The sequence below is a fragment of the Janthinobacterium sp. GW822-FHT07A03 genome, assembly GCF_058798815.1.
The window spans coordinates 336,878-393,402 of record NZ_JBXAKW010000004.1 but is presented as its reverse complement, the minus strand read 5'-3'; the positions used below and the strand labels follow the sequence as shown (position 1 = coordinate 393,402).

Sequence of the window (56,525 nt, the reverse complement as noted above, 5' to 3'; positions counted from 1 at the left end):
CAGGTGCGCGTTGGCACGGAAACCATCGGCACGGCCTCGCGCGAGATTGCCGACGGCAATATCGACCTGTCGTCGCGTACGGAAATGCAGGCCAGTGCGCTGGAAAAAACCGCGTCGGCCATGGAAGAACTGACCTCGACCGTGAAACAGAATGCGGACAATGCACGCGAAGCCAACAAGCTGGCCGCCACGGCCTCGGATGTGGCCCTGAAAGGCGGCTCCGTCGTGTCGCAAGTGGTCGACACCATGAGCTCGATCAATGAATCGGCGAAGAAAATCGTCGACATCATCGGCGTGATCGACGGCATCGCCTTCCAGACGAATATTCTGGCGCTGAACGCGGCCGTGGAAGCGGCACGTGCCGGCGAGCAAGGCCGCGGCTTTGCCGTGGTGGCGTCGGAAGTGCGCAACCTGGCCCAGCGCTCCGCTGGCGCCGCGAAGGAAATCAAGATCCTCATCGACGATTCGGCCGAGAAGACGGAACGCGGCACGCGCCTGGTGGGCCAGGCTGGCGTGACGATGGGCGAAGTGGTCGACAGCGTGCGCCGCGTGACGGACATCATGAGCGAGATCGCCAGTGCCAGCCAGGAACAAAGCGCCGGCATCGAACAGGTCAACCTGTCGATCATCGAGATGGACGGCATGACGCAGCAAAATGCGGCCCTGGTGGAGCAGGCTGCCGCCGCGGCGCAAAGCTTGCAGGACCAGGCGGCCGAACTGGCCCATGTGGTCAGCATCTTCAAACTGGTCGAAGGCGAAGAGAAGCCGGCAGCGTATGTGCCGGCACTCGTGGCCGCCGCGCCAGTGGCCGTGCGCAAGCCGGCGCCGGCATTGCGCCCGGTCAAGTCGCTGACCCGCAAGGCCGAAGCGGCTGCTCCCGTGGCTGCTGCGGCGCCACGCAAGGCGGCAGCGGCCAGCAGCACCAGCAATGACGAGTGGGAAGAGTTTTAAGCGCGGTCAACAGCGCACAGGAAATTGTAATTACCGTATCTGATAATCATGGGGAAGCACATGTTTGAGAATAAGCGTTTGATGAGTGTTGCAGCAGCCTTGCTGGTGTCCGTTTCTTCCGCAGCCTTCGCTGCCGAGGTGCCGGCGTCGTTCGATGCCAAGAACTGCAAGGCCGACTATCCGAAAGCCTCGCTGATGAACGAAGAGCAGGGCACCGTGTCGATGTCCTTCCTGGTCAATGCCGATGGCAGTGTTGCCGATTCGAAAGTCGAGAAGAGCAGCGGCTTCAAGAACCTGGACAAGGCCGCCATCAAGGCCTTGTCCGCATGCAAGTTCAAGCCGGGCACCAAGGATGGTTCCCCTGCGCAAACCTGGACCAAGGTCGATTACGCCTGGAAGCTGGACTGATCCACGCATCGCCGGGAGCGCCGCTCCCGGCATGAGCGTATCCGCTACGGGCGGCGCCTGCGAGGGTGCCGCCCGTATTGTTATGTGCGCCAGCCAACGGCGCTGTCGCCCCCGATTCTGTTACCCTCGAAACATACCTTCGGGATCTCTCACCACAAGAGGCTTATCATGCAGCGCATCCTGACACTTCCCTCCCTGGCGGCCACCGGTTTGCTGCTTTCCGCCTGCGCATCGCTGGGCACGCCTGAGGGCTTGCAGGCGGGGCAAACCGTGGCAGTCGTCAACAGCTTGAGCTGGGACAATCCGCTGACGGGCAAGCGCGACGGCGTGCGCACCAGCTGGCCCATCAAGGATGGCAAGATTGCCCCTGAGTATTTTCCACTGGCGCAATTGAAGCAATGCGACGCGGGCGGCAAGACCTGCGCCTGGGGCGTGATGCGCGCGCAGCGCAGCGCACCGACGCTGAATTATGTGGACGGCGGCGTGGACCTGGCCGCGAGCGTATCGATCGACGTGGCGCGGCGCCAGGATGCGCGCCAGGGCGAGACGCAAACGGCGATGGCGATACCGCAGGACGTGGCGGCCCTGACGGGCAAGCAGCGCGTGCAACCCAGCTGGAAATTGAAGTATGGCAAGGTCGAGCAGGTCGAGCTCGATTACGGCGTGCGCTACCAGGTGTGCGTGCAGCGCTACGATGCGGCCGGCAAGGCCATCGATACCTGCGCGATTCCATTTATTTGAGGAAACATGCCGCGCGGGCCGCTTGTGGCGCCATTGCTACATTTCATGTTGCGGCGTGCGTCCGGGTGTAACAATCGGTAAAAGCACAGCAAAGCACGGCGTAATTTCTTATAGTACTTACTTGAGGTAGTACATATTAGGAGAATTGCGATGAAAACCCTGTTGGCAGTAATTTCGCTGGCCGCTCTGGGTGGCTGCGTCGTGGCGCCCCCCGGCCCCGCGTATTACGGTTCGCGCGCGCCGCAGGGGGCCTACAATCCCTACGAGTGGCATACGGTCTCGTCCGATCCGGTGCAGTCATCGCGCGTGGAATACACGAATGAACCCGTTTACGTGCAGCAGCCCGTGTATGTGCCGGCGCCCGTGTACGCGCCGCAACCGTATTATTACAATCCGCCCGTATCGATCGGGCTGGACTTCATGTTTGGCTTTGGGCGCTACGGTGGACACCGCGGCGGCTGGGGCGGGCATGGGCGTTACCACGGCCGCCGCTAGACGCCGGGCATAGACCATCTGGCGTGAGAAAGCGCGCCGTGCTTCGTGAGATGCGAAGCACGGCGCGCTTTCTCATTGGCGATGACGAGCAGCGCCGCACAGCGGCATCAGTGGAAATATACGGAACTCTGGTGCAGCACGTCCGCCGAGCACAGGATATACATCGCCGCCGCTGCCAGACCTATTTGCAAGGCGCCAAAGCTGATCGGGATGAGGCGGGACATGTCGTACTCCTGAGTGGTGTGAGGTGGGTTGTCAGGCTTTCATCATAGGTCGAATAAATGCTCTCGGGCATCGGATGAATGTCCGCCACGATGTAGGACAACACCTCGTCCCTGAGGCCCCGCCTCGCTCTCCGGCTGCTTACCGATTTTTCCAGCGCAGCACCGGCTCTTCCGGCGCCGTGTCCGGCACGTTCGAGATCGCCAGCCAGTGCGTCAGGCGTTCCGGATGCTTGAGACTGATGCCCATGCCATCGATGATGCCCACCTGTTCCAGCATGCGCGCGTCGATCTTCGCCTTCGACACCGTGGGCGCGCCCATGACCATGCGGTCATACGCCTTGCGCGCCTTGTGTTCCCACTTGTGCAGATTGCTTTCGTCGAAGCGGTTCGCTTCGAAGTACACGGTCAGGGTGCCGTCGAGGTTGCCGAAGCCGACAATGCCCGCGCCCTTGCGGATGGTGGTGGTGTTATCGATGTCAAATTCCGCCGTGGGCACGAAAATGCCGGCGCGGCCATCGATGTCGGGACGTCCCACGGGCGTTTCCTTGCCGTAGGAGCTGGTTTCGGTAATGGTTTTTTCTGCGGACATGGTGCGTGTGTGGTGGCCGTGCCGGGAGCGCAATCGGGCCCGGCAGCGCCAGTCATCCTGTTCAAAAAATGCGTGCTGATGATCAGGGCGGGGTAGGGGCCCTGGCGGAGCGATGCTTGGCATTGCTTGATACCCCGCTATTGTAGCGCCAATTTAATTCTTTTTGGCAACATTTAATGGGCTAATGCAACCGTTCCCCATGAAAAAAGCCGCCCGGCCAGGTGGCGGGGCGGCAGTTGCGCGGCGACTGTCCGGGCTCAGGCGGCTGTCTTGCGGCGTGCCATGAAACCCAGCAAGCCCAGGCCCAGCAGCAGCATGGCGTAGGTTTCCGGCTCCGGCACGGCAGCCATCACCGAGACGTTGTCCAAGTAGGAACCATAGGTCGGTGCGGAGACGGGGCCGATCGATTCGAAGCGCAGCAGGCTCGACGAGCCGAGCGCGGTCACGTTCTGGCTGTAGGTTTGCCACACGCCGCTCGTATTGCCGACCAGTGCCGTTGGCGTCAGCAGGGTCGAACCCCAGTAGACATTCATCAGGCTGTTCGCGCCGCCAGCCGTGTCGGGACGGCCCGAGTAGGCGAACGACAGCGCATAGGTGCTGCCGGCCGTGGTGGCGATGGCTTGCGATACGGAGGTCAGCCGGTCGGTATTGAGTTCCAGGTATTGCGTGCCGCTGGCGGCGACGGGATTGAATCCGCCCTGGCCGCCTTGCGTGGCGCCTTTCTGGATTTCAAAGGCCGAATTGCCGCCGGCCGAGGAAGTCCAGCCTGTCACGCTGCTGAGCGGGGCCCAGGCCGAGGCGATGACATTGTTTTCGAAACTGCCGTTGACCACCAGTTCGGTCGCGGCGTTGGCGGCGCCAGCGGTGACCAGGGTGGCCAGTGCGGCGATCTTCAGGAGGGTGGCTGGCGTTTTCATGGGTTCTCGTTTGGTTGGTTAAAAGATAATTTGATTTCCTAAATGACATTTAAAGAATATCACCAAAACTCACACGCAGAACAAGCGCTCGCTAAAAATATTTGCAATTGTGAAATCATTCATGTCCACATAGAAACTAATTTCCATGGTGAATGAATTGCTGTGAAGCTCCAAGGCGAACGCGAGCTTGAAGTTACTTGCGTCACGGTATTTTTGTGACATCGGGACGTAAAAAAACCTGCATCGTAACAACAACGATGCAGGCTTTTTTCAGGTGGCTGCCGTGCGCAGCGGCATATCGATTCGATAGGCACCCGCGCGCGCAGGCATCAGAACGCCAGGCGGCCCTGCAGGTAGACCATGCGCGGTGCGCCCACCAGCTTGCCCAAGTTGCCGTCCGAGGTGCGCGTGAAGTAGCGCTTGTCGGCGAGGTTGTTGACGCCGGCGACCAGTTCCAGGCCCTTCTGGCCCGGCACTGTCCATTTCACTTGCGTGTTCCAGGTACGGAAGCCGGGAATCACCCCCAGGCTGCCGGCCGCGTTTTCCGCCACGGTATTGGCTTCGTCGGCGAACTGGCGGCTCTGGTGGCTGCTCGACAAATCAATACCCCAGGCGCCCAGCTGATAGTGGGCGCCGACGGTATCCGTGGTGCGCGAATAGAAGGGCACGTCGTTGCCCGCGTTCGCGCCATCCTGCAGGGTCGCCTTGGTGTACGTGTAGGTGGCGTAGGCGTTCAAGCCGGCCAGCGGGCCCGACTTGTCGAAGCGGTAGTCGATGGCCGTTTCCAGGCCACGGTGGTGCGTGGCGCCCACGTTGTAGAAGACGACGTTCTCGCCGCTGCCGACAGACTGGATCTGGTTGTCGAACTTGATATTGAACAAGGTCGCTTCGGCCGACAGCTGGCCGCTCTTCCAGCGCGCTCCCAGCTCGGCTGTTTTTGCCAGTTCCGGTTGCAGCGGGTTCTTGCTCGACTGCGCATTGAGCTGCGTATTTTGCACGGCGCCAAACGAGCTGTTGTAGTTGCCGAACAGGGTCACGTTGTTATTGAGCAAGTAGGCCACGTTCAGCGAGGGCAGGGCCTTGTTGTTGAGCAACTCGATCTTCTGGTCGACCGGCAAGTGGTTGAAGCGTTCCGTCTTGATGTGCTCGTAGCGCACGCCCGGCGTGATGCGCCAGGCGTCGATGGCGATCTTGTCGTCGATATACACGGCCTGTGCATCGGTGGCATTGTCGGCAAAGCGCGTCGGCGCCTGCCGCACGCCGCTGGAGATGACCACGTTGTAGATGGCCTCGTCTGCCCGCTCGGCCAGGTAGCGGTAGCCGACGGTGACGTCCTGTGTGACCTTGCCGGTAATAAAGCGCTGCGTGTAGCGCGGCTCGATGGCCGTCGTTTCATAGTTGCGCGGCTGGTGGCCCAGGCCCGTGCGGCCGGCGTTGATCAAGGTGCTTTCGCGCGAGCTCTTGTTGTAATAGGCGCGCACCTCGAATTCCTGCGTGTCGGACAGGGCATTCAGGTAGCCGATGTCGAAGGCCTTGCGCTCGCCGCTCCAGAAATCGGTCGGGCGCGTGTTCTGGAACGGGTCCTGCTTGTATTGCGCGGCGGTCAGGCCGCCCGGCGTGCGCGACGTCACGTCGTAGTAGGACAGCTTGCCGTACACCTCGGCCGTCGGGCTCAGATCGTAGCGGAACTTCAGGGCGAAATCGTTGACCTTCTCATCGCTGCCGACGCGCCAGTCGCTGCCGCGGATGCCGGAATACAGCACCGCCAGGCCCAGGCCGCTGTCGAGCTGGGTGCCGGCAAACACGCTGGCCTGCGTGTTGTGGCCCACTTCGCTGTACGCGTTGTAGCGCACGCTGGCGTCGCCCGTGATGCCTTGTGTGGTGGGTACGCGGCGCGTCTTGAAATTGATGATGCCGCCCACGTTTTGCGGGCCGAAGCGCACGGCGCCGCCGCCGCGCACCACGTCGACCGTCTCGACATTGGCCAGGCTGACGGGCGCGAACGACAGCTGCGGCTGGCCGTAGGGCGCCACCGACATCGGAATGCCGTCGAGCAATACCGTGCTGCGCGGCGAATAGCGCCCGGTCAGTCCGCGCACGCCGATATTGAGCGAGATGGCGCTGCCGGCGCTGCCCGAGTTGTCGCTGATCTGCACGCCGGGAATGCGGCGCATCACGTCGCTCAGGCTGGTCGCGCCCGAGTTCTCGATGTCATCCTTCTGCACCACGGTGCGCGCGCCCGCGAAATTCTTCGTGCTGGCCGCCATGCTGGTGCCCAGCAGATTGCTGCTGACCTGGATCGATTCCAGGATGGGACCGGCATTCTCGGCGCTGTTGGCGTCCTGCGCCTGGGCGGCAAGCGGTGCGCCCAGGCAGGCGAGGGCGATGGCCAGCGCGCACGGGCGCAGCGAAAAGGGCAGTGTGACAGGTGTGGCAGCCATGCATGGATCTCCGTAATGACAATGGTTGCGCGGGCAATCGGGCGGCGCGACAACATCGTGGCGTGGATATCCGGCGCAAGGGGATAAGAATGATAATGATTCTCATTTTATCCGTCAATTGGGCAAACTGCGTAGGATAGGCTTTGCCCGGAGAAAAGCGGGAAGTGTTGCTGGCGCGGTACAGCGAAGCTTCTGGATTGCCGCATGGCACCATTGCTCGGGTGCGGCGGCATTCTGCGTGCTTCTTGTATACTGCCGCTTTTGCAGCCGTCAGACGTGAACGTACAATGAGCCAGACAACTGAAACGACACCAGGCAGTTCCTCCGTGGAACGCCGCCAGGGCGACCAGCCGGCAAGTGCTGCGCGCAAATTGAATCTGCTGGTGGTCGACGACAACCAGGAAGTGGGCGAATCGCTGGCCATGCTGCTCGAAGCGCTGGGCCACCACGCGGTGGTGGTGCGCAACTGGCAGATGGCCGTCGAGCAAGTCAAGCTGTGCGTGCCCGATGCCGTCTACCTCGACATCGAAATGCCCGGCATCAGCGGCATCGAAATCGGCCGCCGCCTGCACCACAATCCCGAGACGGCCAACGCCGTGCTGATCGCCGTCACGGGCCACAGCCTGCCCATGTACATGGACGACGCGCTGGCCGTGGGCTTCCGCCACTTCCTCGTCAAGCCCGTGCGCCTGGACGACCTGGCGACGACGGTGCAGTCGGTGCTGGCGGGGTAGGTTTTCCCTTGCCTTGGTGGATGAGGGGTCAAGTGTCCAGTGCTGCGGCGCGGAATTGCAAACCGAGTGCATGCGTCACCTTCAAAATGGTGTCGAAGCTCGGATTGCCTTCGCCGGACAGCGCCTTGTACAAACTTTCCCGTCCCAATCCCGTGTCTTTGGCAAGTTGCGTCATGCCACGCGCCTTGGCAATATTGCCAAGCGCTTTGGCGATGAAGGATGCGTCGTCGCCAGCTTCTTCCAGGCAGGCTTCAAAGTAGGCGACGATATCCTCTTCGGTTTTGAGGTGCTGCGCGCTATCCCACTTGTTAAGCTTTTGTGCCATCAGACCTCCTGGAGTGTTTGCGCGAGCTGCTGCGCCGTTTTGATATCTTTCGCTTGCGTTGATTTGTCGCCGCCAGCGAGAAGGATGATTATTTCCATGCCACGCTGGATGAAATAAACGCGGTAACCGGGACCACAATCAATTCGCATTTCCGAAACACCGCCACCGACAGGCTTGCAATCGCCGAAGTTGCCATCTTCGGCACGATCGATACGAGCCTGAATGCGGAAAAAAGCTTTCCGATCCTTCAGCTTGCTGAACCAGTCATCGAACGTGGCGGTGGTATGGATGCTTTTCACATATACCAGTGTATTCTTTGGGATACGGAAAATCAAGCGTATGCATCAAGTTTGACTGCCGCGCGCAGGCTGGCTTTGTTAGCTGATGCGTTTGCCTGATCTGTTGCTGAAGGGGGGGGGAGGGCTGATGTTGCCTCATGCATGTGCGCGGAAATGATAAAAGGGTTACAAGCCGAAGCATGTAACCCTTTTATCTACCGCTAATTCTGTGGGGTGGCTGATGGGGCTCGAACCCACGACAACAGGAATCACAATCCTGGACTCTACCAACTGAGCTACAGCCACCACTGTCTTACTTACCTGTTTAGCTGTTTTGCTGAACAGGTGCCGAATTATACAAAGAACTCGGCAAAGTGGCAAATCTAAATGCAGTCTTTTTTAAAGAATCGAAAGATTGCATGAAAACGCCTGTTTTCGCTCACACGGACAGGTGCGCGACGGGCGGCTGCAAGTCCAGCAGACCGGAGAAGGCTTGCGCCAGGGATTCGACCTTGGCCGTCGTGTAACCCTGCAGCTGGGGCGCATCGTTGCCGGTGCGGCGCAGGCTGGCAGCGTCGAGCAAGCGGGCCAGCTGGCGCGCCACGGCGTCGCCTGTGTCCACCAAGGTGATCGTTTCCTGCGTATGCGCGCGCACCGTGCGCACGATGGCGTCCTGCACGAAGGGGTAGTGCGTGCAGCCGAGCACCAGGGTGTCGACGCCTTGTTCCAGCATGGGGGCGATGTAGCGTTCCAGCATGGCGCTGGTGGCGTCCAGCGGGTCGTGGCCCAGTTCGCACTGCTCGATGCGGTCGGCCAGGCCGATGCAGGGCTGCAAGATGAACGTGGCGCCCGTGGCGGCGCTCACCTGCTCGCGCAGGGCCAGCAGTTTGTCGCCGCGCAAGGCGCGTTCCGTTGCCAGCACGGCGATCTTGCCGTTGCGGCTGATGCTGGCTGCCGGTTTCAGGCCCGGCTCGACGCCGACGATGGGCAGGTCCGGATAGCGCGCGCGCAGCGCCTTGATGGCGGCGATGGTGGCCGTGTTGCAGGCCACCACCAGTGCCTTGGCGCCTTGCTGCAATAGAAAGGCGGTGATCGCCAGCGAACGGTCGACCACCTGTTGTTCCGTCTTGTCGCCATACGGGGCGTAGGCGGAATCGGCAAAGTAAATCAAATCTTCCTGTGGCAGCTGCGCGCGGATATGGCGCAGCACCGACAGGCCGCCCACGCCGGAGTCAAAAATGCCGATGGGCGCGTCTGGGCGGGCAGTGCTTGCAATAGAAGTCATATAAAGCCGAAGAAGATAAAAAAACGCCGCGCTGGTGTTGCCGCGCGGCGTCTATGGTAGAGCTTGTTTAAGCAACCGTCACGGGAATCTTGCTGACGCTATTGAGTTGCTCGATCTTCGCCTGCCACTCTTTCGGGCCCGTGTTGTGCACCGACGTGCCCTTTGCATCCACGGCCACCGTCACCGGCATGTCGACCACGTCGAATTCGTAGATCGCTTCCATGCCCATGTCGGCAAAGCCCAGCACCTTGGCGTGCTTGATGGCTTTCGACACCAGGTAGGCGGCGCCGCCCACGGCCATCAGGTAAGCCGACTGATGCTTCTGGATCGATTCGATGGCGACCGGGCCGCGCTCGGCCTTGCCGATCATGGCGATCAGGCCCGTCTTTTCCAGCATCATGTCGGTGAACTTGTCCATGCGCGTGGCGGTCGTCGGACCGGCCGGGCCGACGGCTTCGTCGCGCACGGGGTCGACGGGACCCACGTAGTAGATCACGCGGTTCTTGAAATCGACCGGCAATTCTTCGCCCTTGGCCAGCATGTCCTGGATGCGCTTGTGCGCGGCGTCGCGGCCCGTCAGCATCTTGCCGTTCAACAGCAAGGTCTGGCCCGGCGTCCACGAAGCGACTTCTTCTTTCGTCAGGGTGTTCAGGTCGACGCGCTTGGATTTTTCCGTGTCCGGCGTCCAGTGCACTTCCGGCCACGACGACAGCGATGGCGGCGTCATGTAGGCAGGGCCGGAGCCGTCCAGCACGAAGTGGCCGTGGCGCGTGGCGGCGCAGTTCGGGATCATGGCGACAGGCTTCGACGCGGCGTGCGTCGGGTGCATCATGATCTTCACGTCGAGCACGGTCGTCAGGCCGCCCAGGCCTTGCGCGCCGATACCCAGCGAGTTGATCTTGTCGCACAGCTCGATACGCAATTCTTCCAGTTTATTCTGCGGACCGCGTTGTTTCAGCTCAAACATGTCGATGTCTTCCATCAACACTTCTTTTGCCATCAGCATGGCCTTTTCGGCCGTGCCGCCGATGCCGATGCCCAGCATGCCAGGCGGGCACCAGCCGGCGCCCATGGTCGGCACCGTCTTCATGACCCAGTCCACCAGCGAATCGGACGGGTTCATCATGATCATCTTCGATTTGTTTTCCGAGCCGCCGCCCTTGGCAGCCACTTTCACGTCGACGGTATTGCCTTCGACCAGTTCCATGTGCACCACGGCTGGCGTGTTGTCCTTGGTGTTCTTGCGGTCAAAATGCGGGTCGGCCACGATGGAGGCGCGCAGCTTGTTGTCGTCGAAGTTGTACGCGCGGCGCACGCCTTCGTTGACGGCGTCGGTGACCGTGCCGCTGAAGCCTTCGAAGCGCACGCCCATGCCGATTTTCAGGAAGACGTTGACGATACCCGTGTCCTGGCAGATAGGACGCTTGCCTTCCGCGCACATGCGCGAGTTGGTCAGGATTTGCGCGATCGCATCTTTTGCCGCCGGGCTTTGCTCGGCCGCGTAGGCGCGCGCCAGGTGCTCGATGTAATCAGCAGGGTGGTAGTAGCTAATGTACTGCAACGCTGCGGCGACGGATTCGATCAGGTCTTCTTGCTTTATGACAGTCATGGTGTTCTCGCGGTGGATAAGAAGGGTAAGACTTTTACTAATTAATAGTTACTGGTTGCGGCATCGAAAATGACAAAGCCCATGGCCGCCGCTGGCAGTCATGGGCTTCGGGTTTAATGCGGTCGTGCCTGGTTCTGGGTCACCGTCATGATGCGGTCGGTGTAGGCAATGGCCATGGCCGACAGGATGAAGACCATGTGGATCGCCGTTTGCGCGATGACCACATTCGGTTCCTTGGCATACGCGCTGGCGTTGATGAAGGTCTTCAGCAGGTGGATGGACGAGATGCCGATGATGGCCATCGCCAGCTTGGTCTTCAGCACGGACGCATTCACATGCGACAGCCATTCCGGCTGGTCCGGATGGTCGTCCAGGTGCATGCGCGAAACGAAGGTTTCGTAGCCGCCGATGATGACCATGATCAACAGGTTCGAGATCATGACCACATCGATCAAGCCCAGCACCACCAGCATGATGGTGGCTTCATTGAGCTTGACCGGTGGCGGCACGCCCGCCACGGTGACGGCGCTGATGACGTGCTGCAGGGCCGCGTCATTGCCGAACACGGCGCCGATCAGGTCCGACAGTTCCACCCAGAAATGAAATACGTACACGCATTGGGCAAGGATCAAACCCAGGTACAGCGGCAGCTGCAGCCAGCGCGACATGAAGATGAAGGCGGACAGGGGATGCAGTTTGCTATGTTTGGGTTTTTGTGAATGGTCGATCATCTGGAGTTTCCTGGGGGTAAATACCAATTTTTGGTATGCCCGACATTTTACACTTGCTGCTGATCACTGCGCATGCCCTCGATTTGGATTCTTGGCCTTGATGAAACGCAAAGCGAGCTCATCTAATTGACTTGTTATCAGTTTTTCCATCCAGAATGCTGGGCGGCGCACCCTTGACGCCCGTCGCCTGTGGCGATTATGGTTAGAATTGATAGGGGAAAACGCCGACTGTAAGGCGTCCGTAAGACAGCAGGAATATTGTGTTAGCAAACAATTACTACACTGGAGACTAGCATGGCCGCTATAGAGAACCAAGGGCAGGGCACTGAGCAGCAGGGACCGGAAGAGTCGCGCGTATTTGACCCGTCGGCAGCGTTTGCCGCACAGGCCACCATTTCCGGCATGGACGCCTACCGCGCCATGGTGAAAGAGGCGGAAACCGACTACGAAGGCTTCTGGGCCAAGCTGGCGCGCGAGAACCTGAGCTGGAAAAAGCCGTTCACCCGCACCCTGAACGAAGACAACGCCCCGTTCTACAAATGGTTCGAAGACGGCCAGCTGAACGTGTCGTACAACTGCCTGGACCGCAACATCGAAAATGGCCTGGGCGACAAGACGGCCATCATCTTCGAAGCGGACGACGGCACCGTTACCAAGGCAACATATAAAGAGCTGCACGAAAAAGTCTGCAAGTTCGCCAACGGCCTGAAATCCAAGGGCATCGCCAAGGGCGACCGCGTCATCATCTATATGTCGATGTCCGTCGAAGGCGTTGCTGCCATGCAAGCTTGCGCGCGCATCGGCGCTACGCACTCCGTCGTGTTCGGCGGCTTCTCGGCGAAATCCTTGCAGGAGCGCATCATCGACGCGGGTGCCGTGGCCGTCATCACGGGCGACGAGCAATTGCGCGGCGGCAAGAAGCTGCCATTGAAATCCATCGTCGACGAAGCGCTGGCACTGGGCGGCTGCGACTCCGTGAAAAACGTCATCGTGTATCAACGCACGGGCAGCGACCTGCCGATGGTGGCCGGCCGCGACACGTGGCTGCACGACCTGGTCGAAGGCCAGAGCGCGCAATGCGAACCGGAATGGGTCGATGCCGAGCATCCACTGTTTATCTTGTACACCTCCGGCTCGACGGGCACGCCGAAGGGCGTGCAGCATTCGAGCGGCGGCTACCTGCTGTGGGCCGCGCTGACGATGAAGTGGAGTTTCGACATCAAGCCGGACGACGTCTTCTGGTGCACGGCCGACATCGGCTGGGTGACGGGCCACAGCTACATCGCGTACGGCCCGATGGCCGTGGGCGCCACGCAAGTGGTGTTCGAAGGCATCCCGACCTACCCGAACGCGGGCCGTTTCTGGGAAACCATCAAGAAACACAAGGTCAGCATCTTCTACACGGCGCCTACCGCCATCCGATCGCTGATCAAGGCAGCCGACGTGGACCCGAAAGTGCATCCAAGCAACTACGACCTGAGCAGCCTGCGTTTGCTGGGCACGGTCGGCGAACCGATCAATCCAGAAGCGTGGATGTGGTACTACAAAAATATTGGCGGCGAGAAATGCCCGATCGTCGATACCTTCTGGCAAACGGAAACGGGCGGCCACATGATCACCCCGTTGCCGGGCGCCACGCCGATGGTCCCCGGTTCCTGCACCCTGCCATTGCCAGGCATCATGGCCGCCATCGTCGACGAAGCGGGTCAGGACGTGCCGAACGGCCAGGGCGGCATTTTGGTCGTAAAACGCCCATGGCCATCGATGATCCGCACGATCTGGAACAACCCGGAGCGTTTCAAGTCCAGCTATTTCCCGGAAGAGCTGGGCGGCAAGATGTACCTGGCAGGCGACGGTGCCATCCGCAACAAGGACACCGGCTACTTCACCATCACGGGCCGCATCGATGACGTCTTGAACGTATCAGGCCACCGCATGGGCACGATGGAAATCGAATCGGCCCTGGTGGCCAACCCGCTGGTGGCCGAAGCGGCCGTGGTGGGCCGTCCGGACGACACGACAGGCGAATCGATCTGCGCCTTCGTGGTGCTCAAGCAGGCGCGTCCGACAGGCGAGGAAGCCAAGAAGCTGGCCCTGGAGCTGCGCAACTGGGTCGGCAAGGAAATCGGCCCGATCGCGAAGCCGAAGGAAATCCGTTTCGGCGACAACCTGCCAAAAACCCGCTCCGGCAAAATCATGCGCCGCCTGCTGCGCGTGCTGGCCAAGGGCGAGACGATCACGCAAGACGTGTCGACCCTGGAAAACCCGGCGATTCTGGATCAGTTGAAGGAAGCGTCGTAATGAAAGGTAGGTTCCTACGGGGGCCGACCACGGCCTCTGTTGGGCTGCTGCTTGTCGTTGCCAGCTTTAACTTTTACCCCACGGTAAATAACTTTGGCAGTCCGTAGAATCTTTGCTATAATCTGCGGCTTCGCGACAAGCGAGAAATAGTACGCAATGCGAGCAAGTAGACGCATTGCCTGCAGGAGAGGTGGATGAGTGGTTGAAGTCGCACGCCTGGAAAGCGTGTATAGGTTCATAGCCTATCGGGGGTTCGAATCCCCCTCTCTCCGCCATAGACACAAAAGCAAAAGGCCACCTTCGGGTGGCCTTTTTGTTTTTGTGCCCGGCGGAGAGAAGCACGCCCCCTGCGGGGCGTGCGCGGGGGATTCGAAGGGTCGGGCCTATCGGCCCGGCCCTCTCCGAATCGGCCAACTGCTGCCGCTGTGCGGCAGCCCCGCGCGCCTGTGGCTCTAATTACATTTTCGACCAAGCAAGCTTCCACGGCCTAGTGTATCAGTCCATATCCAAATGGTAGACCTGCTCCCCTCGCAGTGCAATACGCCATAAATCGTACCTTAATAACAACTATAATTTAGGTATATAGGCATTTCATATGCGAATGTCTTCGTAGCATTCGTGTATGATCATGCTATGGATTAAATAGTACCTAATTTTCTGAAATTTTAATAAAATATGAGTTTAATCAGTCAACTTCCCTCTGGAGCGTTAGATATAATTGGTGATATTCATGGCGAATTTGATGCATTAGTAGATCTCATGAAATATCTCAAATATGACTGTAACGGAAATCATCCTGATAATAGAAAATTAGTCTTCATTGGAGATTTCTGCGATCGCGGTCCCGATAGCCCGGGGGTAATACGGTTAATAGAAAAACTTATTATTGGAGGGCATGCAGTCGCTATTCTTGGTAATCATGAAGTTAATTTATTGATGAATGAAAAAAAGGATGGGTCAGGTTGGTTTTTTGAAGAATATGCAGATAGAGATATTGAGAAATATTCTCCATTTAAGCGTGTTTCTGAGGATGAAAAACCATTGATTTTGAAATTTCTTTCATCTTTACCTATAGCGCTTGAACGGAATGATCTAAGAGTAATTCATGCTGCTTGGATAAAAGAGAAAATAGAAATTGCTCGAAAAAAGAATGTATCTTCTTTTAAAGAGTATTATAAAGAAAAAGAAATTTCCGGATATAGAAAGGCACAATATCTGCTTTCTTCTATGGTTGAGGAGATTGAGGAATACGCTGGAGATCTGAGTGATTTTTCAATAAAGCCTCCTTTTTTAAAAGCTCACGCCGAATATGAGGAGGTTCGACAATCTAGGAATCCCTTGAAAGCTCTTTTAAATGGAGTTGAGAAAAAAGGAATTTCCCCATTTTACTCCAATGGTAAATGGCGTTTTGTTGAGAGAGTGAAGTGGTGGGATGAATACCTAGAGGACACGCCAGTTATCGTTGGGCACTATTGGAGAAAATTTAGCGCGTTAAAAGAGAATAAAAATAAAAATGGTGATCCTGATTTTTTTGTAGATGTTGGTGGGAATTTTTGGCATGGAGCTAAAAATAATGTTTTTTGCATCGACTTTTCTGTTGGTGGACGCTGGGCAGAAAGAAAAGGAGAAGCTAAAATCGGTACTCGACTAGCCGCACTTCGTTGGCCGGAACGGACTCTTCAATTTGATGATGGTAGCATAGCAGCTACCACCAATTTCTGCAAAAAAACGATATCAAATGACTAAATATCGTTTAAAATCCTGTGGAACGGTTGAGTGATTCAACGCTTCAAAAATAAAATCAGCAATGAAATTTGCTTTTTTTTGTAAATCTTCTTTAATTTCATTAGTTAATTTATCAAAATCTTGAGTTTCCTTTATGTTCAAAAAATACTCATAATTATCTAAAAATATTGGAAAGCGATTAAGTAAATCTTGAGATTCGCTTAAATTATCGAGGCCAACCGCAAGCCGGTTCATTGGGACCATGGAAGATAATGCTTCAATTTTGTCTGCTGTTACTTCTGTCATCAATATTAACGGTAACGCGGTACCAAATACCGATAACAATCGACTAAACTTCAAATTGAAATTTTTCTTCTTCCACGATTTAGCATTGGATGCACGGGCCTTTTGTTCGTAATTTAAGCACAGTGTGCGCCAGTAGCGAAGTATGTCGTTTAATAGGAAAACGGGTCTAAAATTTCCTTGGCCATCTGCATCTCTTAGATAAAATTCTAGAATCGTTTTTTTGTGTTTATGGTACGCCTCCTCATTGCTTAGGAAGTTACTTTCTAAAAGCATTAACATTCGTGTCGTAAACCAATTTTCACTATCATCAACAGCTGATCCGATTTTATCTTGATTAGCTGGAATGTGAAATATTTTTAGAAATTCACCATCATTACTCAATTGTGGATATTCCAGCTCTTTATTAATCCGCAAAATTGATGAGAAGTATTCGATTTCCTGGAGCCTACTGACCTGCTCACCCATTGCTGTAACGAACACGTCTAAGTCTGAATTGTTTCCAGAGTCAAGTCGGCCAAGCGAACCGGCTGCAAAAACACATATCTCGTTTGAGATACCAAGAACTGGATCGGCTGCAAAGGCCTGTCGAGCTCTATCTAATTTGAGTTGAGCATTTTTTTTTCGTTTTTGGCTCGGCTCATGATTTTGAAGAATGTCAGTAAAACTCATAGTTTACGCCCTTTAGTTAGAGAAGATGGCACCGTGTCTTTTTGGATGTCTAGAGCGTGACTATAAGGTATCACCGCAAGAAAGATGCCAAGATCATATTTTGGTATATTTTCATCTACATGGCAAGTATTTTTATTATAGATGATATCATTGTGCCCAGTAGTGTGGTTGTTCCATAGTATGGGTGATGCAGGGCTTAAATCGTTTAAGGTATTGATGTTAATAAGATATGTGGATTAGGTTGGTTTGTTGGTTATTTTCAATCTAAATTCCATTTATTTTTCTTTGAAGTAAATATTGTGGCGAAATTGATTTTATTAAATATTGAAAATTAAATTAAATTAAATTAATTTTCCACTGATGTCATTTTTAATTTTATGTATTTATAAATTGGTTATCCGATCGTGGCTAAAGTCTCCGTATTATATATCGAGGATCCAATCGTCGGTCCTCATCTGGCATTGTTGCGCAACATTTGCGAGCCTCAGTCAAAGTCTCGACCTCATGTAACAGTTCGATTCTTTGATAAGCTTGCAGTCCCTGCTGGACATTTGAATACAGCTGTGGATCATATTGACTTATTGGCACCAGGTGCTTTTGGCTTGGCAGGAGATTCTATACAGGAAAATAGAACGATAATTATTAGATGCCAATCTGAAGATTTACTTGCCTTAGAACATAAACCTGACTTTCCAACAAGTGAGTTTCATATCACTATTTATAATGGAAATTCAGATGAGTTCGCTAGAAAATTATTTTCTATTTTGAAGAAATATTCATGGGCATTTAGAGTTGATTTGCCAAGAACGAAATTGAAAACAATAGAAGTTAAAGCTAGATTTGGGCGGAAAAAAAATACTATAAGTAAAAGAAAATATGACAATCAAGTTATTGATTTGTTTAAGTCAATTTCGGGATTGGATATCTCTGAGGATTTTTTATTTTCGTTGACTGAAAAACAGAGATTGATGTATGTTGCTAAGATTTGTAAAAATTTACACTCAATTTCTAGGAAGTTTGAGAAGGTAGAAGTTCCAAAAGAAGAGAGTATTGAGGGGTTTGATCGTTATGCAGAGGATAAGTATGATATACACCTTACACCACCTGAACTTGCACAAGAGATTACAAGTTATGCGTTGAAGTTACTTGGAGATACTTCAATTCATTTTGGTGATCCTGCCGTTGGTACTGGTGCTTTTTTCTCTGCCTTAATAAAGGTTGGCCGGCGTGAGGCAATTCATTCTGCAATAGGTATTGATATTAGTCCAAAACAGGTTGAGGCTGCTAAATGGCGTTGGAGAAGTAAGGATATGGAAGTTCTGGAGGGAGATTATCTTCATATGGATAAGCTTTCTCAAAGAAATTTAATTTTGGCAAATCCACCGTATCTGAGGCATCAAGGAATTTCGAAAGATTATAAAAATGAATTGCGCCAACGATCTTCTTTAGATATTGGCGTAAGGGTTAGTGCGCGATCTGGACAATATGTTTACTTTATTTTACTTAGTCATAAGTGGATGATGTCAGGTGCAATTGCGGCGTGGCTTATACCTTCAGAGTTTATGCAGACAGATTATGGAAAGGCTCTGAGGTATTACTTTTCAAAAAAGGTTAAATTGCTCAGAATTCATCAATTCGATACAATTAGCCCACAATTTGAAAATGCTGAAGTTCTTCCATGTGTTGTTTTTTTTAAAAATGAAATACCTGAAGAAAATCATAAAGTAATATTTTCATTTGGTGGTTCCCTTAGTTCGCCTACTCAAACTGAAAATGTGGGTGAAGATAGAATAAATCCAGAAGTAAAGTGGAATATTCAATCCAGAACTAAAGTCGATTACGATGAAAATTATGTGAGATTAGGTGATCTTTTTTCTGTTCGCCGCGGTATTGCAACTGGAGCAAACGGTTTTTTTGTGATGGAACGTGGAAAAGCATTAAAGTTAGGATTGCCGGATATAGCTTTAACTCCGTTATTGCCAAAAGCAATGAATTTACCTTCTGATGTTGTTGATCGTAAAAAAAACGGTTATCCAAATTTGGATCGAGAACTTTGTGTTATTAATTCATCAATGAGTGAGGAGGAAATAAGTTTAAAATATCCTGGCATGATGAAGTATTTGGAAAAAGGAAAAAAGGAAGGTGTTTTGGATGGCTATTTAGTTAGCCGACGGACGCCATGGTATAAGCAAGAAAGTCGAGATCCTGCTCTATTTTTGTGTACTTATATGGGAAGGGCACATGGAGATAAACCGGCAATTCGCTTTATTTTGAATAAGTCAGATGCAATTGCTACTAATACTTATTTACTTCTATATCCAAATCAGAATTTTATGAGGTTAATTGAAAGTCGTCCATCTATTGTAGATGAAATTTTTAAAATTCTTAAGGCATCCACTTGGGTAGCTGTAGGGGAGCATTCTAGGCAGCATGCCGGTGGTCTATCAAAAATAGAACCTAGAGAGTTATTGGAGGTTTGGTTGGGACCTCTACCCAAAGAATTGTTAGACGTAGCAAGTAAACGATTGTTTTAATTTTGGTTATTGTATCCTGGGGATCTATTTTAACTATGAGTTTAAGGCCAGTACAAGAACGGATTGTTTTCCGTTCGTAGTAATAATGCCGGTGTTTTTTCGTAATGAGGGCCGTTATGAGGGCTGGGGTCAAGGGCCGGGGGCAGGTCCGCCATTTGGACACGGGCTGATACATTAAGCACTGCAGAAGCTGGCTCAGTTAGGACAACGAACGCATGTCCTCGGTGCGCATTCGTGATTCTTATCAAGTCGTCGTCTGAGCAATCTTCTACAGCATCCAACGCATCATGCATCAGTCCGTGTCCAAATAGCGGACCTGACCCTGACACCCATGCGCCCCCTTGCGGGGCATGCGCGGGGGATTCGACGGGTCGGGCCTACCGGCCCTCTCCGAATCCACTGACTGCTGCCGCTGCGCGGCAGCCCCGCGCCCCTCCGGCGCGCGTTCGTGGCTCTAATCATGTTTTCGACTGAGCACGCTTTTACGGCGACCAATGCATCAGGCCGTGTCCATATGGCGGACCCGACACCCCGCTTTGTGATTTCATTCTGTTGCGCCCAACTTCCGCCACAGTAATCCGCAAAGTCGCCCTAACCAGCCAATACCGCCGAAACAATCGACCTGCGCAGCACCGTCCTCCCGGCATCGATGCCACGCTGTGAAAACGACGGCGGCAACGCGACATCATCCGTCGCAGTGTTGTCTGGCGCAGCCGTTTCCTTTACCAGCATGTTGGCGCTATTCTCGACCTCGAAGTACTCGTCCCAATGCACTGGAACTTGATGGGAGCGGCCATCTCCGCCTCTCACCGAGACGTACTGGGTTCGCGCGACGCTGCGGAAGCCGCTGGCCGTTACCTGCACTTTCTGCGAGCCGTCGGCCTCCTGTTGCATGGAGGTCTTCAGGATACTTCGCGTGACGCACTCGGGATGCTTGAACATCGCCTCGCCGTGGTAATTGGCAATCGCTTCATGCTCCCAGAAACAGGGTTTGTGCGAATACGTGTCTTGATAGATGTCAGAGTGCGGGCGATGCTGTTGGTACAAGGGGATGGCAAGCAGCGGGGCGATCCCAAAGTAGAACGACTTGAAGAAATCGTTGTGATAGGCGTTGAAAAACAGGCGCGCCTGGGCAAGTTCGTAGGCAAAGAATTTCTCCGGGGCGCCGCTGATATCGGTCGCGCGCATATGTCCCGACTCCAGCACGTTGATCATGCGGGTTTTTTCGAATACGAATGTGTCGCCAAAACCTGTCTGACTATCCTTGAGCAGCTTGAGCATTTCCTGTTGCGCCAACGGCGTGAACAATAGCCGGAACTGTACTTCATGGTTGCGGTCCGTGGCATCGAACAAGGCGTCGAATTCGCGGTTGGCCATCACCGTAAAAGTACTCCCCTCGTCGACATCGCGCGACTTTTCTTCCAGTTTCTTGATGGCGCGATTCTTCCGCCATTTGTCGAAGAAGCCGTCCTCCAGACTGGAGAGTTTTGACGGGTGACGGCTGAACACGAGATCCGGCGCCGCTTCGTTGCCGTAGACGATAAACGTCTGGTTTTCGTACTCGGGCATCGGACGTTCGATCGATGCCCGCAAAGTTTCGTGGCGGGTTCTGGTTTCCGTTTTGCCTTGCGAATTGCGGTACTGTTCCGTCCAGCTGATAGCCAGCGAGCCATGGTATGTCTTGCTGCCCATCGAGTGTGACAAGGTGCGCGCAAGAATGAACGGGTTGCCGTTCAGTACGCCGCTGTGCGAGAACACGATCGAGTGGTCGTCACCAAGATTGCCATACCAGCCAAAGCTGGTGCGCAGCTCTTCCATGCGGCCGTTGCTGAAATACGGGTCGAATGCGATGCGAGGCACTGTCTGTTGCATCAGCTTCGCCACGATATCCCAGTCGTACAGGCGGTTCAGCGGCACCATCTGGCCCCAGGCCACGGCACGCTTTTCGTCGCAGGCTTCCTGCAGCCGCTTTAATTGCGCGTCGGAATCGTTGATGATGCGGTTGAGCGTATGAATCGCGACGGCAAGCGCAATCGCTGGAACCGTGAGCCATGGCCATGCGTAATGGGTGTAGATATAGAGTGCCGCCAGTAGCGTGGCCACGATGCTGGCGCCGCGCAGGATACGCCACCATTTGTTGCTGGAACCGGCGCCCGCAGCCTGCTTTTCGAGCACGCGTAGTTCCTGCACCGTCGCGATGTTGGCGTTCTCGTCCACGCCGGACTGACGCACGAGGTCTTCGAAAAAGTCCGATGTATTGCTGGTGTGAGCATTTTTGAAATGGAGAGAATACTGCTCCAATGGTTCATGGACGTCGTTGATCAAAAGAAGACGCTCCGGGCGGCGGCCTTGGTTTCAGCGGAGGCGGTGAAAGGAATGCGCGTGGTATAACCTTGCCGCGCCGCAACGATTTGCTTGGTCGGCCAGGCAAAGACGTCCTGGTTCCACATGCCGACGGTATCGTTATACAGCGTGCGCGCGGCGGTCACTTCCTTTTGCAGATAACTGTTCTGGCGCATGGCATCGGCGATGACGGCTTGTGCCTTCAGATCCGGGTAGGCTTCGCATGCCAGGCTGATGCGGGAAAAAATCCCGTCGATTTTCTGGGATGCCTGATTGCGTTCGGCATCGGCGTTGTGTCCGCTCCGGTAAGCCGCTACCGACTTCATCACGTCTTTGTCGAGGTCGATCGCTTTTGCGACCAGGCCAACCACGTTGTTCAGGACGACGACGCGCTGTTCCAGATAATTGTCTATCTGTGAAGCATCGGCCTGGATTTTCTGCTGCAGCTTGCGCAGATACGCCAGGGCGGAAATCTTCATGAACAGGAAGACCAGGCCTGGCAGGGCCCCCAGCACCAGGAGTGCCAAGCTGTACGTTTGCGGCAACGCACCGGTCAGCAGCGCCAAGCCGCCGATCAGCGGAAGGACCGCCCACAGGGCGATTTCAAATATAAGCGACCCGGTGCCGACTTGGACGGAAATTTGCTTGCTGATGACGTTGATGTCGCGCCCTTGCTCATTTATCGGGCCAGTTACTTCGTCCAAATCATTTGCCATGCTTGAAAATCCTTTGTATTGAGTGTTTCTGATTGAGCGACTCTCGCTCGGTTGCAAAATATGTCGCTTCAGCTTTTGACGTGCGGGAGCAAAATGTCGGTGGATTGTGTAAGTTTCCCAAAATTAATTTTTTTGCCATCATATCTTGAAGGATGAGAGCCAATCAAGGGCGGTCAAGCCGATATTTCATGTTAAATTTCGGGAAAATCCTGGATACTTTCCGGGTCGGCCAGTTTTCAGTCAAGCGCTTGCATCAGTCCGGCAGCAGGGAGGCGGGGCATTGGATAACGGATACCCGCTGCCAGCCGGTCGCAGCGTCCCAATACATTCCTTCCGGGCAGGCAAGCAATCCCCCGATTTCCACCGAATCTTCGGCTGCGCCAGACCAGACTTTGCGGAGAAATAAATGATCAAGAATTTTTTTTAAGGCTTGGCCATCGTCAAATAGAGGAAATGCAGGAACTGGCTGCAATACAGCGACGGCGTGCATGGTGATACTTCTGCCATTCGGATACAACCTTAGCTTTTTATCTAACGCGTTACCTAACAATATCTGCTTAATCTTGTTTCTTGCCCCGTTATTTAGATGCCGTTTCTGCATAAAGCTGTGTCACTTTGAATGACGAGCCTGTCTCAGAGCTTATTGACCCATCACACGAAGTAACCGACTCCCTGCCTCAAATCTTGCTGCTCCTCAAAGCCCGCACAGTTTCCCGCATGTATCGTAAGCCTCTCCCACCACCCCCGGAGAGTCCCGTGCCCTATGCCTACACCAAAGTCGACGCCCTGGAAAAACCGCCATGGTCGACAACCACCAATGCGTCGCGCTGGTCCGCCATTACGCAGGCGCCCCAGCCACCCTGGCCTGGAAGCAGGGGGAGGCAGTGCTGGGAAATCGTTTGCTGCGCAAAGGCACGGCCATTGCGACATTCGTCAATGGCAAGTATGCGAATCATCAACAAGGCAATCACGCGGCCCTGTATATGGGACAGCCTGTGCGAGTTCACCTACAGGAAAGGCCGCAAGGCCGGGCAGAACGAGATCGATATCGATTGCCGGTAAGTGAATTGGTATCAGCGGTATTGCTGGGTGAATCGCAGGCCGCTGCAATCAGTGCCTGTAGCTGTGCATGTCGGCTTACGCGTTCCGCTAAGCCGACCTACGCAACTGCCGCCCGCCAGCGGCCCAGACGCAAAAAAGCCCGCCGAAGCGGGCCTTGTCACTCTACAGTCAAGCCAAAAGCTCAGAACTGGTTCATGGTGTTGTCTTTACCGGCCGCCTTGAGCGCCGCTTCGCCGCTGAAGTAATCCTTGTGATCGTCGCCGATGTCCGAGCCGGACATGTTTTGATGTTTCACGCAGGCGATGCCCTGGCGGATTTCCTTGCGCTGCACGCCGGCCACGTAGCCCAGCATGCCCTGGTCACCGAAGTATTCCTTGGCCAGATTGTCGGTCGACAAGGCTGCCGTGTGGTAGGTCGGCAGGGTGATCAGGTGGTGGAAGATGCCCGCTTCGCGGGCCGAGTCGGCCTGGAAGGTGCGGATCTTCTCGTCGGCGGCGATCGCCAGTTCCGTCTGGTCGTATTCCACGCTCATCAGCTGGGCGCGTTCGTAGGCGGACACGTCCTTGCCTGCCGCTTTCATCGCATCGAAGATTTGCTGGCGGAAGTTCAGGGTCCAGTTGAACGACGGGCTGTTGTTGTACACCAGCTTGGCGTTCGGGATGACCTTGCGGATTTCGCTGACCATACCGCCGATTTGCGCGATATGCGGTTTTTCCGTTTCGATCCACAGCAGGTCGGCGCCGTTTTGCAGCGAGGTGATGCAATCGAGCACGCAACGCTCTTCGCCGGAACCGGCGCGGAACTGGAACAGGTTGCTTGGCAGGCGTTTTGGACGCAGCAGCTTGCCTTCGCGCTTGATGATGACGTCGCCATTGCCCAGCGCGTCGGCCGACACTTCTTCGCAGTCGAGGAAGGAATTGTATTGGTCGCCCAGGTCGCCTGGTTCATTGGTGACGGCGATCTGCTTGGTCAGGCCGGCGCCCAGGGAGTCCGTGCGGGCGACGATGATGCCGTCGTCCACGCCCAGTTCCAGGAAGGCGTAGCGGATGGCGCGGATCTTCGCCAGGAAGTCTTCGTGCGGCACCGTGACTTTACCGTCCTGGTGGCCGCATTGTTTCTCGTCGGACACCTGGTTTTCGATCTGGATGCAGCAGGCGCCCGCTTCGATGAACTGTTTCGCCAGCAGGTACGTTGCTTCGGCATTGCCGAAACCGGCGTCGATGTCGGCGATGATGGGCACGACGTGGGTCACGTGGCCGTCGATCTTGGCCTGGATGGCTTGCTTTTCAGCACCTTGGGCCGCGTCCAGCTGGCGGAACAGGCCGCCCAGTTCGCGGGCATCGGCCTGGCGCAGGAAGGTGTACAGTTCCTTGATCAGCGCCGAGACGGCGGTCTTTTCATGCATCGATTGGTCTGGCAGCGGGCCGAACTCGGAGCGCAGGGCGGCGACCATCCAGCCGGACAGGTAGAGGTAGCGGCGGTCGGTGCTGTTGAAGTGTTTCTTGATCGAGATCATCTTCTGTTGACCGATGAAGCCATGCCAGCAGCCGAGCGACTGGGTGTATTTCGATGGGTCTGCATCGTAGGCAGCCATGTCGTTGCGCATGATCTTCGCCGTGTACTTGGCGATGTCCAGGCCGGTCTTGAACTTGTTCTGGGCGCGCATGCGGGCGGCGGACTCGGGATTGATGGCGTTCCAGGCGCTGCCTTGTTGGTCTTTCAAACCAGCAACAGCCTTGATGTCGTCTTGATATTGGGACATGTGAATCTCCTAAAAAGAAAAGCTATGTTTGAGAAAATCGCCGAGTGCGCCACAACGTCTTGTCGAAGCAAACTGCATGACTAAATAGTAGGCCGATTCGCGCCGATCTTCAAGTCTTATATAAGACATATAACTTAAATTAAGTCTTTGTTTTTCAATGGCTTAATTATGGTTTTTCAGGATATGAAATGAATTTTCAAAAAGTGAGAGGATTTATTGATGAGTCTGCTGTTCGGAATTCCGCGATGTGAAACGTCTTTTCAGAATTTGGTGCAGCGCGGCAAATCGGGGCGAAAAAAAACCACCCGAAGGTGGCTGTGGCTTGTTTATGCCTGTTTGCAATGTGGAAAGGGCACTGCGCCATTGCTTTTCAGTGCAAGTGTCGCGTGCCAGCTACAGCTTAGCGGACAAGCTGCCGTCCTGGCGCAGGAGCAGGGCGGGACAGCGCATCGAGCACCTGCGCCGTCGTCACCACTTGCGCATACTCGCCGTGCAAATTGGCCAGCGCCATCGCATGCACCTCGTCCGCCGTTCTTGGCGTGCCCGCATAATCGACTTGAGCAAACGCAAAACACGCATCGGCGACCACCTGCGTGGCAAAGCCCAGATTACCCGCCGTGCGCGCGCTCGATTCCACGGAATTGTTGGTGCTGACGCCCACTATGACCAGCTTGCTGATGCTGCGCACGCGCAGCCAGCGTTCCAGTCCCGAGTGGATGAAGGCATCTGGCACATTTTTCTCCACGACATGCTCTTCCGGTAACGGCGCCAGCGCTGTCTGGAATTCCACGCCGGACTGGCCGGGCCAGAAGGGCGAGCCTGGCGTTCTGGAAATGTGGCGCACATGCACGACGGTGGCGTCCGCTGCGCGCCAGGCTTGCAGCAAGGTGGCGATCTGGCGTTCCGCGGCGGGATTGTTGCGGCTTCCGGCGGCAGGGCTGGCCATGCCTTGTTGCATGTCGATGATGATCAGTGCGGGACGGTGGGCATGCATGTCTGTAGCCTGGAAATGATGGCAGGCGCACCTGGCGCCTGCCTGGGGAAATAGTGTTGCGGTGATTGCCGCAGGGCGCGAATCTAGCGTCCCACCGTCTGCCGCTGATCCTTGATGAACAGCGCCGTCAGCATGCCCACCACGCACACGCCGATCACGTAATAGGCGGGGCCCAGCACATTGTTCTTCAGCATCAGGGTCACGACCACGGGCGTCAGGCCGCCGAAAATCGCGTACGACAAGTTGTAGGAAAACGACAGTCCCGAGAAGCGCACCTGCGCCGGGAACGCCTGCACCAGCACGTAGGGCACGGCGCCGACGACGCCGACGAACAGGCCCGTCATCGCGTACAGGGGCAGCAGCAGGTCGGGGCGGGTGCCGACGGTCGTGTAGAAGATATAGGTACTGATGGCCAGCAGCACGGAGCCGGTGAAGATCACGCGCTTGCCGCCCAGGCGGTCGGCCAGCATGCCGGCGATGATGCAGCCGAAGGCTAGGCACAGGGTCGCCACGGTATTGGCCACCAGCGTGGTGCGCGGCGCGATGTGGTGGATCTTTTGCAGCAGGGCAGGCGTCATCAGGATGACGACGACGATGCCGGCCGACAGCATCCACGTCAGCAGCATCGACACGACGACGGCGCCGCGGTGGCTGCGCAGCACGGATTTCAGGGGCATTTCCGTCGCCAGCGCCTTGCGCTGCTGCATTTCCGCAAAGACGGGGGTTTCATGCAGCCAGCGGCGCAGATACATGGCGCCGAAGCCGAAGATGCCGCCCAGCAAGAACGGATAGCGCCAGGCGCCGTCGGCGATTTCTGCCGGCGTGTAGACGGTGTTGAGGCCCGTCGCGACGAGCGAGCCGAGCAGGATGCCCACCGTCAGGCCGGCCGTCAGCACGCCGCAGGCAAAGCCCGTGAAACGGCTCGGTACGTGTTCGGAGACAAACACCCAGGCGCCCGGTACTTCGCCGCCCACGGCCGCGCCCTGGAAGATGCGCATCAAGAGCAGCAGCAGCGGGGCGGCCAGGCCGATGCTGGCGTAGGTGGGCAGCAGGCCGATCAGCAGGGTCGGCACGGCCATCATCAGGATGGAGAGGGTAAACATGCGCTTGCGGCCCAGCAAGTCGCCGAAGTGGGCCATGACGATGCCGCCCAGCGGACGCACGACGTAGCCGGCGGCAAAGATGCCGAAGGTTTGCAGCAAGCGCAGCCAGTCCGGCATTTCCGGCGGGAAGAACAATTGCCCGATGGCGTTGGCAAAGAAGACGAAGATGATGAAATCGTAGAATTCCAGCGCGCCGCCGAGGGCGGCCAGCGACAGGGTCTTGTAGTCTTGCTGGGTGAGGGGACGGCTTGCGGCGTGGATGGCGGCGGTGTTGGATGTAGGCATGTGTCTCGTTCTTGTGTGTTATCGGAGATTGCCAGATCTAGCATACGCATTTCCGCCGCGCGAGTAAACGCGGCGCGTACGGGGATCAGCCTCAGCTGTGCTTAATACAACGCCGCTATCATCCGCGTTGACTTCATTGGAAAGGACACAGTATGCACATCATGATCGTGGGCGCCAGCCGGGGCCTGGGACGCGCGCTGGTGGACGGTTTGCTCGCTGACGGGCATGCCGTCATCGGCGTATCGCGCCAGCAACCCGCCGACTTGCCTGCCGGCCCAGGTACACGGCTGCAATGGATCGCGGCGGACCTGGCCGTACCCGCGGAGGCCGTCGAACGCATCGCCCGCGAAGCGCCCGCCGCGCTGGACGCGGTGATCTACAACCTGGGCATATGGGAAGAAAAGGCCTTCAGCGATGACTACGCCTTCCTCGGTGATGCGGACGACACCATCGTCGACATGGTCAATACCAACATCACGTCGACCATTTTGCTGCTCAAGCGTCTGGTGCCGCGCTTACTCAACAGCAACAAGCCGCAACTGATCCTCACGGGCTCGACGTCCGGCCTGCGCCAGAGCGGCCGCCCGGAAGTGACGTTCAGCGCCTCGAAATTCGCCCTGAACGGCATCGCCGATGCCTTGCGCGAAGGATTCCGCGCACAGGGGCTGGCCGTGACGGCGCTGCAGCTCGGTTATCTGAATACCTACGATGGCTTGTCCGTGCCGCTGGCGGACGCCGCCGCGCGGGGCGAAGGCGAGCTGATCCCCGTGCATGACGTCGTTGCCGTCGTGCGCACGCTGCTGAACCTGTCGAATGCCTCGTTCGTGCGCGAACTGGTGCTGCCGGCGCTGCACGACGAGCGTTTTTAACCCCTAGGCGTCTGCGCCATAGACTTCGCTCCAGCCGAGACGCTCTTCCAGCCACTCATCCGCTTCGGACGAGTCCATGTGCAGCAGCAGCGCGCCCAGCCGCAGCTGGCCCTTGGCCAGGGCCAGCACGGCGAACACGGATTCGAGCATGACGGGGTCCAGCTGGCCCTGCAGGTCGCGCGCGGCGATGGCGGGCAGCTGCGCCCAGGCCGCCTGGTAGCTGGCGGCCAGCCAGTCCGGCAGCGGCGGATTATGCTTGCGGTGGCGTTCCAGCTCGATCAGGGCGATGAGCGCATAGAAATCTTCCTCGCGCGATGGTGCGTTGCCCAGCAGGTGGACGAGCTGGGGCACGGCCGCATACGAGGCGACGCCCACGTCGCCCTGGTGGTGCAGCTCTTCCCACAGCTCATGCCAGACGTCTTCGCCTGCCTGCATGGCCTTGAGCGCCCCGGCCACGTCATAGGGCGTGCGGTAGCCGCCTTCCAGGGTGGGCCAGATGGGATCGTCGAGTGATAACAGCATGGGTTTCCTTGATGATTGGGGAACGCTCGCCTGAGCAAACGCGCACTATACAAGCACTAAGCAAGCACCCGGCGCACGCAGCGTGCGTAGCCGTCAAATTCGCGCGCGTTCTGATAGGCGACGCCCGTATCAAAATCCTTGCACCAGGCTTCGCCCCCGATGTCGCCCGGCTCGCTTGACCAGTGCCAGTTCGGCCGGAACGCCTCTTTCAAGGTCGCATACAGCAAGGTCTGCTCGCGCCGATCCGGCAAGCTGTGGCCCAGGCTGGCGGCCCAGTTGGATGCGGCTTGCCAGGAATGGTTCTCCAGCTCGCACTCGTCCGGCAGCAGCACCAGGTGGTAATCGGGCGCGCCATCCGTACCGAGGATCAGGCCGGCGTAGCGTTCGCCCTGCTGCAGGGGGACGGGCGCGGCGGCCGAGGCCGGCAATTCGGCCCGGCGCACGGCGCAGGCGCGGCCGGAATAAGTCTTGCGATAGTTGTACTGGGTGCCGTTGTCGAAATCGTGGCTCCAGGCCATGCGGGGCAGGATGGCGTCCGCTTCCGACGACCAGTACCACGCATCCGGGAAAGCGTGGCCCAGGTTGGCGTGGAGCAAGGCCAGCTCGCTGCGCGTCGGCAGGCAGGCGCCGCGCGCCGCGGCCCAGTCCAGCGCGGCTTGCCAGGGCAGGGCATCAGCCTCGCCGGGCAGCAGGAATAGCTGGTAGCCGGCGGCACCGTCCTGGCCAGGCATCACGCCCGCGTAGCGCTCGCCGGCAGCGGCGCCCTGGTCGTTATGCCTGGCGTGCATAGGCAAACATATGTTGTACGTACTCGGCCTTGCCGAGCGGCACGCCGTTATGGCGCAGGATGTTGTACGCCGTCACCAGGTGAAAATAGAATTGCGGCGTGGCCCAGTTGAGCGCGTATTCCAGGCCCGTCATGTCGAAGCTCAAGCCACCGGCCAGGGTGATCGACACTTGCTGCTGGGCACTGTCGTCGATTGCGCTGCGGTCCGCGGCGGCCAGCAAGTCCAGCGTGTGCGCGATCAGCGCCTTGGCTTCCGGCATGCTGGCGGGCGTGGCGAGCCGGGGCAGCGCCTGCCGCGTCAGCCGGCACACGGCTTCCTGCGCCTGCGTGCACGTGAATTCCACCTGCCGCGCCAGGGTGTGCATGTCGGGCGCCAGGCGCGCATCGAGCAGGTTTTGCGGATCGAAACCCAGCGCCTGGGCGCGTTCTTCGCCTTTAGTTAACAGCGTCGTCAGGGAGCGCAGCATCTGTGCAAAGCAGGGGATGGTGATGGCGTAGACCGACATGGATATTCCTCAAGTAGTTATATGAACAGGGGGAAAGGCAGGCGGCCCTTACGGATGTCCCAGCACGCCCGGGCAATGCTCGAACCAGCCATCGTCTTCTTCCGTGGCAATAAATGCCGCGATCAGCGCTTGCTGCGCGGGCGGCGCGGCGGCCAGCAGGGTGTTGAAGCAGGTGATGGCCGAGGCGTTGGGCGTGCCGGCGCCGTTGGCGATACCGACGAGAAAGTCACCCGCCCAGTCGGGCAGGGTGGCGATCAGGCGCGGCAGTTCGTGCAGCAGGGCGGTGCAATACGCCGTCTCGCCGAAACGCCAGGCGGCGCGGTTGGCCGTCTGGTAGGCGCCGTAATCGTGCTCGGCCTGTACGGATTGCACAATCGCCAGCGCGTAGTGCGCGCCTTCCGTGCCCGTCAGCGCATCGAGCATGGCGCAGTAGCGCTGGAAGCGCCGCTGGGCTTCATCGGGCGGCGTGGTGCGGTCGTTATCCTGAACGATATTGCCCACAATTAAGAGTTCGGTTTTCCAGAGTTCGAAGGCTGTCGGCATGGCTGTGGCTGGCGAGAGTGGCGTCGGCCATGATTATGCCCGGCCATTGGTGTTTCAGCGTGCTGATTGAACATGCTACAGTCCGCCTTTGCCGCCAGCCTGGCGCGGCTTTGCCTGGATCATGATTGATGCCCACCTGGACTTCCCCGCCCCAACTCGTCGCCCTGGCCGCCTTGTATGCGCAAGCGCAAGCCCAGCCGGATGCCTACAGCGACGCGGCCTTCCTCGATGCCGTCAAGGCTGCCCACTGGCCCACCAACTGCTGGAGTTACGTGGAAGCATCGTTCGCCATCATCGCCCCAGCCTGCCTGCTGCGTCCGCATCTGACCGCCGGGCTGATCGCCCTGCCCATCGACGCCATGATCGCCGGCGGCCTGGAGGATGTGGAGCAAGTCATCGCGATCGGCCGGGCCTGCGCCACGCGCGACGCGCCGTATGTGGAGGTGAGCGAGGACGGCAAGCGCTGGCTGACACAGGTGTGGCCGGGCCTGGGGGAGGTGGTCGAGACCGTGTTTCAGGCCAGGCTGCAGGCGGCGCTGGCCGATGATGATGAATAAGCGATGAAGAAGCGATCAACAAACGCTGACGCTTGACGCCGAAAGTCCGTTTACGTTAGGGTATACGTAACTACTTACATATATCCTTTCAACATGTCTTCCAATTTGCAAACCTATGGCTCGCTGATGCTGGCCAGCCGCCTGCGCCGTCTTTCCGATCAATTGTATGCGGGCGTCGATACCAGTTATCTGGCGGCCGGCGTCGAGCTGACGTCGCGTTGTTTCCCCTTGTTATTGCTGCTGCGCGACAATGGTCCCACGTCTATCACGGTCCTGGCCGCGCAGATAGGGCAGACGCATCCGGTGGTGGTGCAGCTGGGACGCAAGCTGCTCGACGCTGGCGTGGTGGCGGAGCTGCCGGACGCCAAGGATGAGCGCCGCCGGCTGCTGGCGCTGTCCGACGCCGGGCAAGCCTTGCTGCGCAGCATGGCGCCCCTGTGGGATGACGTGCGCGCCGCCGTTGACGCCGTGTTCGAACAGGGTACGCCGCAGCTGATGGCCAGTTTGGACCGGGCCGAAGCGCGCTTGCAGGCGCAGGGTTTCGGCGAGACGATCGCCGCCTGCCGGCGCCAGCGCGAGCGGGCGGCCGTGGAGATCATCGCGTACGACGCCCAGTACGCGGCCGACTTCAAGCGCCTGAATATCGCCTGGCTGGAACGCTACTTTTATGTCGAGGCGCTCGACGACAAGGTGCTGTCCGATCCGCAACGCTCGATCCTCGACGATGGCGGGCAGATTTTCCTGGCGCGCCTGGACGGCAAGATCGTCGGCACGTGTGCCCTGATCCGTGCCGGAGAGGCCAGCATCGAACTGTCGAAGATGGCCGTCACGCCCGAATGCCAGGGCCTGGGCATTGCGCGCCGGCTGATCGAACGGGCTTTCGACGCCTTCGAGGCCAGCGGCGCGCAACTGCTGTTCCTGGAGTCAAACAGCAAGCTGGCGCCCGCCATCCGCCTGTATGAAAGCAGCGGTTTTACGCACGTGGCGCGGCCCGCCGGCGACGCGCATTACCAGCGCGCCGACGTCTACATGGAGTGGCAGGGCAGGTAGCACACGCCAGAACGCCACGCGGCGCTCCCCATCGGCCGTCTCCCGCGTTACAATACGTGCTCCCATAACGGAACCGTGGTTCCACTATCGAGAGACGCCGACGCCGCATGCCTTCCTTCCCGATGCCCTTTCCGCAGATGATCGTTCCACCCGAGCCCACCCAGGCGCGCAGCAAGCAGGCGTTCGAGCGCCTGCTGCTGGTGGGTGAACAGTTGCTGGCGGAAAACCGTTTCGATGAAATCGGCGTGGCCGACCTGGCCAAACTGGCGGAAACCTCGGTGGGCACGTTTTACCGTTTATTGGGCGACAAGGACACCCTGAGCCGCTTGCTGCTGCAGCGCTTTTTTTCCGACATGGTGGAAAAAGTCGAAACCCTGACGGAGCTGCGCCAGTGGGAAGGGCGCAGCCTGGAAGAGTTCATCCGCGCCATGGTGGCCATGTTCGTGGCCGTCAACCTGGGCCGGCGCGGCGTGCTGCGCGCCCTGATCACGCGCGCGTCGCAGGATGCGCAATTTCGCGACAGGGTGCACCAGATCAATCATCTGATCTCGCAACGCACGGTTGCCGTGCTGGCCAGCAAGTCCTCCAGCATCCGCCACCCGAACCCCACGCAGGCGATGATGGTCGTGCCGCCCGTGTTGCTGGGCATCCTGAACCAGCATACCTTGACGGGTTCACTATCCTTTTTATCGGGCGCGGCGCTCGAGGATGAGCTGGTGCGTGTTGCTTTAAATTACCTGACTTGAGATATTTCGCGATTTAACTTGAAATCGGAATTCGGATTCCGTATTATGTTTTCCAACAGCAGGAAAACATATTCCTGCACCTGAACACAAAGCATGTTCAACAGCAAGGAGACAGAATGCGGCGTCACACGACATCCGATGTTCCATTGCATTACCTCGACCTGGGCAGGGAGCAGGGCGAGCCCGCGCAGTCAGAGCCTATTTTCCTGTTGCACGGCCTCGGTTCCTGCGCCGAGGACTGGCGCCCGCAAATCGATGCCCTCGGCAGCAGCTACCGCCTGATCGTGCCCGACATGCGCGGTCATGGCGCCAGTCCCGCGCCACACGGCGACTGGCAGATAGGCGACTTCGCCAACGACCTTTTCAATTTGATGGACCAGCTCGACGTGCCGCGCGCACACATCGTCGGCTTTTCCCTGGGCGGCATGGTGGGCCTGGAAATGGCCAACCGCGCCCCTGGCCGGGTGGCCAGTTTGTGCCTGATCAACTCGCAACCGTTCCAGGGCCGCAAGCCCGCGTCCTTGCTGTTTGCCTACTGGCTGCGGCGCACCGTGATCGCCACCTTCGGCCTGAAAGCCATGGGCAAGATCATCGGCAAGAAACTGTTTCCCGATCCGCCACAGCAGCCTTTGGTCGAGCGCTTCGCCACGCAGATGGCGGGCATGGACAAGCGCGCCTACCTGGCCGCGCTGGACGCCATCTTTCACTGGGATATCGACATCCATTTCCAGGCCCTGGCCATGCCCGTCTTTATCATGGCGGCCGATCAGGATTACACGCCCGTCGCCAGCAAGCGGGCCTTTGCCGCACAGTTTCAGCAGTGCGAGATCGAGATCATCGCGAACTCGCGCCATGCCACGCCCCTGGACCAGGCGCAGCGTGTGAATACCTTGTTGCAGTCCTTCCTCGCCACACATTCAAAATAAACAGGCCACTCGCCGCACGGGCAGGGTCCGGGAAACAGTCATCGCAGGGCAGGTGCTCGCTTCACGCGCGCGGGTACCGTGACGTCTTGCGATTCTGCAAACCGGCCGTCTTCCCTGGTGGTAAGCAAGCCTGACATTGGAGACGCTATGAAACTTGCTTTGAAATTAATGCCCGCCGCCCTCGCCGTTGCCGGCGCGTTTGCCACCCAGGCCCAGGCGCAGGAGGCCAGTCCGGCTACTGCTGTCAGCGCCCAGGAAGCCAGCGAAGCCAGCGACGCAAAAGAACGCATGGAAACTGTTACCGTTTCTGCCCGCCGCCGCGAAGAACGGCTGCAGGACGTGCCGCTGGCCGTCACGGCGTTTTCCGCCAAGGCCCTGGAGCGGGCGAATATCCAGAACCTGGCCGACTTGCAGGAGCGCGTGCCGAACCTGACCGTGTACGCCTCGCGCGGCACGAATACCACCCTGACCGCGTTTATCCGCGGCGTGGGCCAGGCCGACCCCGTCTGGGGCGTGGACCCGGGCGTGGGCATTTATTTTGACGACGTCTACATGGCCCGTCCGCAAGGCGCCTTGCTCGACGTATTCGACGTGCAGCGCATCGAAGTGCTGCGCGGCCCGCAAGGCACCTTGTACGGCAAGAACACCATCGGCGGCGCCATCAAGTACATTTCGCGCCCCCTGGCGAAGGAAAACGGTGCCTCGGCGGAAGTGGGCCTCGGTAATTACAACCAGCGCAACTTCAAGGCCGCCTTCAACCTGGCCAACGAGAGCGGCACCTGGCGCGCGCGCCTGGCCGCTGCCAAGCTGGACCGCGACGGTTTCGGCCGCAACACGTTTAACGGCGAACAGGTCAGCGACCAGGACAGCACGGCCGCGCGCCTGTCCGTCGGCTATTTTCCGCAGGACATACCGCTCACCGTCGTGCTGAGCCTGGACGCCACGGACGACAAATCGGGCGTGCGCGGTTTCCAGCGCATGGGCGTGAGCGCCTTCGACCCGTTCAAGCGTCCCGCCAGCACCAGCGCCTACGATATCCAGAGCGGCATGCCGGGCAACAACTTTACGCATAACCGGGGCGGCTCGCTGGTGGCCAACTACACCTTGTCGAACGACTGGTCCGTGAAAGTGATCGGCGCCAAGCGGCGCAGCACGTCCGAGCAAACCATCGACTTCGACGGCTTGCCGCAACCGATTGCCGACGTCTTCGGCGATTCGCGCGACGAACAGAAAAGCCTGGAATTGCAGGCGTCATACAGCGGCGACTATGGCGCCGGCGTGATCGGCCTGTACCGCTTCGAAGGCACGGCCGGCGGCGGCATCTACAACAACTTCCTGGGGCGCCAGTTCACGGCCGCCGTCAGCACGGTGGAGACGGACAGCACGGCGCTGTACACGGACTGGACCTGGCCGTTGGGCAAGGTGTGGAGCATCAATGCGGGCTTGCGCCACACGCGCGAGGAAAAGCGCGCCATCGTGCTCAACCGCGCTTTTGCCGATGTGGGCTTTACGCGGCCCATCCAGACGGCGGCCGACTTCGACAAGTCCTTGTCGGTGAGCAATACCTCGCCGAAAATTTCCGTGCGCTATGAAGCGTCGAAGACGACGAATTTCTACAGCAACCTGTCGCGCGGCTTCAAGTCCGGCGGCTACAACGTGCGCGCCAACAACCTGGTGGTGCCCGATTCCGCGCGGCCCTACAAGGATGAAAAACTCGACGCGCTGGAAGTGGGCATGAAGTATGCGGCGCCGGACGACACCTTCGACGCCAACGTGGCCCTGTTCTACAACCGCTACAAGGATATTCAATTGTCCGTCTTCACCAGCTATGTGCAGCCGGGCGGCGTGCCAGGCTTCTATGGCGACTTCACGAATGCGGGCAAGGGGACCGTCAAGGGTGCGGAGTTCGAGTTTTCGTGGCGGCCCAACCGTCAGTGGGAAGTCAACGGTTTCCTCGCCTTGCTCGATGCCAACTATGACGAGTTCATGAGCGGCGGCAAGAACATTGCGGATACGCAAAAGTTCAGCAATACGCCAGCCCGGCAAGTGGGCCTGAATGTGACGCGCACGGACCGCGACGTGTTCGGCGGCGCCTTGCGCAGCATGCTCGGCTATGGCTACCGCAGCAAGGTGTATCCGACGACGGACTTGAGCGAAACCCTGGCGCAGGGCGGCTACAGCATCTGGACGGCCGGCGTCGTGTGGGAAGCGCCGAAGAACTGGACCTTCAGCTTGCATGGCAGCAACCTGGGGAATAAGCGCTACCGCACGGATGGCTACAACATTCCGGCCGTGTTTATCCTCGACGGTTTCTATGGTCCGCCGCGCCAGATCATCGCCAAGGCTGGCTACAAATTTTAAGGGGTAGTAGAAGTGCCGGCTTGACGGGCGTCAAGCCGGGTCGTTGTCGCTGTTTTCGTCGTGAATAATAATCAGGAGACTGGCATGGCAAATCTGCATCAGCAACTGCGTCACTTGTTATCTGCACTCATCGCCGCCTGCGGCTTGCTGGCCGCGCTGCCGGCTTCCGCCGGGCAGTGGGACTTCGGCCTGTACGCGAGCCTGTGGGGTTCGCGCGAATACCAGGTCTGGCTACCGAGCAATTACAATCCGAACACGCCGCTGCCCGTGGTGCTGATGCTGCACGGCTGCGGTTCGGAACCGAACAGCATGGCCGCCGTCAGCCGCTACAACCAGCTGGCCGACAGCGAAAACTTCATCGTCGTCTACCCGCGCCAGAACGTTACGGCCAACCCCATGCGTTGCTGGAATTTCATGTTGCCCTTGAACCAGGAGCGGGGCACGGGCGAGCCGGCCGTGCTGATGGGCATCTTGAACAAGGTCAAGAATAACTACGCGGTGCAGGACAGCCGCGTGTACGTGACGGGCATCTCGGCCGGCGGCGCCATGGCGTCCATCATGGCCGCCTGCTACTCCGACGTGTTCGCCGCCGTGATGGTGCATTCGGGCGGCATGTACAAGGGCGCTACCGGCATGGTCACGGCGGCCGACTCGCTGTTCAACGGCAGCTCGTTCGACCCGAAAGTGCGGGGCAAGGATGCCTGGCGCTGCTCCGGTTCGCCGCGCCGGCTGATGCCGACGATGGTGTTTCACGGCACTTCGGACATCGTCGTCAACCCCGTCAACGGCGAACAAACCATCGAGCAATTCCTGCAGACCAGCGATTACGGCGACGATGGTCTCGACAATGACAGCGTGCGCTACCGTGCCGACAGCATCGTGCGCCAGACGGTGCCGTACGGCCGCAGCTATTCCATCGACACCTACCTGCACAACGGCGCCGTCATCGCGCAAAAGTACACGGTCGAGGGCATGAACCACGCGTGGAGCGGCGGTCCTCCCGGCTGGCCATTCAGCGACGAGCTGGGCCCGGACGCCACCGCGATCAGCTGGAATTTCTTCAAGAATTACCAGCGCTGATGCAGTAAGGCAATTTACAGCTTGTACAATGGGGCGCAGCGATTGCGCCCCATTTTTATGCCCGTGAAAGATCCCATGCCTGCTTGCCGCCTGCTGTCCTGCTTTGCCGCCGTACTGCTGTCCGCTTGCGCCAGCACCGTCCCGTCCGCGCCATCGGCGGCCGACCTGCAAGCGTTCGAGCGTGCCGCCCAGCAAGACAGCATGCGCAGCGAGTGCGACTGGAACGTGCGTTATGCGCCCGTCGCGCCCAAGGACGCCAGCGTGGCGCAATTGCAGGCCATCGCCACGGCGCGCCTGGCGGCCCTGCAGCTGGCGCCCGCCTGGACCCTGGCCATGCCCGGCAGCGAGGCGCACGCTTTCACGGACTCGGCGCAAGACCGTGCCGGGCTGCAATTGCTGCTCAGCATCGTCCTGCCGGCCATGGAGCGCTACCCGGCCGGCGTCTTCGCGCGCACGGGCTTGCGCCACGTCGTGCTGGTGAAGGATTTGAGCGTGGACGGCCAGCGCCGCCTGGCCATGCCGGCGCCGGAAATCGACAGCGTCGTCTACGCCGACAACCTGCTGGCCGCCCTGTGTCCGTCCGGCATGGAGTTGCGCGTGCACCACGAGTATTACCACTTCATCGAATACCGGCTGTTCGACGATTTCTATTACCGCGACCCCGCCTGGCTGGCCCTGAACCCGCCTGGCACGGCCTACGGCCAGGGCGGCGCCACGGCCTACGGCAAGGGTTTCCAGAACCTGGGCCACCCGCAGCCCGGGCTGGTGAGCCTGTACGCCGCCTACGGCCCCGAGGAAGACAAGGCGGAGGTGTTCGGCTGGATGATGGCGCCCGCGTATGCGTTGCGGCTGGAACAGTGGACGGCGTTTGATCCCGCCTTGCTGGCGAAGCGGCAATTGTTGATGAATGTATTGAGCAGCAAGACAGATTCTTACTAAATATCAACTCTGTTTCGCCTTTGCCACCAGGCGCACGTCCTGACGGCCGTCCGCCTGGCATTTCCTGGTAACTATATAATCGGCGCTTGGGCGATACCCGCCCCTGAATGTCGATTGAAGGAATGCCATGCCAGGATATTTCGTGCGCCCATTGGCGCTGTGTGTAATGTCGGCCGCGTGCCTCTCTGCCAGTGCCGCCGAGGCGGTGGCGGTGGATGCGCAGCAGCGCGCGTCCTTGCTGGATTTTTATGCGCAGCAATATCCGGGTGAACCGGCCACGCGCACCGTGTTCGAGAGCGTGCCCGTGGTCGGTAGCCGCGGCCGCGAAGTGGTGGGCAGCGTGGAAACGCCGCCGTATCGCGGTCATGGCGCGCTGTGCCGCACGCAGCGCACCAAATTCGTGTTGCACGGCGAGGGCAGGCAGGCCCGCTGGCAAGAGGCGGGCATGGAGTATTACGCCTGGCTCGACCGTGGCACTTGCCGCGCGGTGGCCGAACCCGTGCGCATGCTGCAACGGATTCCCGATGTGGAACTGGAAGGCGTGTTGCTGTACCAGAAGCCTCTGCTGGAGCGGGCGCGATTATTGATGGCGGGTAACACGGCCTGCGCCCCATCGCGCGCGCTCAAGTTTACGCTGGCGGCCGTCGACGTAGGCGCCGCCGCCCCGCGTGCCGAAGAGCGCTATGCGCTGGTGTTCAAGAGCGACCGCGACAGCTATGCCCGCGTCTGGCTGCGCAAGAGTGGCGCCCAGTATGACGCCTGGAATGTGACTTGCCCGCCAGTGCTGTAAGCTGCGCTCCCTCGATTTATTTTTTTGACTGTTGCAACCATGAACGAAAATTCCACTTCCGCCCGCAGCTGGGGCACCATCGTCACGCATAGCGACGAGATGGCCATCATCTACCGCTATGTCGACACCTTCCATGACGACTGGGACCTGTCGTCGCAGCCGGACCGCATCATCATCGCCTGGCGTTATGAGGACGAGACGGGCATGCCCGCGCCGAACGAGCGCGAGCATATGGAAGAGCTGGAAGCGGCGCTGGCGCCCGTGGTGGAAGAAGACGGCTTCGCCACCCTGGCGCTCGTGTCGACGGGCGAAAACTTGCGCGAATGGATTTATTACACGCAGTCGGGCGAAGAATTCTTCAATCGCCTGAACACGGCGCTGGCGCCGCGCCCGAAATTTCCGATTGAAATCCGCAGCGCGGCCGACCCCGCCTGGTCCACGTACGCGGGTTTCATGGCCGCACTGCCCCCAACGACCTTATAAACCCTGCTGCGCGTCGTGATCTGCCGCCTGCGATGCTCACTGTGCTAAAGCACAGTTCCGCTCTCGACGACAGCTCCCTTCCGCTCGCGACGGTTTTATCAGGGTTGGATCTAATTAGGCCAACGCGGCCGTCACGATGCGCGTGGCGGCCGTGATGATGTCCTGATTCGTGTCCGCGTTTTTCTGTTCGCGCGTGTAGTACACGGCGATGAGCAGCGGCGCGCCGCTGGGCGGGTAGGCCACGCCGATGTCGTTGACGCTGCCGTAGGCGCCCGAGCCCGTTTTATCCGCTACCTGCCAGCCGGCCGGCACGCCGGCGCGGATGCGCTTGTCGCCCGTCGTGTTGCCGCGCATCCAGGCGTCCAGCTGCTGGCGCTGCGGCGCCGGGAAACTATTTCCCAACAACAATTGTTGCAAGCTGTGCGCCATCGACGCGGGGCTGGCCGTGTCGCGCACTTCGCCGGGGATGGCGCTGTTGAGTTCCGTTTCCCAGCGTTCCAGCTGGAATACCGTATTGCCGATGCTGCGCGCAAATGCCGTCACGGCTTGCGGCCCGCCTAATATTGTCATCAAGAAATTGGCCGCGCTATTGTCGCTGTACTGCAAGGTGGCGGCGCACAGGTCGGCCACGCGCATGCCGTCGGCCAGATGCTTTTCCGTGATGGGCGAATAGGTGACCAGTTCCTTTTTCTCGTAACGCACGTGCTGGTCCAGCAAGCCCGGCTGGCTGACGCTGCGGGCCAGCACGGCGCCCGCCAGCATGGCCTTGAAGGTGCTGGCCAGGGGAAAGCGTTCGTCGGCGCGGTAGGCAACGCGCAGTTCGCTGCCCTGGCGCCAGGCGGCAACGCCGAGGCGTCCGCCGGCGGCCTGTTCCAGCGCGGCCAGCTGCGTGTGGGCGCTGGTGATGCTGGTGGCGGGCGCGGCAAACAGCAGTGGTGCCGGGCACAGCAGGGTGACGCCAGCGGCCAGCAGGAGGGTGCGGCGGATGTGGTTCGGGGAGTCAGTCATGGTCTGTAGGTATTTTCGGAGTAGAAAGGGTAGCCAGCAGTTCGCCGATAGCGAGCAGGTTGGCCGGTTTGGTCAGGTGGTGGTCGAAACCGGCCGCGCTCGATTGACTGCGGTCGTTTTCGGCGCCCCAGCCCGTCAATGCGACGAGCACGACGTTGGCGCCGGCCGGTATCCGGCGCAGCGCGCGCGCCACTTCGTAGCCGTTCATGCCGGGCAGGCCGATGTCGAGGAAGATGACGTCAGGCAAGAATTGCGGCGCCACGGCCAGCGCCTGCGCGCCATCGTGAGCCACTTGCGTGGCATGGCCCATCATGTCGAGCACGGCCGCCAGGGTATCGGCCGCATCGACGTTGTCGTCGACCACCAGCACGCGGAAATGGCGGGCGCTGGCGGCGGGCGCGGGCGCGTCCGGTGCGGCGGGGGCCTTGGCTTCCTCTTTCAGCAGCGGCAGGCGCACGGTAAATGTGCTGCCCAGGCCGGCGCCGGGACTGGCTGCCGTGGCGCTGCCGCCATGCAACTCGGCCAGGCGCCGCACCAGCGACAGGCCGATGCCCAGGCCGCCCTGGGCGCGGCCCATGTTCTGGCACACCTGGGTAAACATGTCGAAGACGGTGGCGATCGATTCGGCGGGAATGCCCACGCCGCTGTCCTTGACCTCGATCAAGGCCTCATTGCCATCGCGTACCGCGCGCAAGCTGATGTGGCCGCCGGCGGGCGTGTACTTGGCGGCGTTGTTGAGCAAATTGCCCAGCACTTGCGCCAGCCGCGTGGGGTCGGCCTCGAGCGGCAGCGGCTCTTCAGCGAGTTGCACCTGCAACTGGTGGCGGCTCGCTTCGATCAGCGGCATGCTCGTTTCCACGGCGCTGGCGATGATGGTTTTCAAGTCCGCGCGTTCGAGCTTGAGTTCGATCTGCCCCCGCGTGATGCGCGCCACGTCCAGCAAGTCGTTGACCAGGTGCACCATCTGATTGACTTGCCGCTCCATCACGTCGCGCACGCGCGCCACGGTGGCGGGCTTGTCGGCGGCCAGGCGCATGATTTGCAAGCCGTTGCGGATCGGCGCGAGCGGGTTGCGCAGTTCGTGCGCCAGGGTGGCCAGGAATTCCGTCTTGCGCCGGTCCATCTCGGACAGGTTGTCGGCCAGCTGGCGCAATTGCTGTTCCGAGCGCTTGCGCTCGCTGATGTCGCTGAACAGCACCGTCAGCAGGCGGCTGCCGGGGCCGCCCAGGCGCGCGGCGAAGACTTCGAACCAGCGCTCCATGGCCACGGCTTCGTTTTCGTAGCGCACGGGTTCGCCCGTCTTGACGACCTGGTCGTACAGGTCGAACCAGTGCTGGTCGTGGTCGGGCACGAAGCTGCGGATGGTCTTGCCGATGGCATTGTCGAGGCCCGACTGCTTGACGAAGGCGGCGTTGCCTTCCAGGTAGCGGAAGTCCACAGGGCGGCCTTGCTCGTCGTACAGCATTTCGATGACGCAAAAGGCCTGGTCCATCAGCTCGATCAGGGTGCGGTAGCGTTCCTCGCTGCGCCGCAGCGCATCTTCCACCTGTTTCTGGCGGGTAATGTCGAGCAGCACGCCTGGAAATTGCAAGGGCGTGCCATCGGGTGCATATTCGGCGCGGCCCCGCGCGATGACCGAGCGGTACTGGCCATCGCCGGCAGCGACGCGGTAGCTGGCCTCGAATGGCGTGTGGGCGTGCACGGCCTGGGCAATCTGCGCGCTGACTTGCTCGCGGTCATCTGGATGGATGATGTCCAGGTAGCGCGCCAGCGGCGCCGCCGTGGGCGCATCGGCATTGACGGGGAACAAGCGCGCCATATTGCTGTCGGCCGTCACGCGGTCGGCAACGATGTCCCAGTTCCAGGTGGCCACTTCGCCGGCCGCCAGGGTCAGACGCAGGGTTTCCTCGTTCTGCTTGCTGGCCGTCAGGTCGAGCGAGATGCCGGACAGGGCGATCACATTGCCGGCCCCGTCGCTGGCGCAGGTGCCGCGCATGTGCGCCCAGTGCAGCGAACTGTCGGGCCAGCGCACGCGGATGTCGACCTCGAAATCGCTGGCGCTGGCGATGGCCGCGTGCACCACCGTCTGCCAGTGCTGCAGGTCGCCTTCGAGCATGGCGCCTGTCAGCTGCGCGTAATCGATGTGGCTGGCTGGCGGCAGGCCCAGATTGGCCTTGAAGGCGTCGGAGCAAGCCATGCTGCCGCTGCCCAGGTCGATTTCCCACGTGCCCATGCGGCCGCCCTGCATGGCCAGGCGCAGCCGCTGTTCCGTCTGCCGTTGCTGCGTCACGTCGCAATGCGAGCCCAGCCATTCAACGATGCTGCCGTCGGGCGCCAGCACGGGCAGCATGCGCACGATCACATTGCGGTAGCTGCCGCTGACGTGGCGCAGCCGGTATTCCGCCTCGAACACGCTCGTCAGATGCGACGGCATGACGTAAGGCAAGTTGCGGTCGTCCGGATGCAGGGCATTGAGCCAGCCGCGGCCCAGCAATTCGGCTTCCGTCTGGCCCGTGAATGCGCGCCAGGACGGCTGGTCGGCATCGAACTGGCCGAAGGTTTTCGTGCTCCAGACGATGTCGCAATGGGCGCCCAGCAGCATGTGCGCGGCCTGCGCGGCGGCGGGAGAGGAAGTGATGTCGTGGCTGTGCTGGCTCGGTTCTGGCATGGATAAGGTCGGCAATGGTGCGGCGCGCCGCCGCTGCACTGGGATGGGGCAGCGCGGCAAGGGCAAGTACGGCGATATTACAGTCAAATACCGGCCCGGGCCTGTCTTGCAGGCAGCATTTCGCCGCCTCGCCGCAATGGCGGCGCCAGGGCCGGAAAATGGGCAAAACAGCAAGCCCCTGAGCGTATTGTGGCTGAATAACCACTAGTCAGGCTTTTATGTTGGTGAATAAATATTTTACATAACAATATTCTTGCAGCGCATAAGCCGCTTGAATTAAATTGGCGCCTTACTTAAAAGTTGGTGTTCATCAGACATCCCAGAGATGCGGCCGGAACCGCTGTCAAGTTGAGTGACAGCCAGGACAGAGCCAGTGACGCCGAGAGCGGGGGAACATCCGCTCGCGCTGCTGCACCATGACGGTGCAAACGATCGTCCAGCGCCGTATATAACCCGGAGACAGGTTGCAAGAAAGACAGATTTCGCAATTCTTTTTTTAAACTTCTGGGAAACCACATGATCAAGATGTCCAAGATGCACAAGCGTTTGTGCGCCAAAAGCGCTGCTATGCTGGCACTGTCCGCTGCCTTGCCTATCGGCTCGGCTTATGCTGATGAAGTCGCTGCTGATACGACCCCTGCCGCCAGCCAGCTGGAAACCGTGACCGTGACGGCACAGCGCCGCAAGGAAAATATCCGCGACGTGCCCGTTTCCGTGTCGCTGCTGCGCGACGAGAAGCTCGACGTGCTCGTGTCCAGCGGCCAGGATATCCGCGTGCTGGCCGGCAAAGTGCCGAGCCTGAACGTGGAATCGTCGAATGGCCGCACCTTCCCCCGCTTCTACATCCGGGGCTACGGCAATACCGACTTCAACATCTTCGCATCGCAACCTGTTTCCCTGATTTACGACGATGTCGTGCAAGAAAATCCCATCCTCAAGGGTTATCCGATTTTCGACGTGGCTGGCGTGGAAGTGCTGCGCGGCCCGCAAGGTACCTTGTTCGGTCGCAATACGCCGGCCGGCGTGGTCAAGTTCGAATCCGTCAAGCCGAAGCTGGACAAGGTTGAAGGCTATTACAACGTTTCCGCCGCCACGCACAACACGACCAACTTCGACGGCGCCGTCAACGTGCCGCTGAGCAAAGAATGGGCGCTGCGCTTCTCGACCCTGCGCCAGCACCGCGACGATTACGTCGACAATACGTTTACGGGCCAGAAAGATGCGCTGGACGGCTACAACGAACACGCGGAACGCGTGCAATTGCTGTACGCACCGAACACCACGTTCAACGCCCTGTTCAATGTGCACCAGCGCAACACCACGGGCAGCGCGCGCGTCTTCTACGCCAACATGATCAAGCAGGGCACGAACGACATCGTCGACGGTTTCGACCCGAACAAGTCGTTCACGAATGCGCCGAATTTCCAGCACCTGCGCACCAACGGCGCCAGCGCCCGCCTGAGCTGGGACCTGGACGGCGTCAAGTTGTATTCGATCACCGGCTTTGAACAGGTCGGCAGTTACGTGTCGCATGGCGACATCGATGGCGGCACGCCGACGGGCCCCGGCTTCATTCCTTTCCAGGTCGAAACGGCCGGCGGCATCACCAGCGTGAAACAATACTCGCAGGAGTTCCGCGCCGAATCGAAAAATGCCGGTCCCCTGAACTGGCAGGCAGGCGTGTACTACTTCAACGAAGATGCCAACGGTTTCACCGACAACTTCGATAGCAACACGCACGTGCTGACCACGCACCTGGCCAGCCGCCAGAAGAACTCGGCCTGGGCCACGTTCGGTTCCGTCAACTACGCCGTCAACGACGACTTCATGCTGCGCGCCGGTTTGCGCTACACCAAGGACAAGAAGGATTTCAACACGGTGGAAGCGACCAACATCGTGCAGGTCAATCCGACCAGCGCCGATGTCAGCAAAGCCAAGGTCAACTGGGACTTGAGCGGCACCTATAAATACAACAAGGACGTGAACTTCTACGCGCGTGTCGCCACCGGTTTCCGCGCGCCAAGTATCGCCCCGGCCAGCACCAGCGTGCCTGTTACCGTGGCCGATGCGGAAACCATCACTTCGTACGAAGCGGGCATCAAGGCCGATTTGTTCAACCGCCGCGCCCGCGTCGCGTTCAGCGTGTATGACTACCAGGTGAAAAACCAGCAGCTGACGGTGGTGGGCGGCACGTCGAACATCACGCGCCTGATCAATGCCGCCAAGACGAACGGCCGCGGCGCCGAGCTGGAACTGGAAGGTTTTGTCACGCCGAGCCTGAAGATGTCCCTGGGCGGCAGCTACAACTTCACGGAAATCAAGGACCCGAGCCTGTCGATCGCTACCTGCGCGCAAACGCGTTGCACCGTGACCGATCCGCTGACCACGGGCAACCGTGCCATCATCGACGGCAATCCATTGCCGCAAGCGCCGAAGTGGACGATCACCGCCACGGGCCGCTATTCGATCCCGATGGAAAACGGCGAATTCTTCGTCTTCACGGACTGGGCTTACCGCAGCAAGATCAACTTCTTCCTGTATGAGGCAACCGAGTTCACCGGCAAGCCGATGGTCGAAGGCGGCTTGCGCGTGGGTTACACCTGGGATGCCGGCAAGTATGAAGTGGCCGCGTTTGGCCGCAACATCACCGACACCCAGCGTATCACGGGCGCCATCGACTTCAACAACCGCACGGGCTTCATCAATGAGCCACGTCAATTTGGTGTGCAATTCAAAGGCAACTTCTAAGAACACATAAGCAAACCTGCTGCGCGTCGTGAGTTGCGGCCTGCGATGCTCACTGTGCTAAAGCACAGCTGCGCTTCTCGGCCGCAACTCACTGCCGCTCGCTACGGTTTTCTTAAATGTTCGGTTCCAGGCGCCGGCCATGTGCTGGCGCCTGCATTGCTACCCGCCCGGCTCGTGCCGTGGCGGGTTTTTTTATGCGTGCCCGGGAAGGCGCGCCAGCCGCTGCGCCCAGGCGGGCACGGCTTGCCGCCAGAAATCTTCCACGTCGTCGGCGCGCACGTCGAGGCCGAGGAAGCGGGCCGCCGGCAGCAGTGCCGATGCCAGCAGTTCGGCCGCATCGGTGCCCGTATCGAAGGCGAGGGCGCCCGTCTGTTTCGACAGTTTCTCGCCGTTGTCATTGACGACGACGGGCACGTGCAAAAAGCCGGGATGGGGCAAGCCCAGCACATCCTGCAGATACAGCTGGCGCGGCGTAGAGTCGAGCAAGTCCGCCCCGCGCACCACCTGCGTGATGCCCTGCGCGCCATCGTCGACCACCACGGCCAGCTGATACGCCCAAAAGCCGTCGCCGCGCAGCACGATGAAGTCGCCCACCTCGCTGGCCAGGTCCTGTTGCTGCGGACCAGCCCAGCGGTCGGCAAAGCCGTACACGGCTTGCGGCCCCTGCGGCACGCGCAGCCGCCAGGCCCGCGCCGCCTTGCCCGGCGCCAGGCCATGGCGGCAGGTGCCCGGATACACGGCGGCGCCCCCCTTGGGCGCGCCCGCCTGCAGCACCGAATCCTGAATCTCCTTGCGCGAACAGCCGCACGCATACACGAGGCCAGCATCCTGCAACTGTTTCAGCGCCGCCTCGTACAGCGGCAGCCGCCGGCTCTGCCACGTCGCCTCGCCATCCCAGTGCATGCCGCAGCGCCGCAGGCTGGCCAGGATACCGAGGTCGGCACCCTCGACATTGCGGTCATAGTCCAGGTCTTCGATGCGCAGCAGCCACGTTCCATGATGCACCTTGGCATCGAGATAGCTGGCCATGGCGGCAACGAGCGAGCCCATGTGCAGAGGGCCGGAGGGGGAGGGGGCGAAGCGGCCGATGTAGGGGGCGGCGGGGGGGACAATATTCATTCGTGCTGGCAAACGTGACTACAAGGTAGTCTGCGCTTGTGTAGTTGGTACAGATGAGAACAAGTATCGGGGAGGGCGCGAGGCCTGTCAAATCGTGTGGGGTGGCAGGTGATGCCACGCACCTGCAATGTGATCCTGTCTTGCGACATGCACGGGGTGGACGTGATTGGATCGTAGCGTGAGGTGTTCGAGCGACCGGGTGAGCGGTATGTTGGATGATTCGCAAGCCCTTCTTCCACGGTCGCGCTCTCCGCCAGATGGAAAGCTTCATGCTGGCATCAGGCGCGACGGTGGGTGTTGATGCGGGACAATGATTCTTAGAAATGGTACTCCGCGCGTATCATCGGCGTCTTCGCCGTCTGGCCCACGTTGCCCGTGGTGGCGGGCGAGTTGCCGAACTTGTTCTTCCAGTACTGGTATTCCAGGCCCACGCGGAAGGTGTTCTTGGCGCTGCCCAAGGCCGCGCCCACGTCGTACATCACTTGCATGTCGATATTCGTTTCCACCGCCGTGTCGCGCCCCACTTCATCCTTGCCTTTCGAGTCGATGAGGTTGAAGAAACCTTCGAACGAGAACAGCGGCGACAAGGGGATGGCCCAGGCGCCCGTCAGCATGGCGTGGGTTTTATACGTGTAGCGGCCCGTCACTTGCGAGATGGGCGGGAAGGCGCCGCTGGGGGCATTGCTTTCGCGCAGCAACAGCAGGCTGGTGTTGAAGAAGCCGGGCACGTCCCACATCAGCGTGGGGCCGGCCACCAGCATGCGCTTGCGCGAGTTGTAGCCGACGTCATTTTTCGTATTGACGTCGAAGCCCAGGGTCACGCCGACGCCGCGCACGGGGCCGAACTTGATGTCGCTGCCGCGCACCTTGCCGATGTCGATGGTGTTGCGGTACACCAGGTACGCCTCCTGGGCGCCGGACGTCTTGCCGAGCGCGCCGGGGTCCTTGCTGTCGGAGATCAGGAAGTCCAGGTTGACGAAGTTGCTGCCGTATTTGTAGCCGCTGGCGTGCGTGATGGCAAAGATATTCTTCTTGATGTCGTCCGGATTGAACGGCTCGCGGTAATCATTGCCGGCGCGCCAGCTCAGCGCGGTATCGCTCCATTCGGCAGCCTGGGCGGTCGCGCCCACGCCCAGAGTGGTAGTGAGGCAGAGCAACAGACACGGTATGGTTTTTGGCACTTTCGGCTCCTGATGGCGATGTTGGAAAACGGGAACTGGGAATGGCTGGGCGCACGGGGGAGCCCACTGGCGCGCATGTCGCGCTGCGATGGGGCATTGCGCGCCGTTCAATCCATGATGCGAGAAGTGCCGCGCTGGGCGATATGTCTTATCTGCATACTTACTATCAGTTCTTGCATATAATCATCGCACCTTCTCGCCCTTGCGGGGCAAGGCGGCCGCTGTAAAGCTGATAATTTTTTTCAAAATTGTATACAGGTGTTGTTTTTTTGTGGAAATAGAAATGCGTGCCGCCACGCCATCCCCCAAGCGCTGCGGATGCCGATACGATAGAGACAACAGCTTGATTTTTTCCACCGGCGACTAGGCCGGCGACCCCGCAGCGAGGCACGAAAAAAACAATGACGGCACGCCTGGAATTACTCGATATCAGCAAGCGCTATCCGGCCGTGGTGGCCAATGACGGCATCCATCTCACCGTCGCGCCCGGACAAATTCACGCCGTGCTCGGCGAGAACGGCGCCGGCAAATCGACCTTGATGAAAATCATCTACGGCGCCGTGCAGCCCGACGGCGGCCGCATCCTGTGGAATGGCCGCGAGGTCGGGATCGCCAACCCGTCGGCCGCGCGCGCGCTCGGCATCGCCATGGTGTTTCAGCACTTTTCCCTGTTCGATACCTTGACGGTCACGGAAAACATCGCCCTCGGTTTGCCCGCCGGTACCAACATGGCGGAGCTGGCCCAGCGCATCGAAGCGACGGCGCGCCAGTACGGCCTGGACCTGGAACCGCAGCGCCACGTGCACACGCTTTCCGTGGGCGAATGCCAGCGCGTGGAAATCGTGCGCGCCCTGCTGGCCAAGCCGCAACTGCTGATCCTCGATGAGCCGACGTCCGTGCTGACGCCGGGCGCCGTGGAAAAACTGTTCGCTACCCTGCGCCAGCTGGCGGCCGAAGGCTGCAGCATCCTCTACATCAGCCACAAGCTCGACGAGATCCGCGCCCTGTGCCACACGTGCACGGTGGTGCGCGCCGGCAAGAACGTGGGCGTGTGCGACCCCTCGCAAGAGTCGGCGGCCAGCCTGTCGCGCATGATGATCGGCGCCGAGCCGCCCGCCGTCACGCGCGTGGCGCGCACGCCCGGCGCGGCCATGTTGAGCGTGCGCAATCTGCATTTGCCGAAGAGCCACCCGTTCGCCACGCAATTGATCGATATCAATTTCGACGTGCGCGCGGGCGAGATCGTCGGCATCGCGGGCGTGTCCGGCAATGGCCAGCAGGAATTGCTGGCCGCCCTGTCGGGCGAGGACATGCGCGCGGCCCCCGCCAGCATCGTGCTGAACGGCACGCCTGCCGGGCGCCTGCCGCCGGGCCGCCGGCGCGCCCTCGGTTTCGGCTTCGTGCCGGAAGAACGGCTGGGGCGGGGCGCCGTGCCCGACATGGGGCTGGCCGACAACGTGCTATTGAGCTTGCAGACCCCCGCCACCATCCGCCACGGCTTTCTGCGCCGTGGCGCGATCGCGCAGCGGGCGGCCGCCATCATCGCCCGCTTCCAGGTGAAGGCGGGCGGGCCGCAGGCGCTGGCGCGCAGCCTGTCTGGAGGCAACTTGCAGAAATACATAGTCGGACGCGAAGTCATGCGCGAACCCACGGTGCTGGTGGTGGCGCAGCCGACCTGGGGCGTGGACGTGGGCGCGGCCGCGCAAATCCGCGCCGAATTGCTGGCGCTGCGCGACGCGGGCTGTGCCTTGCTCATCGTGTCGGAAGAACTCGATGAATTGTTCGAGATCAGCGACCGCCTGCTGGTGATGGCGAAAGGAAAGATTTCACCATCGCTGGACGTGGGCGAGGCCAGCGTGACGCTCGTGGGGCAATGGATGAGCGGGCTGTGGCCGCAGGAGGCAGCTCATGGCTAAGTTCGCCTTGCGGGTGGAAAAGCGTCAGGTGTACCCTAAGGGGACGGCCCATGGCTAAGTTCGCCTTGCGCCTGGAAGCCCGTCCGTCCCCGTCGCGGCTGATGTCGTGGCTGTCGCCCGTGCTGGCCGTGCTGCTGACCGTGCTGTGCGGCGCTTTGCTGTTTATGGCGCTGGGCCATGACCCGCTGGCGGGACTGGCCGTCTTCTTCGTGGAACCCTTGCGCGACGCGCATGGCTGGTCCGAACTGGGCCTCAAGGTGGCACCGCTGCTCCTGATTGCCGTCGGCCTGGCCATCTGCTTTCGCGCCAACATCTATAACATCGGCGCGGAAGGGCAGCTGACCCTGGGCGCCATCTGCGGCGGCGCGGCCGCCTTGTACCTGGACGATGGCGTGGGAGGCGCGGCCATCATCGGCGTTTCCTTGCTGGCCGGCATGGCGGGCGGCATGGCGTGGGCGGGACTGGTGGCGTGGTTGCGCGACCGCTACAACGCCAGCGAAATCCTCGTCTCGCTGATGCTGGTGTACATCGCGCAATTGCTGCTCAGCTATCTCGTGTACGGCGTGCTGCGCGACCCGGAAGGGTTCAATTTTCCCCAGTCGAAATTGCTGTCGGACGGCTTGCTGTTGCCGATGGTGATCAGCGACACGCGCTTGCACGTAGGCATCGTGTTTGCCTTGCTGGCCTCGCTGGGCGGCTGGCTGTATTTATCCAGAAGCATTGCGGGTTTCCGCCTGCGCGTGGGCGGCATGGCGCCCGCCGCCGCCCGCTATGCAGGTTTTTCTTCGCGCAAGACCTTGTGGTCGTCGTTGCTGATCTGCGGCGCCCTGTCGGGCCTGGCGGGCGCCTGCGAAGTGCTGGGGCCGATGGGGCAGCTGACTCCCACCGTCTCGCCCGGCTATGGCTTTGCCGCCATCATCGTCGCCTTCGTGGGGCGGCTGCATCCGGTCGGCGTGATTTTTTCCAGCTTCGTCATGGCCCTGTTCTATATCGGTGGCGAACTGGCGCAATCGCGCCTCGGCTTGCCCAGCGCCATCACGGGCGTGTTCCAGGGCATCCTGCTGTTTGCCTTGCTCGCTTGCGATGTGTTGATCCAATACAAACTGCGCTGGAGGAAACATGGATAACCTGGCCCTGACGATCGCCCCCTTGATCGCCGCCAGCATCAACGCGGGCACGCCGCTGATGCTCGCCGCGCTGGGGTTGCTCGTCAATGAAAAGGCGGGCGTGGTGAACCTGGGCGCGGAAGGCATGATGCTGGTCTCGGCCATCACGGGCTTTGCCGTGGCCGTCAACACGGGCAGCCCCACCCTGGGCTTTCTGGCTGGGGCGGGCGCCAGCATGGTGCTGTCCGGCTTCTTTGCCTGGCTGACCGTGTGGCTGGGCACGAACCAGTACGCGACGGGCTTGGCTTTATCGCTGTTCGGCGCCGGTGCCTCCACGTATATCGGCTTGAAGTATGTGGGCAACAGTCTGCACAATGGCCGCTTCGGCATCCCTTTATTGGAAGACATTCCCGTGCTGGGGCCGGCCCTGTTCCGCCAGCATCCGATGGTGTATCTGTCGCTCTTGCTGTGCGTGGCGATCGCCTGGTTCTTGTACCGCACGCGGGCAGGATTGGTGCTGCGCGCCGTGGGCGAGTCGCCAGCGTCCGCGCATGCGCTCGGTTACCCCGTGCGGCGCATCCGCCTGGCGGCCGTGCTGTTCGGCGGCGCCTGCTGCGGCCTGGCCGGCGCGTTTCTGTCGCTCGTGTACACGCCGCTGTGGGTCGAGGGCATGGTGGCGGGACGCGGCTGGATCGCGCTGGCGCTGACGACCTTTGCCACCTGGCGCCCGGCGCGCGTGGTGGGCGGCGCCTACCTGTTTGGCGGCATCACGATTCTGACCTTCCACGCGCAGGCGCTGGGCGTGCCCATCGCTTCGCAGCTGCTGTCGATGCTGCCGTATGTGGCGGCCATCGTCGTGCTCGTGCTCATTTCCAGCAATGCCAATTACATCAAGCTCAACATGCCCGCTTCGCTGGGGAAAAATTTCAATCCCGGAAATTAATCACTCACCACAAGGAAAACCATGTCCAAGAAACTATTGTGCGCCGCCGTTTGCAGTGTTGCGCTGATGTCCGCCATGCCTGCCATGGCCGCCGCGCCCGCCACCGTTCCGCTGAACGTCGGCTTCGTGTATATCAGCCCCATCGGCGACGCGGGCTGGACCACCCAGCACGACCAGGCGCGCAAGGAAATGGAAAAGGCGCTGGGCAACAAGATCAGCACCAGGTTCGTGGAAAACGTGCCGGAAAGCGCCGATGCGGAACGGGTGATCCGCGACCTGGCGCAAACGGGCAGCAAGCTGGTCATCACGACTTCGTTCGGCTACATGAATCCCACCTTGAAAGTGGCGAAGCAATTTCCTAATGTGAAGTTCATTCATTTGACCGGTTACAAGACGGCCGTCAACGTGGCCAACACGAATGCGCGTTTCTACGAAGGCCGCTACCTGGCCGGCGTGCTGGCAGGCAAGATGAGCAAGACCCACGTGGCCGGCTACGTGGCGGCGTTTCCCATCCCGGAAGTGTTGCAGGGCGTTAACGCCTTCACGCGCGGCATGCGCAGCGTCGATCCGAAGGCGGAAGTCAAAGTGGTGTGGGTGAACAGCTGGTTCGACCCGGGCAAGGAACGCGACGCGGCCATCACCCTGATCGGCCAGGGCGCCGACGTGGTCACCCATCATACGGACTCGACGGCCGTGGTGCAGGCGGCGGAAGAGAAGGGCAAGTATGCGATCGCCTACCACTCGGACATGAAAAAATACGGGCCGAAGGCGCAGCTGGCCGCCGTCACCCACCATTGGGGCGAGTACTACACGAAGCAGGCGCAGGCCGTGCTGGACGGCACGTGGAAGTCCAGCAGCACCTGGGGCGGTATCAAGGATGGCATGGTCAAGCTGGAAGGCATCAACGCGGCCGTGCCCGCCGATGTGAAACAGTTTGTATTGGCGCGCGAGAAAGACTTGGTTGCTGGCAAGCTCAATCCTTTCAGCGCGCCGATCAAGGATAACGATGGCAAGGTGCGCCTGGAGAAAGGCGTGCTGGACGATGCGGCGCTGACGAAGATGGATTATTTTGTCGAAGGCGTGGCAGGAAAAGTTTCCGGAAAGTAATAGGGCTGCGTATAAACTTGCTGTAATATTGCCGGAAACGGGAGCCAGGCCGGGGATACATGCGCGTTCCCGGCCCACCCACACAGCAGAGCCTAATAGGCCCGTACCGGAGATTGACCCATGGACAGACTGGAAGTATTCAAGATTATCGCGCTGCAAGCGAGCAAGGGCGAGCTGACGTTCCCCGCCAACGTCAAGGCCACCTTGAAGCTGCAGGAAGCGCTGGACGACCCCGATTGCCATATCGAAGCTGCCGCCCGCATGGTCATGGCCGAGCCGCTGCTGTCGGCGCGGGTCGTGGCATTGGCCAACTCGGCCGCCTACAACCGTTCCGGCAATGAAATCGCCAATGTGCGCGCGGCCGTTTCGCGCCTGGGCTTTGCCACCTTGAAATCGATGGTGGCGTCCGTCATCGTGCGCCAGCTGGGCAGCCAGATCACCGACCCGCAATTGCGCGCCAAGGCGGCCAAGCTGTGGGAACACACGGCCCATGTGGCCGCGCTGAGCCAGGTGATCGCCCGGAAAGTCACGCACGTGGACGTGGAAACGGCCATGTTTGCCGCCATCGTGCACGAAGTGGGCGGCTTTTATCTGCTGTCGCGCGCCGAGGAATATCCGGGCTTGCTCGACGACAATACCGAAGACTGGATCGAATACGGCGAAAAACTGATCGGCCGCGGCGTGCTGCGCCAGCTGCAAGTGCCGGACATGGTCTTGCAGGCCGTGGAAGGCATGTGGCACGGCGGCAGCACGTTCCCGCCCCGCACCCTGGGCGCGACCTTGGTGCTGGCCAACGATCTGTCGCCCGTCGGCTCGCCGCTGCACCCGCCGGAAAGCGCCGCGCGGCGCCAGGCGGCGGCGAAGATCGATTTTGGCATCGGCGGCAGCACCCTGCACACGATACTCGAGGAATCGGCCGAAGAGATCGAATCGCTGGCGGCCGCCTTGCTGGTGTAAATTACCCTTCGATGCAATCCCCGCCCTTGCCGCGGGGATTTTTTTCGTCCGCATTTTGCCGCGCCTGCCCCATGGCATACAATCGCCGGCTCGGCCATCCGCCGGACTGAATGTTTCCTCTTATCCAAAGGATCTTATGCAGAAGCTGTTTTCTTCCCTGGCCGTCACGGCGCTCGCTTCCAGCCTGGCGCTGGCGTTTTCCGCCCAAGCCGCCACCAGTTTGCCCGTGGTGCAGGAAGCGCCCCTGCGCGCCCACCTGGCCTTCCTGTCCAACGACTTATTGGAAGGCCGGGGCACGGGCCAGCGCGGCGCCGACCTGACGGTGGCCTACCTGGAAACCCAGGCGCAGATGGCGGGCCTGAAACCTGTGCGCGGCAACAGCTACCGCCAGAGCGTGCAGATCGCCGGCGTGAAGTCGCTGCCGGCCGAGAGCAGCCTGCAGGCGGTGGCGGGCGGCAAGGCCGTGCCGCTGGCGTTCGGCCCGGACTGGGTCTGGGCCACGGGCGACTCCGTTGCCGCGCACACATTCGACGCGCCGCTCGTGTTCGTCGGCTACGGCATCACGGCGCCGGAAGAGGGCTGGAACGATTTCAAGGGTGCCGATGTCAAAAACAAGATCGTCGTCATGATGGTCAACGACCCGCAGCCGACTGCGCTTGATCCGAACCGCTTCGCCGGCAAGGCGCTGACCTATTACGGCCGCTGGACGTATAAATTCGAGGAAGCCAAGCGCCAGGGCGCTGCGGGCGTGTTGCTGATCCACACGAAGCCATCGGCCTCGTACGACTGGAGCGTGGTGCAGAACAGCTGGAGCGGCAGCGAACGTTTCCAGTTGGCCGACCGCACGGCCGGCACGCCCCTGCAGGGCTGGATCGCGGAAGACGCGGCGCGCCGCCTGTTTGCGGCGGGCGGACAGGACCTGGACGCCTTGCGCGCCAAGGCGGAAAGCAAGGATTTCCAGGCCGTCGCCTTGAACGCCAAGCTGTCGGGCGAGATGAAGTCCATCGTGCGCAAGGTGGAGCAATTCAATATCGCCGGCATGGTGCCGGGCACCGACCCGACATTGAAAGATGAAGCCGTTATCTACAGTGGCCACTGGGACCACCTGGGCAAGCAAGGCGACTCTGGAGACACGATCTACAACGGCGCCGTCGACAACGCCTCGGGCACGGCCGGCTTGCTGGCCATGGCGCAGGAAGCCGTGAAAAAGCCTGCGAAGCGCACGCAGATCTTCCTGTGGGTGGCGGCCGAGGAACAGGGGCTATTGGGCAGCGCCGCCTACGCGGCCGATCCGCTGTGGCCGCTGGACAAGACGGCCGCAGCGCTGAACCTGGACAGCCTGAACTTCGTGGGCGCCACGCATGACATCGGCGCGCAGGGCAGCGAGCGCACGGAGCTGGGGGCCATGGCGGCGGCAACCGCCAAAGCCATGGGCATGCACATTGCGGCAGCGCGTCCCGACCTGGCCGGCGGCTATTTCCGCAGCGACCATTTCAGCTTTGCCAAGGCGGGCGTGCCCGCGTTTTCCATCAATGGCGGACGCGAGTACATCAAGGACGTGGCCGCGTCGAAAGCCAAGGCGGCCGCCTACGGCCCCCGCTACCATCAGGTCACCGATGAGTACGACGCCAGCTGGGACTTGTCCGGCATGACGCAGCAGGCGCAGTTCACCCTGAACCTGGGTCTAGCCGTGGCCAACGCCGCGAAGATGCCGGCCTGGAAGGCGGGCGATGCGTTTGGCAAGGCGCGCGCGCAGGCGAAATAAGGACGTAAAAAAACCGCTCGGCTGAGCGGTTTTTTTTTCGCGCTGGTTCAGGTGGCGCTTGCCCGTTCCAGCCTGCGCTGTGTATGCCGGTACTTGCTCCACACCAGCAGCATCAGCAGCGGCATGGCGCCGCCGACCACGCACAGGGCGGGCCAGCCGCCGGCGGCAAAGCTGGCGCTGGCCAGCGCGGAGCCTGCCGAGGCGCCGATGAAGCCGCCCGCGATGAAGACGGTGGTGACCCGCGCCCGCGCATGCGGCGCCAGTTTATAGATGATGGACTGGTGCGTGACTTGCAAACCCATCACGCCCATGTCCAGCAG

50 protein-coding genes, 2 tRNA genes and 1 pseudogene (2 of these 53 running past the window's edge) are annotated in these 56,525 nt (G+C 59.8%); 28 read left to right on the top strand and 25 right to left on the bottom strand.

The features are described from left to right. The 4 genes from AC1RJW_RS14135 to AC1RJW_RS14120 all read left to right on the top strand — a co-directional run. On the top strand, positions 1-951 hold the 3' portion of the coding sequence (locus tag AC1RJW_RS14135; RefSeq protein WP_493045585.1) for a methyl-accepting chemotaxis protein. 795 nt of this gene lie to the left of the window's left edge; the window shows 951 of its 1,746 coding nt (coding positions 796-1,746); the start codon falls outside the window, past its left edge; it ends in the stop codon at positions 949-951. Between the two features lie 60 nt (positions 952-1,011). Further along, positions 1,012-1,359 (top strand): energy transducer TonB, encoded by a 348-nt coding sequence (locus AC1RJW_RS14130; RefSeq protein ID WP_070218202.1) that lies wholly within the window; start codon positions 1,012-1,014, stop codon positions 1,357-1,359. Between the two features lie 168 nt (positions 1,360-1,527). Next, complete coding sequence (locus AC1RJW_RS14125; RefSeq protein ID WP_493045469.1) at positions 1,528-2,100, top strand: hypothetical protein; 573 nt, start codon at positions 1,528-1,530, stop codon at positions 2,098-2,100. Positions 2,101-2,250: 150 nt separating this feature from the next. Then, positions 2,251-2,595 carry a hypothetical protein gene (locus AC1RJW_RS14120; RefSeq protein WP_493045468.1) on the top strand — a complete coding sequence of 115 codons (345 nt, stop codon included), beginning with the start codon at positions 2,251-2,253 and terminating at the stop codon, positions 2,593-2,595. A gap of 363 nt (positions 2,596-2,958) precedes the next feature. On the opposite strand, the gene AC1RJW_RS14115 is transcribed toward AC1RJW_RS14120, so the two are convergent. From AC1RJW_RS14115 to AC1RJW_RS14105, 3 genes are all read right to left on the bottom strand, one after another. After that, positions 2,959-3,408 carry a hypothetical protein gene (locus AC1RJW_RS14115; protein ID WP_493045467.1) on the bottom strand — a complete coding sequence of 150 codons (450 nt, stop codon included), beginning with the start codon at positions 3,406-3,408 and terminating at the stop codon, positions 2,959-2,961. Between the two features lie 257 nt (positions 3,409-3,665). Then, positions 3,666-4,325: an FxDxF family PEP-CTERM protein gene (locus AC1RJW_RS14110; RefSeq protein ID WP_493045466.1), complete on the bottom strand. Its 660-nt coding sequence runs from the start codon at positions 4,323-4,325 to the stop codon at positions 3,666-3,668. Positions 4,326-4,654: 329 nt separating this feature from the next. Continuing rightward, complete coding sequence (locus AC1RJW_RS14105; RefSeq protein WP_493045465.1) at positions 4,655-6,766, bottom strand: TonB-dependent receptor family protein; 2,112 nt, start codon at positions 6,764-6,766, stop codon at positions 4,655-4,657. Between the two features lie 287 nt (positions 6,767-7,053). On the opposite strand from AC1RJW_RS14105, the gene AC1RJW_RS14100 reads away from it, so the two are divergent. After that, positions 7,054-7,500: a response regulator gene (locus AC1RJW_RS14100; protein ID WP_219133084.1), complete on the top strand. Its 447-nt coding sequence runs from the start codon at positions 7,054-7,056 to the stop codon at positions 7,498-7,500. Positions 7,501-7,528: 28 nt separating this feature from the next. On the opposite strand, the gene AC1RJW_RS14095 is transcribed toward AC1RJW_RS14100, so the two are convergent. From AC1RJW_RS14095 to AC1RJW_RS14070, 6 genes are all read right to left on the bottom strand, one after another. Continuing rightward, positions 7,529-7,825, bottom strand: coding sequence for an addiction module antidote protein (locus AC1RJW_RS14095; protein ID WP_076569159.1), 297 nt, complete (start codon positions 7,823-7,825; stop codon positions 7,529-7,531). Then, a complete protein-coding gene (locus AC1RJW_RS14090) occupies positions 7,825-8,160 on the bottom strand; it encodes a type II toxin-antitoxin system RelE/ParE family toxin (protein WP_493045463.1) in 336 nt (111 codons plus the stop codon). The genes AC1RJW_RS14095 and AC1RJW_RS14090 overlap by 1 nt, the downstream gene beginning before the upstream one ends. A 173-nt stretch (positions 8,161-8,333) precedes the next feature. Next, positions 8,334-8,409 (bottom strand) — tRNA-His (locus AC1RJW_RS14085). Between the two features lie 133 nt (positions 8,410-8,542). Further along, complete coding sequence (murI, locus tag AC1RJW_RS14080) at positions 8,543-9,388, bottom strand: glutamate racemase (protein WP_493045462.1); 846 nt, start codon at positions 9,386-9,388, stop codon at positions 8,543-8,545. A gap of 67 nt (positions 9,389-9,455) precedes the next feature. Then, positions 9,456-10,997 (bottom strand): fumarate hydratase, encoded by a 1,542-nt coding sequence (locus tag AC1RJW_RS14075; RefSeq protein ID WP_086144995.1) that lies wholly within the window; start codon positions 10,995-10,997, stop codon positions 9,456-9,458. A 113-nt stretch (positions 10,998-11,110) separates the two neighbouring features. Then, positions 11,111-11,728, bottom strand: coding sequence for a TIGR00645 family protein (locus AC1RJW_RS14070; protein ID WP_493045461.1), 618 nt, complete (start codon positions 11,726-11,728; stop codon positions 11,111-11,113). Positions 11,729-12,022: 294 nt separating this feature from the next. On the opposite strand from AC1RJW_RS14070, the gene acs reads away from it, so the two are divergent. From acs to AC1RJW_RS14055, 3 genes are all read left to right on the top strand, one after another. Beyond that, on the top strand, positions 12,023-14,029 hold the full coding sequence (gene acs / locus AC1RJW_RS14065) for an acetate--CoA ligase (RefSeq protein ID WP_493045460.1): 2,007 nt from the start codon (positions 12,023-12,025) through the stop codon (positions 14,027-14,029). 184 nt (positions 14,030-14,213) lie between these two features. Further along, a tRNA-Ser gene (locus AC1RJW_RS14060) sits at positions 14,214-14,304 on the top strand. A gap of 400 nt (positions 14,305-14,704) precedes the next feature. Further along, positions 14,705-15,775: a metallophosphoesterase gene (locus AC1RJW_RS14055; RefSeq protein ID WP_493045459.1), complete on the top strand. Its 1,071-nt coding sequence runs from the start codon at positions 14,705-14,707 to the stop codon at positions 15,773-15,775. Here the strand turns inward: AC1RJW_RS14055 and AC1RJW_RS14050 are convergent. Continuing rightward, on the bottom strand, positions 15,764-16,729 hold the full coding sequence (locus AC1RJW_RS14050; RefSeq protein ID WP_493045458.1) for a hypothetical protein: 966 nt from the start codon (positions 16,727-16,729) through the stop codon (positions 15,764-15,766). The genes AC1RJW_RS14055 and AC1RJW_RS14050 overlap by 12 nt on opposite strands. 404 nt (positions 16,730-17,133) lie before the next feature. On the opposite strand from AC1RJW_RS14050, the gene AC1RJW_RS14045 reads away from it, so the two are divergent. After that, complete coding sequence (locus tag AC1RJW_RS14045) at positions 17,134-19,263, top strand: Eco57I restriction-modification methylase domain-containing protein (RefSeq protein ID WP_493045457.1); 2,130 nt, start codon at positions 17,134-17,136, stop codon at positions 19,261-19,263. A 591-nt stretch (positions 19,264-19,854) separates the two neighbouring features. Here the strand turns inward: AC1RJW_RS14045 and AC1RJW_RS14040 are convergent. The 3 genes from AC1RJW_RS14040 to AC1RJW_RS14030 form a co-directional block, all read right to left on the bottom strand. After that, positions 19,855-21,588: an MAG1210 family protein gene (locus tag AC1RJW_RS14040; RefSeq protein WP_493045456.1), complete on the bottom strand. Its 1,734-nt coding sequence runs from the start codon at positions 21,586-21,588 to the stop codon at positions 19,855-19,857. Continuing rightward, entirely contained in the window at positions 21,585-22,322 is a 738-nt protein-coding gene (locus tag AC1RJW_RS14035) for a LemA family protein (protein ID WP_429239192.1), read from the bottom strand. The genes AC1RJW_RS14040 and AC1RJW_RS14035 overlap by 4 nt, the downstream gene beginning before the upstream one ends. A 253-nt stretch (positions 22,323-22,575) precedes the next feature. Next, on the bottom strand, positions 22,576-22,812 hold the full coding sequence (locus AC1RJW_RS14030; protein ID WP_493045455.1) for a hypothetical protein: 237 nt from the start codon (positions 22,810-22,812) through the stop codon (positions 22,576-22,578). A 280-nt stretch (positions 22,813-23,092) separates the two neighbouring features. Here AC1RJW_RS14030 and AC1RJW_RS14025 point away from each other — a divergent pair. Beyond that, positions 23,093-23,629: pseudogene (locus AC1RJW_RS14025) on the top strand (BPSL0067 family protein); the annotation flags it as partial. Here AC1RJW_RS14025 and AC1RJW_RS14020 read toward each other — a convergent pair. From AC1RJW_RS14020 to AC1RJW_RS14010, 3 genes are all read right to left on the bottom strand, one after another. Continuing rightward, entirely contained in the window at positions 23,566-25,146 is a 1,581-nt protein-coding gene (locus AC1RJW_RS14020) for an isocitrate lyase (protein WP_493045454.1), read from the bottom strand. The pseudogene AC1RJW_RS14025 and the gene AC1RJW_RS14020 sit on opposite strands and share 64 nt — an antisense overlap. A 400-nt stretch (positions 25,147-25,546) precedes the next feature. Further along, entirely contained in the window at positions 25,547-26,140 is a 594-nt protein-coding gene (locus AC1RJW_RS14015) for a cysteine hydrolase family protein (protein ID WP_493045453.1), read from the bottom strand. 83 nt (positions 26,141-26,223) lie between these two features. After that, a complete protein-coding gene (locus AC1RJW_RS14010) occupies positions 26,224-27,528 on the bottom strand; it encodes an MFS transporter (RefSeq protein WP_493045452.1) in 1,305 nt (434 codons plus the stop codon). 152 nt (positions 27,529-27,680) lie between these two features. On the opposite strand from AC1RJW_RS14010, the gene AC1RJW_RS14005 reads away from it, so the two are divergent. Continuing rightward, entirely contained in the window at positions 27,681-28,397 is a 717-nt protein-coding gene (locus AC1RJW_RS14005) for an SDR family oxidoreductase (RefSeq protein WP_493045451.1), read from the top strand. Between the two features lie 3 nt (positions 28,398-28,400). Here AC1RJW_RS14005 and AC1RJW_RS14000 read toward each other — a convergent pair whose 3' ends face one another. Genes AC1RJW_RS14000 through AC1RJW_RS13985 form a run of 4 tightly spaced genes read right to left on the bottom strand, consistent with a single transcriptional unit; the run spans position 28,401 to position 30,755 of the window. Further along, on the bottom strand, positions 28,401-28,919 hold the full coding sequence (locus AC1RJW_RS14000; RefSeq protein ID WP_493045450.1) for a hypothetical protein: 519 nt from the start codon (positions 28,917-28,919) through the stop codon (positions 28,401-28,403). 56 nt (positions 28,920-28,975) lie between these two features. Further along, positions 28,976-29,707, bottom strand: a complete 732-nt coding sequence (locus tag AC1RJW_RS13995; RefSeq protein ID WP_493045449.1) for an Lcl C-terminal domain-containing protein — start codon at positions 29,705-29,707, stop codon at positions 28,976-28,978. Then, positions 29,691-30,212 (bottom strand): DUF1993 domain-containing protein, encoded by a 522-nt coding sequence (locus tag AC1RJW_RS13990; RefSeq protein ID WP_493045448.1) that lies wholly within the window; start codon positions 30,210-30,212, stop codon positions 29,691-29,693. The genes AC1RJW_RS13995 and AC1RJW_RS13990 overlap by 17 nt, the downstream gene beginning before the upstream one ends. A gap of 48 nt (positions 30,213-30,260) precedes the next feature. Continuing rightward, entirely contained in the window at positions 30,261-30,755 is a 495-nt protein-coding gene (locus AC1RJW_RS13985) for a hypothetical protein (RefSeq protein ID WP_493045447.1), read from the bottom strand. A gap of 128 nt (positions 30,756-30,883) precedes the next feature. Between AC1RJW_RS13985 and AC1RJW_RS13980 the strand changes: the two genes are divergently transcribed. From AC1RJW_RS13980 to AC1RJW_RS13940, 9 genes are all read left to right on the top strand, one after another. After that, positions 30,884-31,312, top strand: coding sequence for a hypothetical protein (locus AC1RJW_RS13980; RefSeq protein WP_493045446.1), 429 nt, complete (start codon positions 30,884-30,886; stop codon positions 31,310-31,312). A 93-nt stretch (positions 31,313-31,405) separates the two neighbouring features. Continuing rightward, positions 31,406-32,362 carry a bifunctional helix-turn-helix transcriptional regulator/GNAT family N-acetyltransferase gene (locus AC1RJW_RS13975; RefSeq protein WP_493045445.1) on the top strand — a complete coding sequence of 319 codons (957 nt, stop codon included), beginning with the start codon at positions 31,406-31,408 and terminating at the stop codon, positions 32,360-32,362. Positions 32,363-32,469: 107 nt separating this feature from the next. After that, complete coding sequence (locus AC1RJW_RS13970; RefSeq protein WP_493045444.1) at positions 32,470-33,108, top strand: TetR/AcrR family transcriptional regulator; 639 nt, start codon at positions 32,470-32,472, stop codon at positions 33,106-33,108. A gap of 116 nt (positions 33,109-33,224) precedes the next feature. Continuing rightward, positions 33,225-34,034, top strand: a complete 810-nt coding sequence (locus AC1RJW_RS13965; RefSeq protein ID WP_493045443.1) for an alpha/beta fold hydrolase — start codon at positions 33,225-33,227, stop codon at positions 34,032-34,034. 147 nt (positions 34,035-34,181) lie between these two features. Beyond that, positions 34,182-36,395, top strand: coding sequence for a TonB-dependent receptor (locus AC1RJW_RS13960; protein ID WP_493045442.1), 2,214 nt, complete (start codon positions 34,182-34,184; stop codon positions 36,393-36,395). 84 nt (positions 36,396-36,479) lie between these two features. After that, positions 36,480-37,475, top strand: coding sequence for an extracellular catalytic domain type 1 short-chain-length polyhydroxyalkanoate depolymerase (locus tag AC1RJW_RS13955; protein ID WP_493045440.1), 996 nt, complete (start codon positions 36,480-36,482; stop codon positions 37,473-37,475). 75 nt (positions 37,476-37,550) lie between these two features. Then, the gene (locus tag AC1RJW_RS13950) at positions 37,551-38,414 is read left to right on the top strand and encodes a hypothetical protein (RefSeq protein ID WP_493045438.1); all 864 of its coding nucleotides are present in this window, start codon (positions 37,551-37,553) and stop codon (positions 38,412-38,414) included. Between the two features lie 127 nt (positions 38,415-38,541). Continuing rightward, entirely contained in the window at positions 38,542-39,204 is a 663-nt protein-coding gene (locus tag AC1RJW_RS13945) for a hypothetical protein (protein WP_493045437.1), read from the top strand. Between the two features lie 39 nt (positions 39,205-39,243). After that, positions 39,244-39,687, top strand: coding sequence for a DUF695 domain-containing protein (locus tag AC1RJW_RS13940; protein WP_493045436.1), 444 nt, complete (start codon positions 39,244-39,246; stop codon positions 39,685-39,687). A 114-nt stretch (positions 39,688-39,801) separates the two neighbouring features. On the opposite strand, the gene bla is transcribed toward AC1RJW_RS13940, so the two are convergent. Then, complete coding sequence (bla, locus tag AC1RJW_RS13935) at positions 39,802-40,695, bottom strand: class A beta-lactamase (protein ID WP_493045435.1); 894 nt, start codon at positions 40,693-40,695, stop codon at positions 39,802-39,804. Continuing rightward, a complete protein-coding gene (locus AC1RJW_RS13930; protein WP_493045434.1) occupies positions 40,688-43,363 on the bottom strand; it encodes a hybrid sensor histidine kinase/response regulator in 2,676 nt (891 codons plus the stop codon). The genes bla and AC1RJW_RS13930 overlap by 8 nt, the downstream gene beginning before the upstream one ends. Here AC1RJW_RS13930 and AC1RJW_RS13925 point away from each other — a divergent pair. Then, entirely contained in the window at positions 43,362-43,571 is a 210-nt protein-coding gene (locus AC1RJW_RS13925) for a hypothetical protein (protein WP_493045432.1), read from the top strand. The two genes, AC1RJW_RS13930 and AC1RJW_RS13925, sit on opposite strands and share 2 nt — an antisense overlap. A gap of 308 nt (positions 43,572-43,879) precedes the next feature. Then, complete coding sequence (locus AC1RJW_RS13920; protein WP_493045431.1) at positions 43,880-46,111, top strand: TonB-dependent receptor; 2,232 nt, start codon at positions 43,880-43,882, stop codon at positions 46,109-46,111. 192 nt (positions 46,112-46,303) lie between these two features. On the opposite strand, the gene gluQRS is transcribed toward AC1RJW_RS13920, so the two are convergent. Together gluQRS and AC1RJW_RS13910 are read right to left on the bottom strand one after the other, a co-directional pair. Beyond that, positions 46,304-47,230, bottom strand: coding sequence for a tRNA glutamyl-Q(34) synthetase GluQRS (gluQRS, locus tag AC1RJW_RS13915; RefSeq protein ID WP_493045430.1), 927 nt, complete (start codon positions 47,228-47,230; stop codon positions 46,304-46,306). A 317-nt stretch (positions 47,231-47,547) separates the two neighbouring features. Next, positions 47,548-48,411 carry an outer envelope protein gene (locus AC1RJW_RS13910; RefSeq protein WP_493045429.1) on the bottom strand — a complete coding sequence of 288 codons (864 nt, stop codon included), beginning with the start codon at positions 48,409-48,411 and terminating at the stop codon, positions 47,548-47,550. Positions 48,412-48,812: 401 nt separating this feature from the next. Here AC1RJW_RS13910 and AC1RJW_RS13905 point away from each other — a divergent pair, with 401 nt between their 5' ends. From AC1RJW_RS13905 to AC1RJW_RS13880, 6 genes are all read left to right on the top strand, one after another. Continuing rightward, the gene (locus tag AC1RJW_RS13905; protein WP_493045428.1) at positions 48,813-50,327 is read left to right on the top strand and encodes an ABC transporter ATP-binding protein; all 1,515 of its coding nucleotides are present in this window, start codon (positions 48,813-48,815) and stop codon (positions 50,325-50,327) included. 50 nt (positions 50,328-50,377) lie between these two features. Continuing rightward, entirely contained in the window at positions 50,378-51,454 is a 1,077-nt protein-coding gene (locus tag AC1RJW_RS13900; protein WP_493045427.1) for an ABC transporter permease, read from the top strand. Beyond that, positions 51,447-52,376 carry an ABC transporter permease gene (locus tag AC1RJW_RS13895; protein ID WP_493045426.1) on the top strand — a complete coding sequence of 310 codons (930 nt, stop codon included), beginning with the start codon at positions 51,447-51,449 and terminating at the stop codon, positions 52,374-52,376. Before AC1RJW_RS13900 ends, AC1RJW_RS13895 begins: the two co-directional genes overlap by 8 nt. A gap of 21 nt (positions 52,377-52,397) precedes the next feature. Then, positions 52,398-53,483 (top strand): BMP family ABC transporter substrate-binding protein, encoded by a 1,086-nt coding sequence (locus tag AC1RJW_RS13890; protein ID WP_493045425.1) that lies wholly within the window; start codon positions 52,398-52,400, stop codon positions 53,481-53,483. A gap of 120 nt (positions 53,484-53,603) precedes the next feature. After that, positions 53,604-54,440, top strand: coding sequence for an HDOD domain-containing protein (locus AC1RJW_RS13885; protein WP_326458580.1), 837 nt, complete (start codon positions 53,604-53,606; stop codon positions 54,438-54,440). Positions 54,441-54,576: 136 nt separating this feature from the next. Then, positions 54,577-56,205, top strand: a complete 1,629-nt coding sequence (locus AC1RJW_RS13880) for a M28 family peptidase (RefSeq protein WP_493045424.1) — start codon at positions 54,577-54,579, stop codon at positions 56,203-56,205. A gap of 47 nt (positions 56,206-56,252) precedes the next feature. Here AC1RJW_RS13880 and AC1RJW_RS13875 read toward each other — a convergent pair whose 3' ends face one another. Beyond that, positions 56,253-56,525: the 3' end of an MFS transporter gene (locus AC1RJW_RS13875; RefSeq protein WP_493045423.1), read on the bottom strand. 948 nt of this gene lie beyond the right edge of the window; the window shows 273 of its 1,221 coding nt (coding positions 949-1,221); its start codon lies beyond the right edge, outside the window — the gene reads right to left on this strand; its stop codon occupies positions 56,253-56,255.

Coding starts and splice junctions, on each gene's coding strand:
- AC1RJW_RS13975 (WP_493045445.1), top strand. CDS start 31,406: ATGTCTTCCAATTTGCAAACCTATGGCTCGCTGATGCTGGCCAGCCGC.
- AC1RJW_RS13930 (WP_493045434.1), bottom strand. CDS start 43,363: ATGCCAGAACCGAGCCAGCACAGCCACGACATCACTTCCTCTCCCGCC.
- AC1RJW_RS14005 (WP_493045451.1), top strand. CDS start 27,681: ATGCACATCATGATCGTGGGCGCCAGCCGGGGCCTGGGACGCGCGCTG.
- AC1RJW_RS13885 (WP_326458580.1), top strand. CDS start 53,604: ATGGACAGACTGGAAGTATTCAAGATTATCGCGCTGCAAGCGAGCAAG.
- AC1RJW_RS13950 (WP_493045438.1), top strand. CDS start 37,551: ATGCCTGCTTGCCGCCTGCTGTCCTGCTTTGCCGCCGTACTGCTGTCC.
- AC1RJW_RS13985 (WP_493045447.1), bottom strand. CDS start 30,755: ATGCCGACAGCCTTCGAACTCTGGAAAACCGAACTCTTAATTGTGGGC.
- gluQRS (WP_493045430.1), bottom strand. CDS start 47,230: ATGAATATTGTCCCCCCCGCCGCCCCCTACATCGGCCGCTTCGCCCCC.
- AC1RJW_RS14125 (WP_493045469.1), top strand. CDS start 1,528: ATGCAGCGCATCCTGACACTTCCCTCCCTGGCGGCCACCGGTTTGCTG.
- AC1RJW_RS13970 (WP_493045444.1), top strand. CDS start 32,470: ATGCCTTCCTTCCCGATGCCCTTTCCGCAGATGATCGTTCCACCCGAG.
- AC1RJW_RS14020 (WP_493045454.1), bottom strand. CDS start 25,146: ATGTCCCAATATCAAGACGACATCAAGGCTGTTGCTGGTTTGAAAGAC.
- AC1RJW_RS14110 (WP_493045466.1), bottom strand. CDS start 4,325: ATGAAAACGCCAGCCACCCTCCTGAAGATCGCCGCACTGGCCACCCTG.
- AC1RJW_RS14075 (WP_086144995.1), bottom strand. CDS start 10,997: ATGACTGTCATAAAGCAAGAAGACCTGATCGAATCCGTCGCCGCAGCG.
- AC1RJW_RS13895 (WP_493045426.1), top strand. CDS start 51,447: ATGGATAACCTGGCCCTGACGATCGCCCCCTTGATCGCCGCCAGCATC.
- AC1RJW_RS14055 (WP_493045459.1), top strand. CDS start 14,705: ATGAGTTTAATCAGTCAACTTCCCTCTGGAGCGTTAGATATAATTGGT.
- AC1RJW_RS13905 (WP_493045428.1), top strand. CDS start 48,813: ATGACGGCACGCCTGGAATTACTCGATATCAGCAAGCGCTATCCGGCC.
- AC1RJW_RS13900 (WP_493045427.1), top strand. CDS start 50,378: ATGGCTAAGTTCGCCTTGCGCCTGGAAGCCCGTCCGTCCCCGTCGCGG.
- murI (WP_493045462.1), bottom strand. CDS start 9,388: ATGACTTCTATTGCAAGCACTGCCCGCCCAGACGCGCCCATCGGCATT.
- AC1RJW_RS13890 (WP_493045425.1), top strand. CDS start 52,398: ATGTCCAAGAAACTATTGTGCGCCGCCGTTTGCAGTGTTGCGCTGATG.
- AC1RJW_RS13980 (WP_493045446.1), top strand. CDS start 30,884: ATGCCCACCTGGACTTCCCCGCCCCAACTCGTCGCCCTGGCCGCCTTG.
- AC1RJW_RS14015 (WP_493045453.1), bottom strand. CDS start 26,140: ATGCATGCCCACCGTCCCGCACTGATCATCATCGACATGCAACAAGGC.
- AC1RJW_RS14010 (WP_493045452.1), bottom strand. CDS start 27,528: ATGCCTACATCCAACACCGCCGCCATCCACGCCGCAAGCCGTCCCCTC.
- acs (WP_493045460.1), top strand. CDS start 12,023: ATGGCCGCTATAGAGAACCAAGGGCAGGGCACTGAGCAGCAGGGACCG.
- AC1RJW_RS13925 (WP_493045432.1), top strand. CDS start 43,362: ATGGATAAGGTCGGCAATGGTGCGGCGCGCCGCCGCTGCACTGGGATG.
- AC1RJW_RS14115 (WP_493045467.1), bottom strand. CDS start 3,408: ATGTCCGCAGAAAAAACCATTACCGAAACCAGCTCCTACGGCAAGGAA.
- AC1RJW_RS14105 (WP_493045465.1), bottom strand. CDS start 6,766: ATGGCTGCCACACCTGTCACACTGCCCTTTTCGCTGCGCCCGTGCGCG.
- AC1RJW_RS14130 (WP_070218202.1), top strand. CDS start 1,012: ATGTTTGAGAATAAGCGTTTGATGAGTGTTGCAGCAGCCTTGCTGGTG.
- AC1RJW_RS13990 (WP_493045448.1), bottom strand. CDS start 30,212: ATGTCGGTCTACGCCATCACCATCCCCTGCTTTGCACAGATGCTGCGC.
- AC1RJW_RS14070 (WP_493045461.1), bottom strand. CDS start 11,728: ATGATCGACCATTCACAAAAACCCAAACATAGCAAACTGCATCCCCTG.
- AC1RJW_RS13995 (WP_493045449.1), bottom strand. CDS start 29,707: ATGCACGCCAGGCATAACGACCAGGGCGCCGCTGCCGGCGAGCGCTAC.
- AC1RJW_RS13945 (WP_493045437.1), top strand. CDS start 38,542: ATGCCAGGATATTTCGTGCGCCCATTGGCGCTGTGTGTAATGTCGGCC.
- AC1RJW_RS14050 (WP_493045458.1), bottom strand. CDS start 16,729: ATGAGTTTTACTGACATTCTTCAAAATCATGAGCCGAGCCAAAAACGA.
- AC1RJW_RS14095 (WP_076569159.1), bottom strand. CDS start 7,825: ATGGCACAAAAGCTTAACAAGTGGGATAGCGCGCAGCACCTCAAAACC.
- AC1RJW_RS14120 (WP_493045468.1), top strand. CDS start 2,251: ATGAAAACCCTGTTGGCAGTAATTTCGCTGGCCGCTCTGGGTGGCTGC.
- AC1RJW_RS13920 (WP_493045431.1), top strand. CDS start 43,880: ATGATCAAGATGTCCAAGATGCACAAGCGTTTGTGCGCCAAAAGCGCT.
- AC1RJW_RS14100 (WP_219133084.1), top strand. CDS start 7,054: ATGAGCCAGACAACTGAAACGACACCAGGCAGTTCCTCCGTGGAACGC.
- AC1RJW_RS13880 (WP_493045424.1), top strand. CDS start 54,577: ATGCAGAAGCTGTTTTCTTCCCTGGCCGTCACGGCGCTCGCTTCCAGC.
- AC1RJW_RS13965 (WP_493045443.1), top strand. CDS start 33,225: ATGCGGCGTCACACGACATCCGATGTTCCATTGCATTACCTCGACCTG.
- AC1RJW_RS14030 (WP_493045455.1), bottom strand. CDS start 22,812: ATGCACGCCGTCGCTGTATTGCAGCCAGTTCCTGCATTTCCTCTATTT.
- AC1RJW_RS13955 (WP_493045440.1), top strand. CDS start 36,480: ATGGCAAATCTGCATCAGCAACTGCGTCACTTGTTATCTGCACTCATC.
- AC1RJW_RS14000 (WP_493045450.1), bottom strand. CDS start 28,919: ATGCTGTTATCACTCGACGATCCCATCTGGCCCACCCTGGAAGGCGGC.
- AC1RJW_RS14035 (WP_429239192.1), bottom strand. CDS start 22,322: ATGGCAAATGATTTGGACGAAGTAACTGGCCCGATAAATGAGCAAGGG.
- AC1RJW_RS13960 (WP_493045442.1), top strand. CDS start 34,182: ATGAAACTTGCTTTGAAATTAATGCCCGCCGCCCTCGCCGTTGCCGGC.
- AC1RJW_RS13940 (WP_493045436.1), top strand. CDS start 39,244: ATGAACGAAAATTCCACTTCCGCCCGCAGCTGGGGCACCATCGTCACG.
- bla (WP_493045435.1), bottom strand. CDS start 40,695: ATGACTGACTCCCCGAACCACATCCGCCGCACCCTCCTGCTGGCCGCT.